At 54.1% G+C, this 45,274-nt stretch carries 37 protein-coding genes and 6 pseudogenes; 20 read left to right on the top strand and 23 right to left on the bottom strand.

The window, feature by feature from the left end; genetic code table 11:
* A pseudogene (locus DW082_RS12345) lies at nucleotides 1–95 on the top strand (IS982 family transposase); the annotation flags it as partial.
* A 62-nt stretch (nucleotides 96–157) separates the two neighbouring features.
* Here DW082_RS12345 and DW082_RS12340 read toward each other — a convergent pair.
* Both DW082_RS12340 and DW082_RS12335 read right to left on the bottom strand, forming a co-directional pair.
* On the bottom strand, nucleotides 158–1,192 hold the full coding sequence (locus tag DW082_RS12340) for a glycoside hydrolase family 43 protein (protein WP_118458861.1): 1,035 nt from the start codon (nucleotides 1,190–1,192) through the stop codon (nucleotides 158–160).
* A 19-nt stretch (nucleotides 1,193–1,211) separates the two neighbouring features.
* Entirely contained in the window at nucleotides 1,212–2,141 is a 930-nt protein-coding gene (locus tag DW082_RS12335; protein WP_101570820.1) for an HAD family phosphatase, read from the bottom strand.
* A gap of 594 nt (nucleotides 2,142–2,735) precedes the next feature.
* Between DW082_RS12335 and DW082_RS14600 the strand changes: the two genes are divergently transcribed.
* The 3 genes from DW082_RS14600 to DW082_RS12320 all read left to right on the top strand — a co-directional run bounded on the left by DW082_RS14600 (nucleotide 2,736) and on the right by DW082_RS12320 (nucleotide 5,018).
* Complete coding sequence (locus DW082_RS14600; RefSeq protein ID WP_182424168.1) at nucleotides 2,736–3,203, top strand: hypothetical protein; 468 nt, start codon at nucleotides 2,736–2,738, stop codon at nucleotides 3,201–3,203.
* A gap of 38 nt (nucleotides 3,204–3,241) precedes the next feature.
* Complete coding sequence (locus DW082_RS12325; protein ID WP_055203906.1) at nucleotides 3,242–4,021, top strand: DUF1080 domain-containing protein; 780 nt, start codon at nucleotides 3,242–3,244, stop codon at nucleotides 4,019–4,021.
* A 79-nt stretch (nucleotides 4,022–4,100) separates the two neighbouring features.
* Complete coding sequence (locus tag DW082_RS12320; protein WP_118458857.1) at nucleotides 4,101–5,018, top strand: ThuA domain-containing protein; 918 nt, start codon at nucleotides 4,101–4,103, stop codon at nucleotides 5,016–5,018.
* A gap of 88 nt (nucleotides 5,019–5,106) precedes the next feature.
* Here DW082_RS12320 and DW082_RS12315 read toward each other — a convergent pair whose 3' ends face one another.
* From DW082_RS12315 to DW082_RS12280, 8 genes and pseudogenes are all read right to left on the bottom strand, one after another.
* On the bottom strand, nucleotides 5,107–6,657 hold the full coding sequence (locus DW082_RS12315) for an alpha-isopropylmalate synthase regulatory domain-containing protein (RefSeq protein WP_101570814.1): 1,551 nt from the start codon (nucleotides 6,655–6,657) through the stop codon (nucleotides 5,107–5,109).
* Nucleotides 6,658–6,670: 13 nt separating this feature from the next.
* Nucleotides 6,671–7,263 (bottom strand): annotated as a pseudogene (gene leuD / locus DW082_RS12310) (3-isopropylmalate dehydratase small subunit).
* 38 nt (nucleotides 7,264–7,301) lie between these two features.
* Complete coding sequence (gene leuC / locus DW082_RS12305) at nucleotides 7,302–8,705, bottom strand: 3-isopropylmalate dehydratase large subunit (RefSeq protein WP_055203914.1); 1,404 nt, start codon at nucleotides 8,703–8,705, stop codon at nucleotides 7,302–7,304.
* A 16-nt stretch (nucleotides 8,706–8,721) separates the two neighbouring features.
* A complete protein-coding gene (locus DW082_RS12300) occupies nucleotides 8,722–10,236 on the bottom strand; it encodes a 2-isopropylmalate synthase (RefSeq protein WP_118458855.1) in 1,515 nt (504 codons plus the stop codon).
* 207 nt (nucleotides 10,237–10,443) lie between these two features.
* Nucleotides 10,444–12,111 carry a DNA repair protein RecN gene (gene recN / locus DW082_RS12295; RefSeq protein ID WP_118458853.1) on the bottom strand — a complete coding sequence of 556 codons (1,668 nt, stop codon included), beginning with the start codon at nucleotides 12,109–12,111 and terminating at the stop codon, nucleotides 10,444–10,446.
* A 52-nt stretch (nucleotides 12,112–12,163) separates the two neighbouring features.
* Nucleotides 12,164–13,378, bottom strand: a complete 1,215-nt coding sequence (gene coaBC / locus DW082_RS12290) for a bifunctional phosphopantothenoylcysteine decarboxylase/phosphopantothenate--cysteine ligase CoaBC (RefSeq protein WP_118458851.1) — start codon at nucleotides 13,376–13,378, stop codon at nucleotides 12,164–12,166.
* Nucleotides 13,379–13,408: 30 nt separating this feature from the next.
* The gene (locus tag DW082_RS12285) at nucleotides 13,409–13,753 is read right to left on the bottom strand and encodes a DNA-directed RNA polymerase subunit omega (RefSeq protein ID WP_101570808.1); all 345 of its coding nucleotides are present in this window, start codon (nucleotides 13,751–13,753) and stop codon (nucleotides 13,409–13,411) included.
* The gene (locus DW082_RS12280; protein WP_118458849.1) at nucleotides 13,734–14,558 is read right to left on the bottom strand and encodes an outer membrane protein assembly factor BamD; all 825 of its coding nucleotides are present in this window, start codon (nucleotides 14,556–14,558) and stop codon (nucleotides 13,734–13,736) included. Before DW082_RS12280 ends, DW082_RS12285 begins: the two co-directional genes overlap by 20 nt.
* A gap of 50 nt (nucleotides 14,559–14,608) precedes the next feature.
* Between DW082_RS12280 and DW082_RS14730 the strand changes: the two genes are divergently transcribed.
* Nucleotides 14,609–14,767, top strand: coding sequence for a hypothetical protein (locus tag DW082_RS14730; RefSeq protein ID WP_220452659.1), 159 nt, complete (start codon nucleotides 14,609–14,611; stop codon nucleotides 14,765–14,767).
* A 388-nt stretch (nucleotides 14,768–15,155) separates the two neighbouring features.
* Nucleotides 15,156–16,406 carry a pyridoxal phosphate-dependent aminotransferase family protein gene (locus tag DW082_RS12275; protein WP_055203922.1) on the top strand — a complete coding sequence of 417 codons (1,251 nt, stop codon included), beginning with the start codon at nucleotides 15,156–15,158 and terminating at the stop codon, nucleotides 16,404–16,406.
* A 201-nt stretch (nucleotides 16,407–16,607) separates the two neighbouring features.
* Here the strand turns inward: DW082_RS12275 and DW082_RS12270 are convergent.
* The 3 genes and pseudogenes from DW082_RS12270 to DW082_RS12260 form a co-directional block, all read right to left on the bottom strand.
* Nucleotides 16,608–18,795, bottom strand: a pseudogene (locus DW082_RS12270) (glutamine synthetase III).
* A gap of 102 nt (nucleotides 18,796–18,897) precedes the next feature.
* The gene (locus tag DW082_RS12265; protein ID WP_118458847.1) at nucleotides 18,898–19,869 is read right to left on the bottom strand and encodes a M23 family metallopeptidase; all 972 of its coding nucleotides are present in this window, start codon (nucleotides 19,867–19,869) and stop codon (nucleotides 18,898–18,900) included.
* 4 nt (nucleotides 19,870–19,873) lie between these two features.
* Nucleotides 19,874–20,842 carry a peptidoglycan DD-metalloendopeptidase family protein gene (locus DW082_RS12260; RefSeq protein ID WP_055203928.1) on the bottom strand — a complete coding sequence of 323 codons (969 nt, stop codon included), beginning with the start codon at nucleotides 20,840–20,842 and terminating at the stop codon, nucleotides 19,874–19,876.
* Between the two features lie 173 nt (nucleotides 20,843–21,015).
* Between DW082_RS12260 and alaS the strand changes: the two genes are divergently transcribed.
* The gene (gene alaS, locus DW082_RS12255; protein ID WP_055203930.1) at nucleotides 21,016–23,637 is read left to right on the top strand and encodes an alanine--tRNA ligase; all 2,622 of its coding nucleotides are present in this window, start codon (nucleotides 21,016–21,018) and stop codon (nucleotides 23,635–23,637) included.
* Between the two features lie 46 nt (nucleotides 23,638–23,683).
* Nucleotides 23,684–25,207: a 2,3-bisphosphoglycerate-independent phosphoglycerate mutase gene (gene gpmI, locus DW082_RS12250; protein WP_118458845.1), complete on the top strand. Its 1,524-nt coding sequence runs from the start codon at nucleotides 23,684–23,686 to the stop codon at nucleotides 25,205–25,207.
* A gap of 224 nt (nucleotides 25,208–25,431) precedes the next feature.
* On the opposite strand, the gene DW082_RS12245 is transcribed toward gpmI, so the two are convergent.
* Both DW082_RS12245 and DW082_RS12240 read right to left on the bottom strand, forming a co-directional pair.
* Nucleotides 25,432–26,151, bottom strand: a complete 720-nt coding sequence (locus DW082_RS12245; RefSeq protein WP_153498014.1) for a ThiF family adenylyltransferase — start codon at nucleotides 26,149–26,151, stop codon at nucleotides 25,432–25,434.
* On the bottom strand, nucleotides 26,148–26,777 hold the full coding sequence (locus DW082_RS12240; RefSeq protein ID WP_172970762.1) for a TatD family hydrolase: 630 nt from the start codon (nucleotides 26,775–26,777) through the stop codon (nucleotides 26,148–26,150). The genes DW082_RS12245 and DW082_RS12240 overlap by 4 nt, the downstream gene beginning before the upstream one ends.
* A 49-nt stretch (nucleotides 26,778–26,826) precedes the next feature.
* On the opposite strand from DW082_RS12240, the gene DW082_RS12235 reads away from it, so the two are divergent.
* The 12 genes and pseudogenes from DW082_RS12235 to DW082_RS12185 all read left to right on the top strand — a co-directional run bounded on the left by DW082_RS12235 (nucleotide 26,827) and on the right by DW082_RS12185 (nucleotide 38,022).
* On the top strand, nucleotides 26,827–28,032 hold the full coding sequence (locus DW082_RS12235; protein ID WP_101570797.1) for a CapA family protein: 1,206 nt from the start codon (nucleotides 26,827–26,829) through the stop codon (nucleotides 28,030–28,032).
* A 114-nt stretch (nucleotides 28,033–28,146) separates the two neighbouring features.
* On the top strand, nucleotides 28,147–29,364 hold the full coding sequence (locus DW082_RS12230) for an aminopeptidase C (protein WP_055203940.1): 1,218 nt from the start codon (nucleotides 28,147–28,149) through the stop codon (nucleotides 29,362–29,364).
* A 56-nt stretch (nucleotides 29,365–29,420) separates the two neighbouring features.
* Nucleotides 29,421–30,781, top strand: a pseudogene (locus tag DW082_RS12225) (Na(+)-translocating NADH-quinone reductase subunit A).
* A 12-nt stretch (nucleotides 30,782–30,793) separates the two neighbouring features.
* Nucleotides 30,794–31,977, top strand: a pseudogene (locus DW082_RS12220) (NADH:ubiquinone reductase (Na(+)-transporting) subunit B).
* Between the two features lie 9 nt (nucleotides 31,978–31,986).
* Nucleotides 31,987–32,769, top strand: a complete 783-nt coding sequence (gene nqrC / locus DW082_RS12215) for an NADH:ubiquinone reductase (Na(+)-transporting) subunit C (RefSeq protein WP_118458839.1) — start codon at nucleotides 31,987–31,989, stop codon at nucleotides 32,767–32,769.
* Nucleotides 32,762–33,412 (top strand): NADH:ubiquinone reductase (Na(+)-transporting) subunit D, encoded by a 651-nt coding sequence (locus DW082_RS12210; protein WP_118458837.1) that lies wholly within the window; start codon nucleotides 32,762–32,764, stop codon nucleotides 33,410–33,412. The genes nqrC and DW082_RS12210 overlap by 8 nt, the downstream gene beginning before the upstream one ends.
* Before the next feature lie 15 nt (nucleotides 33,413–33,427).
* Complete coding sequence (nqrE, locus tag DW082_RS12205; protein WP_055203950.1) at nucleotides 33,428–34,060, top strand: NADH:ubiquinone reductase (Na(+)-transporting) subunit E; 633 nt, start codon at nucleotides 33,428–33,430, stop codon at nucleotides 34,058–34,060.
* Nucleotides 34,061–34,082: 22 nt separating this feature from the next.
* On the top strand, nucleotides 34,083–35,327 hold the full coding sequence (gene nqrF / locus DW082_RS12200) for an NADH:ubiquinone reductase (Na(+)-transporting) subunit F (protein WP_055203952.1): 1,245 nt from the start codon (nucleotides 34,083–34,085) through the stop codon (nucleotides 35,325–35,327).
* Nucleotides 35,328–35,406: 79 nt separating this feature from the next.
* A pseudogene (locus tag DW082_RS12195) lies at nucleotides 35,407–36,191 on the top strand (gamma-glutamyl-gamma-aminobutyrate hydrolase family protein).
* 25 nt (nucleotides 36,192–36,216) lie between these two features.
* Nucleotides 36,217–36,972, top strand: coding sequence for an NAD(P)H-hydrate epimerase (locus tag DW082_RS15205; RefSeq protein WP_259335623.1), 756 nt, complete (start codon nucleotides 36,217–36,219; stop codon nucleotides 36,970–36,972).
* Complete coding sequence (locus DW082_RS15200) at nucleotides 36,945–37,697, top strand: NAD(P)H-hydrate dehydratase (protein WP_259335622.1); 753 nt, start codon at nucleotides 36,945–36,947, stop codon at nucleotides 37,695–37,697. Before DW082_RS15205 ends, DW082_RS15200 begins: the two co-directional genes overlap by 28 nt.
* Nucleotides 37,698–37,737: 40 nt before the next feature.
* On the top strand, nucleotides 37,738–38,022 hold the full coding sequence (locus DW082_RS12185) for a hypothetical protein (RefSeq protein WP_055203957.1): 285 nt from the start codon (nucleotides 37,738–37,740) through the stop codon (nucleotides 38,020–38,022).
* A gap of 68 nt (nucleotides 38,023–38,090) precedes the next feature.
* Here the strand turns inward: DW082_RS12185 and DW082_RS12180 are convergent, their stop codons facing one another.
* The 8 genes from DW082_RS12180 to DW082_RS12135 all read right to left on the bottom strand — a co-directional run bounded on the left by DW082_RS12180 (nucleotide 38,091) and on the right by DW082_RS12135 (nucleotide 45,102).
* Nucleotides 38,091–38,849 (bottom strand): metal ABC transporter ATP-binding protein, encoded by a 759-nt coding sequence (locus DW082_RS12180; protein WP_101570786.1) that lies wholly within the window; start codon nucleotides 38,847–38,849, stop codon nucleotides 38,091–38,093.
* A complete protein-coding gene (locus DW082_RS12175; protein ID WP_182424167.1) occupies nucleotides 38,846–39,706 on the bottom strand; it encodes a metal ABC transporter solute-binding protein, Zn/Mn family in 861 nt (286 codons plus the stop codon). The genes DW082_RS12180 and DW082_RS12175 overlap by 4 nt, the downstream gene beginning before the upstream one ends.
* Before the next feature lie 186 nt (nucleotides 39,707–39,892).
* Nucleotides 39,893–40,471, bottom strand: a complete 579-nt coding sequence (locus tag DW082_RS12170) for a hypothetical protein (protein ID WP_147387034.1) — start codon at nucleotides 40,469–40,471, stop codon at nucleotides 39,893–39,895.
* A 78-nt stretch (nucleotides 40,472–40,549) separates the two neighbouring features.
* Nucleotides 40,550–40,711 carry a hypothetical protein gene (locus DW082_RS14595; protein WP_180951501.1) on the bottom strand — a complete coding sequence of 54 codons (162 nt, stop codon included), beginning with the start codon at nucleotides 40,709–40,711 and terminating at the stop codon, nucleotides 40,550–40,552.
* Between the two features lie 478 nt (nucleotides 40,712–41,189).
* Nucleotides 41,190–41,459 carry a hypothetical protein gene (locus tag DW082_RS12160; protein ID WP_055203970.1) on the bottom strand — a complete coding sequence of 90 codons (270 nt, stop codon included), beginning with the start codon at nucleotides 41,457–41,459 and terminating at the stop codon, nucleotides 41,190–41,192.
* A gap of 379 nt (nucleotides 41,460–41,838) precedes the next feature.
* Nucleotides 41,839–42,393, bottom strand: a complete 555-nt coding sequence (locus tag DW082_RS12155; protein WP_145996488.1) for a hypothetical protein — start codon at nucleotides 42,391–42,393, stop codon at nucleotides 41,839–41,841.
* 19 nt (nucleotides 42,394–42,412) lie between these two features.
* On the bottom strand, nucleotides 42,413–44,044 hold the full coding sequence (locus tag DW082_RS14340) for a hypothetical protein (RefSeq protein ID WP_147387032.1): 1,632 nt from the start codon (nucleotides 44,042–44,044) through the stop codon (nucleotides 42,413–42,415).
* Nucleotides 44,045–44,613: 569 nt separating this feature from the next.
* Entirely contained in the window at nucleotides 44,614–45,102 is a 489-nt protein-coding gene (locus tag DW082_RS12135; protein ID WP_055203977.1) for a helix-turn-helix transcriptional regulator, read from the bottom strand.
* Nucleotides 45,103–45,274 lie beyond the last annotated feature (172 nt).

The raw sequence follows: 45,274 nt of genomic DNA, 5'->3' as shown, positions 1-45,274 counted from the left end.
GAATCATTGGCAAAATTAGTGCACTTACCATTCTGCAATACGTAAACTTCATTAACGACAAGCCCATTGGCAGAATTAAGTATGCACTAAATTAATTCCGCCAACAGGTAAAGTTAATAAAAATCGGATTAAAACGATAACGTATATGCGATCGATTTTACGGTACCGGCTGCGGCGTCGAAGTCGGGCCGTCCGTCTTCAGTTTGCCGTTTTTGTCGAAGAACAGCCGGTCGATGCACACCACCCGGTCGAACGATGGTTTCCGGCAGTCGGGATCGGCGTGACGGTGATAGACGATCCATAGTTTCCCGTCCTTCGTTCGGACGATCGAGTTGTGTCCCGGAGACGATACTCCTTTACTCAGGTCGGTCGTCATCAGCGGGTTGTCGTCGTATTTCGTCCACGGGCCGAGCGGGTGGGGGGCCGTCGCGATCCCGATTCCGTAGAACTCGAATCCGGTATCGTTGGCCGAGTAGGTCATATAATAGGTTTTCCCTTTTTTGATGACGGTGACCCCTTCGTTGCAACGGTTTACGTTCCAGCGCACTTTTTCCCACGGTTGCGATGCACGTGAGACCAGCCGCGGTTCGCCGACCATTCCCGAAAGATCCTTTTTCAGTTCCACGACGTAGTTCTCTCCGTATCCATAACCGTCCTGATTTCCGTTTTTGCTGAAGTACAGGTAGGGCGTTTTCGCTTTGTCGTCGTCCACGAAAATATGGCAATCGATGGCCGAATATCCCAGGTCGAACCACGGCGTATAAAGTTCTTCGAACGGCCCGTCCGGCGTGTCGCTGACGGCCAGGCACGACAACAGTACGCCCCGTTCGGCGTTCAGGCAACTGTACGTCATGTAGAATTTTCCTTTATAGTACTTTACCTCCGGAGCCCAGAATGCCCCGGCGCCGAAATGCCCGGCCGATTTGCGAAACAGCGGCCCCCCGTATTCCCACGTCACGAGGTCTTTCGAGGTATAGTAATCGAAACCGCAGTCTCCGGCCGTGGTTCCGGTCATGTAATAGGTACCTTTGTATTCGTATACGAACGGGTCGGCGACTTGCAACACTTCTCCGTCGGTCGTCCGTACCGGATTCGTGTACGTGTCTTTTTCGGATTCCGGATTTCGGGCGCTGCCGTGCGTAGCAGGCGCCAGTAGACTGCATAATAAGAAAACGAGGATTGTGTTTTTCATGGGTCGTATCGGATTTGCGTTATTGAATTGCAGAATTGGTGCGGTTTTGCGGAATTCCGTATGCCTTACATGCCCAGTCGTAACCTTCGTCCGGCACGTCGTTGCAGCGGACGGCGATCGTATTCGGGTCCGTTTCCCAGAAAGCCTTTACCGTTTTGCCGCCCATCGCCTCTTCGGGTTTCGTGTCGTCCGGGTTGACGATTACGCGCAGACCGACCGATTCGAGCATCATCTCCATGTCTCCGCGCGAGTTGCCACCGACCAGGATCGGCCGGGCCTTAATAAAGGTGTTGAGCGCTTCGGCTTTACCGGCGTCCTGCGGGATCGGACGCACCGTTTCGTCGGTGACGATCCCGTCGCGGATACAGGATTTGACTCCGATGATCCGGTCGACCGGAATCCCCAGCTCTTCGTGGATAAACCGCTGGTACAATAGTTCAGGAGAGGCCGTAATCACCCAGATTTCGATGCCGTATTCCTCGAGGTTTCCGAGCAGTTCTTTCATCTCCGGATAAAATTTCCGCTGGAATTTGTCGTGGAAACACTCCCAGCCGACCCGGCACATCTCGTCGGGAGTCATTCCGGCATAGAACCGGATGTAATTTTCGATGTAGGAGAAAGTGACGTTGTCCCCGTCGATCAACTGCCGGCAGACCGCCCACTTCGTTTTCGAATTTTCATCCTTTTTGCCTTCGTAATTTTTACGGGCGAAATCGTAAGTGGCTTCGTCGGCGAGGTAGTACGGCGTTTGGCCGAGCAGCGTGCCGTCGCAGTCGAAAACGGCTACCTTGCGTTCTTTCATCGTGCGGGTGGAGTTCAGAAACGATTCCAGTTTCCGGTTCGTTTCGGCGGAGAAGCCGGCGATCGGGCGGTAAGTTTGGGCGTTGACGCTCCATGCCAGCATCGCGAAAACGAGCGGTGCGATCGACCGGAAGGTTTTTTTGATCATGTCGGTTCGGGTTTGAAACAATATACGGATTACAGATATGGTATAAGTCGATTCTGAAAAACGATTCGGATGTCAAATATACAAAAAAGGTCCGGTATAAATACCGGACCCAACCTAACTTAACCCAACTTTACCTAACTGCATCGCAGCTAACCTAACCTAAAACTAACCTTAACATTAACCTTTTTCGCTGAGAACCAATTTGCTTAAGCCGTTCGATTTCGTTCCGCCATACGCTTACCGGTTTATCAACTTTTCCTACGTGCAATATTAGACCTTTTGCGAGGCATTTTTTTTCATGAGCTATCCATTTTTTTGCAATCCTGTTCCGATTTACGGGTTTAACGGTTAAAATTCGCGAAAAAGAAAAACAAATCGGGTTTTGTAAGATTTTAATGAATTAGTTGTAACTTTGGTTCGTCATCCGGCGGACGTATCCGGCAACCGGGGCAAAAGCTGCCGGATACGTATTTCTGCGGTTGCAAAAATGGAGTTTATGAAAGGAAAATGGATGCTTGGTGCCGTCCTGATTTTTATTTTTCTCTCAGGAGGGTGCGATAAGACGGACGATTCGAGTTTTGTTACGGATGTTTATTGGTTCCGGACGGCGACCCAGACGGTCGATGTCGATACGTCGTTGCGGGTTCCGTCGAGCAGCCCATTTATGTCTACCGCCTGGGAGGAGTCGAATATGCCGTCGACACCCTCGCTTTCGAGGTGCTGCCGGAATACACTACGGCCGTCGATCCCGACAACTATCAGTTGGTTAATTCGGTCGTGCGGTTCGTGACTGCCGATACGCTGCGTTCGGAGATCGTATTGAAGATTTATCCGGAGACGCTGCTGAAGCCCGATACGGTCGCTCTGAAACTGCTTTACACGCATCCGGCCAATACCGGAAACAACCGTCGTCACGACCGGATCCGGGTAATCCTGAATCCTGTCAAGCCGCCGGAACCGGATCCCGAGCCCGAAGAGCCTGAACAACCCGACGATCCGGATAATCCCGATGATCCGGATAACCCGGACGATTCCGGAACTACGGAAACGCCGGCCGAATGAGCGGAACATTTACCGAACATTAACCAATACATTAAAAAATGAAACATTTATTATTGTTGAGTGCCTGGTGCGTGGGGGTATGCGCGGGCGCCGCCGGTCAGGATGCCAAAAAATACCCCGATCCCGCGCCGATGACGCACGACATGTCCGAGTTCTGGACGCCGCAACCGAAAATCGTTACGCCTCCGGATATGGACAATGCGGTGGTTGCGCCGCCGTCCGACGCCGTCGTTCTGCTGGGGCTGAAAGACAACGCGATTAGCGAATGGGTAAACTGCGAGGAGGGCAAGCCCGTCGGCTGGCAGATCGAGAATGGGATCATGACCGTCAAGCCGCACTCCGGCAGCATCCGCACGAAAAAGGATTTCGGCGACTTCCAGTTGCACCTCGAGTGGAGCGCACCGACCGAAATCGTCGGCGAAAGCCAGGGACGCGGCAACAGCGGCGTGTTTATGCAAGGCATGTACGAAGTGCAGATTCTCGACAACTACCAGAACGAAACCTATGCGAACGGCCAGGCCGGGAGTATCTACAAGCAGACTCCGCCGCTGGTGAACGCCTGCCAGAAACCGGGCAAATGGAATACTTACGATATTATCTATACCGCTCCGCGTTTCAAGGAGGACGGCTCGCTGCAATCGCACGGGCGCATTACCGTGCTGCATAACGGTGTTTTGGTGCAGAACAATACGATGATTCTCGGAACGACCGAGTTTATCGGTTTCCCGCGGATCGTCGCGCACGGCAAGGGCCCGATCATCTTGCAGGATCATTTGAATCCGGTGCGTTTCCGCAATATCTGGATCCGCGAACTGTAATCCGGAGGACTTACCGGCAAAGGGAGGCGGATTCCGGCTCCCTTTCGCTATCTTTAGGAATCACCTGAACGTTAACCTTATGTATAGAAAAACGATTTTGAAGGCTGCGCTGCTGCTGGCATGCGTCGTCTGTTTTCCCGGTGTGTCCTGCGCCCGCAGACCGATCCGGGCGTTGATCGTCACCGGGCAGAATAACCACAACTGGCCCGTCAGCCACCGGGCGTTGCAGGCCATCCTGCAAAATTCCGGACTGTTTGCCGTCGATCTGGCGGTTTCTCCGCCGCAGGGCGGCGATATGGATGCTTTTGATCCCGATTTTAGCGCCTACCGGGTGGTGATCCTGGATTATAACGGAGACCGCTGGAGCGCTTCGACCGAGCGGCGTTTTCTGGATTATGTCCGCGACGGAGGCGGGGTGGTGCTCTACCACGCCGCCGACAATGCTTTTCCCGATTGGGAGGAATTTAATCGTATTGCCGCTCTCGGAGGTTGGGGAGGCCGCGACGAGCGTTCCGGCCCGTACCTGTACTGGAAGGACGGAAGTTTGGTAAGAGACACGACGAAGGGGCCCGGAGGCTCGCACGGCGAACAGCGCGAATACTCGATGAATGGCCGTAATGCCGAACATCCGGTTGTCCGGGGATTGCCCGGGCGGTGGATACATGCGACCGACGAGCTGTACGATCGGATGCGCGGTCCGGCCAATGTCGCGGAATTGCTGTACACGGCCTATGCCGATCCCGGACGAGGAGGTTCCGGACGCGAGGAACCGTTGGTTTTTACCGTCGATTACGGGAAAGCCCGCATATTTCACTTGATGATCGGTCATGCGGGACCGAGTCTCGAAGACAATCCGGCCATGCAGTGTACGGGGTTTCAAACGTTGTTGCTGCGCGGGTCGGAATGGGCCGCTACCGGGAAAGTCCGTCAGCGGGTACCCGACGACTTCCCGACGGAGCGGAAAAGCAGTTTGCGTAAGGATTATCGGAAGCCTTGAATGCTTTGCTGTATGGTTTGTTCACCAGATAAAACGGGCGGCCCAATCTTGAGGGGCCGCCCGTTTCGGTTTTGCGGGATTCCGGTTATTAATTTTCGCCGGACGACTGTTGATTGAGGATGTTTTCGACCTTGTTCAACATTTTGAGCGTCGCCTTGATAGCGGCTTCCGTCTGGTCGGCGTCCAGCCCGCGGGTCTTGAACGTTTCGCCGCGGTATTCCCACGTGATGTAGGTTTGGACGAAAGCGTCGGTGCGTCCTCCCGGAGGAATCGATACCGAATAGTTGACCAGCATCGGGAAATCGCGTTTCAGTTGCTCCTTGTAGATTTTCCGGATGGCCCGCATGAATGCGTCGTACTGCCCGTCTCCCGACGAGGTTTCCTCGTAATCCCGATCGTTGATCCGGATTTTCACGGTCGCCACCGGCCTAAGGCCATACGACAGAGACAGATTGTAATTCAGGATATGCACCTTTACGTCGTAAACGTCCTGTTTCAGGATGTCCGCGATGATGTAAGGCAGGTCTTCCGACGTTACGGCCTGTTTCTTGTCGCCCAGTTCGATGATCCGTTCGGTCACTTTGCGCATCGCTTCCTCGTCGAGGTCGATGCCCAGCGTATCGAGATTTTTTTTGATATTCGCCTTGCCCGACATCTTTCCGAGCGCGTATTCGCGCACCCGTCCGAACCGTTCGGGCAACAGGTCGTTGTAGTACAGGTTGTCCTTATTGTCCCCGTCGGCATGGATGCCGGCGCACTGCGTGAATACGTTTTCGCCGACGACCGGTTCGTTGGCCGGGATGTGGATGCCCGTGTAGGTTTCCACTATCCGGCTGACGTGGTTGATGCTCTTCTCGACGATCGTATTACGCACTTTCAGGTGGTCGTTCAACACGGCGATTACGCTCGACAGCGGCGCATTCCCGGCCCGTTCGCCCAATCCGTTGACGGTCGTATGGATGCCCTGCACTCCGGCTTTGACGGCTGCGGCGACGTTGGCGACCGCCAGATCGTAGTCGTTGTGCGCGTGGAAGTCGAAATGCAGCTCCGGATAGCGTTCCACCATGTCGCGGCAAAAAGCGTAGCAGTCGTCCGGGTTCAGCACCCCGAGCGTGTCGGGAATCATAAAGCGCCGGATAGGCTCTCTTTTCAGCGTATCGACCATCTCATAAACGTAGTCGGGCGAAAAACGCATCCCGTTCGACCAGTCTTCCAGATAGATGTTGACCGCGATGCCCATTTCGGTCGCTTGCGCGATGGCCGTTTTGATATCGGCGAAGTGTTGCTGCGGGGTTTTGCGTAGTTGAAGTTCGCAATGACGGCGCGAGCCTTTCGCCAGTAGGTTGACTACCCGGCAGCCGGCGTCTGCGATCCATTTCAACGATACCCCGTTGTCGACGAATCCCAGTACTTCCACACGATCCAGATACCCGCGTGCGGCAGCCCACTGCGCAATCCTGCGCACCGATTCGAATTCGCCCTCCGACACCCGTGCCGAAGCGATTTCAATCCGGTTTACGTGCAGTTCGTCGAGCAGCAGGCGGGCCATACTGAGTTTTTCGCGTACCGCGAACGAAACCCCGGAGGTCTGTTCGCCGTCGCGCAACGTCGTATCGAGTATCTCAATCTCTTTTACCATAAGCGTAAGGAAGTTAGGCCCGGGCCTTTTCGAAACGGGCGATATCGTCTTGGATGCTCAACAGATAGTCTACGTCGTCGTACCCGTTCAACAGGCATTCTTTTTTGTATCCGTCGATTTCGAACGAAGTTTTTTCGCCGGTCGAGCAGATCGTGAAGGTCTGATTCGGCAGGTCGACTTCGAATTGAGCCTCGGATCGGCAGCGATGGCGGCGAATATTTTGTTTAAGAACTCGTCGCTGACCTGTACCATTACCAGGCCGTTGTTCAGCGCGTTGTTGCGGAAAATATCGGCGAAAAAGCTTGATACCACCACCCGGAATCCGTAGTCGAAAATCGCCCACGCGGCATGTTCGCGCGACGAACCGCAGCCGAAGTTTTTTGCGGCCACCAGGATCTCGCCGCCGAATTTCGGATCGTTCAGCGGGAAGGAGTCCACCTTGTTGCCGGCCTTATCGTAACGCCAGTCGCGGAACAAATTGTCCCCGAAGCCTTTGCGTTCGACCGCTTTCAGGAAGCGGGCGGGAATGATCTGGTCGGTATCGACGTTCTCTATATTCAGCGGACAGGCCGTAGTCGTTAATTTCGTGAATTTTGGAATAGCCATGGTATTTGAAAATTATGCACCTCGTGCTTGTTATCGGATTAAAGGTTGAATACTTCGCGCGGATCGGAGATCACGCCGGTTACGGCGGCGGCGGCGGCTACCAGCGGTCCCGCCAGCATCGTGCGGGCTCCCGGACCCTGGCGTCCCTCGAAATTGCGGTTCGAGGTCGATACGCTGTACATGCCCGAAGGAATTTTGTCCGCGTTCATCGCCAGGCAGGCCGAGCAACCGGGCTGTCGCAGTTCGAAACCGGCTTCGTTCAGGATCGTTTCCAGTCCTTCGGCTTTGGCCTGCGCTTCGACCATCTTCGAACCCGGAACGAGCCATGCGGTTACGTTCGGCGCTTTCTTGCGGCCTTTCACGGCGTTGGCGAACTGCCGGAAGTCCTCGATCCGGCCGTTGGTGCAACTACCCAGAAACACGTAATCGACCTTTTTGCCGAGCATCTTCTCGCCGCTGTGGAAGCCCATGTAATTCAGCGATTTGTCGAAGCTGACCTTGTCGCTGCCGCTGAGTCCTTCGCCCGACGGAATCGTGCCGGTAATGCCCATTCCCATGCCCGGGTTCGTACCGTACGTGATCATCGGCTCGATATCGGCGGCGTCGAACGCGTATTCGGTGTCGAAATGCGCGTCCTGATCCGAATAAAGTTCTTTCCAGGCGGCTACGGCTTTGTCGAAATCGGCTCCCTGCGGGGCTCGGTTGCGGCCTTTCACGTAGTCGAACGTCGTTTGGTCGGGGGCGATGATGCCGCCGCGCGCGCCGCATTCGATGCTCATATTGCAGACGGTCATCCGCTCTTCCATCGACAGGTCGCGGATCGCTTCGCCGGCGAACTCGATAAAATGTCCCGTTCCGCCCGACGCCGATATCTTCGAGATGATGTACAGGACGATGTCTTTGGCCGTCACCCCTTTGCCGCGCTTGCCGTTCACGGTGATACGCATTGTTTTGGGCTTCGGCTGCAGGATGCACTGCGAAGCGAATACCATTTCGACTTCCGACGTGCCGATTCCGAATGCGACGGCGCCGAAAGCCCCGTGCGTCGAGGTGTGGCTGTCGCCGCATACGATCGTCATGCCGGGCTGAGTGATCCCCTGTTCGGGCCCGACGATATGCACGACGCCGTGTCCGGGACTGCCCAGCTTGAAGTATTCCACACCGTTCTCCTCGCAGTTGCGGCTGAACGATTCGAGCTGTTTGCGGCTCTGTTCTTCGGCGACGGGTCGATCCTGGTTCAGGGTCGGCACGTTGTGATCCGGCGTTCCGGTCGTCTGCTGCGGCCGGGCTACTTTGATCCCGCGGTTTTTGAGTCCCAGAAAAGCGACCGGCGAGGTTACTTCGTGAATATAATGACGGTCGATATATAATACGCTGCGGCCGCCGTCCAACTGACGGACTACGTGTGCATCCCAAACTTTGTCAAAAAGTGTTTTTCCCATTTTCGTGTGTTTATGATTATTCTGTTTTTTCCGTTACATTGAGCAGGTTCAGTCCGTCCACGAAAGCTTCGACGGCCGCTTTTACGACGTCCGTATTAGCCGAAAAACCGTGGACCAGCATCGACCCGCATTTGACCTGTACGTGTACGCGGCCTACGTCGTCGCTGCCCTTGTTCATCGCCTGGATCAGGAATTCGGTGATCTGTACCGTTTCGTTGATCAGCGTTTTGATCGCTTTGACCGCCGCGTCCACCGGGCCGTTTCCGGTGCAGGTGGCCGTGCGTTCGCTGTCGCCGATCTTGACGATGACCGTCGCGGTGGGGATCAGCGTGCCGGTCAGGATTTGCAGGTATTTCAGTTTGATCCGCTTGCCGACCTTTTCGCCGGTGGCGGCCCCGACCAGATAGAGCAGGTCGTCGTCGCGGACGTCCTTCTTCTTGTCGGCCAGTTCGAGGAACTTGGCGTATACTTCGTCCAGTTCTTTCTGTTCGAGTTTGAATCCGAGCAGTTCGAGCCGGTGGTTCAGCGCCGCGCGGCCGCTGCGGGCCGTCAGGGCGATCACCGATTCGTCCAGTCCGACATCGACCGGATTGATGATCTCGTAGCTTTCGCGGCTTTTCAGCACGCCGTCCTGGTGGATTCCCGACGAATGCGCGAAAGCATTGCGCCCGACTATCGCCTTGTTGGCCTGCACGGGCATATTCATCATGCTGGCCACCATGCGACTGGTCGAGGTAAGCAGTTTCGAATTGATCGACGTGTCGACGTTCAGGTGCTTGTGGCAGCGCAACGCCATCACGACTTCTTCGAGCGAAGTATTGCCGGCGCGCTCGCCGATCCCGTTGATCGTCACTTCGGCCTGGCGGGCGCCGTTGATAACGGCTTCGAGCGTATTGGCCGTCGCCATACCCAGGTCGTTGTGACAATGCGTCGAGATAATCGCCCGGTGGATGTTGCCTACATGCTCCATCAGGTACTTGATTTTTCGTCCGTACTCCTGCGGCAGGCAGTATCCGGTAGTATCGGGGATATTGACCACCGTGGCTCCCGCTTTGATCACCGCTTCGATGACGCGCGCGAGGTATTCGTTGTCGGCCCGACCGGCGTCTTCAGCGTAGAATTCGACGTCTTCGACATACTTCTTCGCGTGTTTCACGGCGGCTACGGCCCGTTCGATGATCTCTTCGGGAGTCGATTTGAGCTTGTCGTAAATATGCGAATGGGACACGCCGATCCCGGTATGGATCCGCTTGTGCTTGGCCAGCGCCAGCGCGTCGGCGGCTACGTCGATGTCTTTCTGTACGGCGCGGGTCAGCGCGCAAATCGTGGGATTCGAAACCGCTTTCGAAATTTCGCGCACCGAATTGAAGTCGCCCGGACTCGAAATCGGGAAACCTGCTTCCAGGATATCTACGCCCAGTTCTTCCAGGGCACGGGCTACTTCTATCTTTTCAATCGTATTCAACTGGCAACCGGGAACCTGTTCCCCGTCGCGCAACGTCGTGTCGAAAATAAATAATTTCTCACTCATGGCATCAAGTCTTTTAAACCGTAATTCTACATTCTTTCATTTACAAAATTAGCGGTTTCATTTCGAAAGTAGTCAAGTTGCAAATATACAAATACGACGGCAAAAAAGCAAAACGGCGCGACTAAAGAGTCTATAATAAATACGATACGCTCCCGTGCCGCCGCAAAATGTACGACGCCAACCTATCTGGTGAAAAGGTATCGGGGATTACTGTTTCGGCCTGATATTCAGCAGCAGCCGCGCCTGTTCGCGTGCGGCTGCGGTGACGTCCGTACCGCTGAGCATTTTTGCGATTTCGTCGATGCGTTGCTGCTGATCGAGTTTACGGATGCGGGTGGCCGTGGTCGCTCCGGATTCTTCTTTATATACGAAGAAGTGATGGTCTCCCTTGCTGGCGATCTGCGGCAGATGCGTGATGTTGACGACCTGCAAGTCTTCCGACAGGCGGCTGATGATCTCGCCCATCCGGTCGGCGATCGATCCGGATACTCCGGTGTCTATTTCGTCGAAGATGACGGTCGGCAGTTGGCTGTGGTGCGCGACGATTGCTTTGAGGCTCAGCATCAGCCTCGACATTTCTCCGCCTGAGGCTACCCGTTCGATCGGCTGAGGAGGCATGTGGCGGTTGGCCGTGAACAAAAAACGGATGTCGTCCGCGCCGTCGGGTCGCAGTTCGGCGGCCGGCGTGATCTCGATACGCAGTTCGGCGGCCGGCATTCCCAGTTCGGCGAGCATCTCTTTGACCTGTTTTTCGACGTGCGGGGCGGTTTTTTTGCGTCCGGCGGTGATTTCTGCGGCCTGCTTCGCGGCTTTTGCGCGTAATTCTCCGATCCGCTGCGACAACGTTTCGACGGCCTGCGCCGATCCTTCGATCTGTGCGAGGCGCTTTTCGTAATCGGTTTGCAGGGCGAGCAACGCTTCGACGGAATCCGCCTTGTGTTTTTGTTGCAGCGAGTAGATTAGGTCGAGCCGTTGCGACACCGATTCGAGCCGCTGCGGATCGGCTTCCAGGCGATCCCCTTCGGAAGCGATTTCGGAAGCCATGTCTTTCAGGTCGAGCGCGGCGCTGTGCAACCGGCTATAGAATGCGTCGGCCTGCGGATAAACCCTGGCGATCCGTCCGAGCGACACTTCGATCTCTTTGATCCGACCGAGCAGGTTTTCATCGGCTCCGGTCATCTCCTGCGAGATCCATAGCAGCGTATCCTTGATTTCGGCCGCATGAGACAGTTCGGTTTGCTGCGCTTCGAGTTCCGCCTGCTCCCCCTCTTTCAGCTTGGCTTTTTGCAATTCGTCCGACTGGAAGGCGAGGTATTCCCGGTCGCGGTCGTTCGCTTCGGCTTGTTGTCGCAGTCGGTTCAACTCGCGTTCGGATTGTTGCAACGCAGCGAACGTCTCCCTGTAACGCGACAGCAGGCCGTCGTGCGAAGCGACGCTGTCCACGATACCGGTTTGGAAACGGTTGTCCGCGAGCAGTAGGGTCTGGTGCTGCGAATGAATGTCGATCAGCCGGCTGCCGATCTCGCGCAAGGTGTTCATCTGTACCGGAATGTCGTTTACATAGGCTCGACTTTTCCCTCCCGGCGTGACGATGCGCCGGATGATTGTCCGGTTTTCGTAGTCGATGTCCAACGATTCGAACAATGCCTCCAGTCCGTATCCGTCGATGTCGAATTCCGCTTCGATGACGCAGTTGCGCTGGCTGTTCTTAATCGCCGCGGCATCGGTGCGATTACCGAGAATCAGGCCGAGAGCCCCGAGCAGGATCGATTTTCCGGCTCCGGTCTCTCCGGTGACGATATTCAGCCCGGCGGCCAGTTCGATGTCCAACCGGTCGATCAGCGCGTAATTTTCAACCGACAAACGATTCAGCATGGCGATTTCAAAAGTTTATCCAGACGGTTTATAGGTATTGTTGAGCGTTCGGTTATTCGGGACGGGCGTTTTTCGGCGCCCAGAACGCTTCGATTTCGTCGACGATGTCCGCGGCTACTTCAGTTTTGCTTTTCAGCCCGAATACGGTTTCGCTTCCGTCGCGGCGAAGTATCGTGATCTTGTTGGTATTGCCTCCAAATCCGGCGCCGTCGTCCTGCAAAGAGTTCAGTACGATGAAATCCATGTTTTTGCGTTCCAGCTTGGATTGCGCGTTGGCTTGTTCGTGGTCGGTTTCGAGCGCGAATCCGGCCACGAGGCGCGTTCCTTTGACCGCTCCGATCGCAGCGGCGATATCCCGAGTCGGCTGCAGGGCGATGTTCCATGCCGATCCTTCCTTTTTGATTTTCGTGTCGGCGACCGCCTGCGGCGTATAGTCGGCCACGGCGGCGCACATGACCGCCGCGTCGCATCGGTCGAAAGCTTTCGTAGCGGCCCGGAACATCTGCTCGGCCGTCACCACGTCGACCGTCTGCACGCCGTCCGGCGGCGTCAAGGCCGTTTTCCCGGTTACGAGGATCACTTCGGCGCCGCGTTCTTTCAACTCGGCGGCGATCGCATACCCCATTTTGCCCGACGAGAAGTTTGAAATGTAGCGTACCGGGTCGATCGGTTCGATCGTCGGGCCGGCCGTTACGAGGATCGTTTTGCCGGTCAGGTTGCGTTTCTTGGCGAAAAAATCCGATACGAAAGCGACGATCTTCTCCGGTTCTTCCATGCGGCCTTTGCCCGACAGGCCGCTGGCCAGTTCGCCTTCGGCGGGCTCGATCACCTGGTTGCCGTAGCTTTTCAGCGAGTCGAGGTTGTATTGCGTGGTAGGGTGGGAGTACATGTCCATATCCATCGCCGGAGCGACGAAAACGGGACACCGCGCCGACAGATAAGTGGTCAGCAGCAGGTTGTCCGCCACGCCGGTCGCCATTTTCGCGATCGTGTTGGCCGTAGCCGGGGCGATCAGGTAAGCGTCCGCCCACGTGCCGAGACTGACATGGCTGTTCCATTCCCCGTTCTCCGGATTGAAGAATTCGACCGGAACGGGATGTTTGCACAGGGTCGCCAGCGTCAGCGGCGTGATGAACTGTTTGGCCAGCGGGGTCATTACGACCCGCACTTCGGCTCCTTCGCGCACCAGCAATCTGACGAGTATCGCAGCCTTGTAGGCTGCGATACTTCCCGTTACCCCGACGAGTATTTTTTTCCCTCTGAGCATCGTATTTGAAAATTGTCGGAACGATCCGGTTTATTCTGCCGGCAGCTCCTCGGTTGCGTCCGCTTTCGTATCCCGGAAATAGATCTCTCCGGAGAGAAATTCTTCGGTAGCTACGATCGCCGGTTTCGGCAGGCGTTCGTAATATTTCGATATTTCGATCTGTTCGCGGTTCTCGAAAGTCTCTTCCAGCGAGTCGTTAACGCTCGAAAAATCGGCCAGCTTGCGCGTCAGTTCCTGTTTTATTTCGCTGGAGATCTGGTTGGCGCGGCGTGCGATGATGACTACCGATTCGTAAATGTTGCCCGTCGGAGCGTCCAGATCCGTCAGTTTACGCGTTACGGTGTTGGTCGGAATACTACTTTTCTTCAGTTCCATTGCTTGTTTCGGAATTATCGGATTTATTTGATTTTTCGCTCTTTTCTTTTTTCGGCTTGGGCTCCCGGGCCGCTTTGGACTCTTTGGCCGGTTTGGGCTCTTTCTCGACAGCGGCTTTTGCTTCTTTCTTTTCTTTCCGTTCCGCTTTCCCACGCTTTGCCGTCGTGCCGGTCTGGTCGGAGAAATTGAGGGACGGAGCCGATTCCGTTACCTCTTCGCTGTCTTCCGCTTCGGTGCCATCGGGCTTCTCTTTGTATTTCTCCAGGAATTTTTTAGCCTCGTCCTGCATTTTGTCGGCTTCTTTGCGGTATTTGCTTTCCGGATATTCGTCGATAAAGCTGTAATAAGCGTTCTGGGTATCCAGATAACGCTGACGCTGTAAGGCAGGAACGCTGTTGCGGGCATAGAGACACTGCGCGCTGACGATCAGATAAGCCAGTTCCTCGCGGTGGTTGCTTTCCGGATATTTCAGGATCGCGTTGCGCAACGCCGTAACGGCCGAATTGTAATAACCTACGTCGTAATAGAGTTTGGCGTTCAGGAAAGCTTTGTCGTAAAGCTTCTGACGCAGTTCGACCATGTTTTCAAGCAGCTCGTCCCGTTTTTGGCTTTTGGGATACCGATCCAAGTATTCGCTGATGGCCTGCATGGCCTGGAACGTGAACGATTGATCGTTTTCGGGCTTCGGCGACAGGTAGTAGAACCCTTTGGCGAAATAGTATTCCGACTCTTCGAGGAACGGGCTTCGCCCGAAACGCCGGCGGAATTCGTCGAATTGCTGGGAGCTGGTTTCGAAATCCCCCATTTTGTAGGAGCACAGGCTCGTGTAGAAAGCGACGGTATCGGCTGATCGGATTGGCTGAAGATGTGTTCGATGTCCTTGAACAGGGTGAGCGACCTGCTGTATTTCCCGGCATTGAAGTATTCGAGAGCCTTGTCGTACTTTTGCTTGTTGCTGCCGCTTTTCAGGAGTTTGTTGTACTCGCTGCACGACACGGTCGTCAAAAGCATTAACGCAATAAAAATTTTCGCAGGATAAAATTTCATCGTTATTTACAGGGTTTAAACGCTTCGCACGGAAAACACCATATTTACCGGACGGGCAAAGTTATGTATTTTTAACGATTTGGGAAACATATATTGTTTTTTTTCGATTTATATTTTGTATGCGGGCACGGAGCGTTCCGATGCCGGTCTCCGGTAGGGAGGGCTGCTTCCCGCGGATGCGGCGGCGCGGGCGGGAAGCGTTCCGATGCGGATGCGGCGGGTGCGTTTTGCGTTCGATTGCCGGGCGGAAAAACGGAAACGGAACATAAAAAAAGGTTAAATTTTTTATGCTTTGTAGAAAAAGGTTAACTTTGTGTGATTTTTTGTGGAATTCAACCAAACAAATTATACTACAGTGGATATTTTTGAACGAATACACGAGAACGCCGGCGGCCCGATCGGTCAGTATCAGAAATTGAGTCACGGTTACTATTCTTTCCCGAAACTGGAAGGAGAAATCGGTCCCCGGATGATGTTCCGCGGGCGGGAAGTATTGAACTGGAGCCTGAATAACTACCTGGGGCTGGCCAACAACCCGGAGGTGCGGAAGGCCGATGCCGAAGCCGCCGCCGAATTCGGTATGGCGTATCCGATGGGGGCGCGTATGATGAGCGGGCAGACCAAATGGCACGAACAGCTCGAACGGGAGTTGGCCGCCTTCGTCGGCAAGCCCGACGCGTTCCTGCTGAACTACGGGTATCAGGGGATGATCTCGATCATCGATTCGCTGCTGACCCGCCGCGACGTGGTGGTTTACGATTCGGAGGCGCACGCCTGCATCATCGACGGGCTGCGGTTGCATACCGGCAAGCGTTTCGTTTATCCGCATAACGACATGGAGGCCTGCCGCAAGCAGCTCGGTCATGCCACGAAGCTGGCCGAAGAGAACGGCGGCGGCGTGCTGGTAATCACCGAGGGTGTGTTCGGCATGAAAGGCGACCTGGGTAAGCTCGACGAGATCGTCGCCATGAAGAAGGATTTCAAGTTCCGCCTGCTGGTCGACGACGCGCACGGGTTCGGAACGATGGGGAAGACCGGCGCCGGAACGCCCGAGCATTTCGGCGTGATCGACGGCGTGGACGTACTGTTCAATACGTTCGCCAAGTCGATGGCCGGGATCGGCGCTTTCGTTTCGTCTGAAAAATATATCGTGGATTACCTGCGTTACAACATGCGTTCGCAGACCTATGCGAAAGCGCTGCCGATGCCGATGGTCAAAGGGGCGTTGAAGCGTCTGGATATGATCCGCAAGCATCCGGAATTCAAGGACAACCTTTGGACGATCGTCCATGCGTTGCAGAGCGGCTTCCGCAAGCGCGGGTTCGATATCGGCGGCACCTTGTCGCCCGTTACGCCCGTTTACATGAAAGGCGGGGTGGACGAGGCCTGCAATATCGTGGTCGATCTGCGCGAGACCTATAACCTGTTCTGTTCGGTGGTCGTGTATCCGGTGATTCCGAGAGGGGAGATCATTCTGCGGATTATTCCTACGGCCGTACATACGCTCGAAGACGTGGAGTATACGCTGGATTGCTTCGAAAAGTGCCATGCGAAACTTAAGAACGGCGATTACAAGAAGCCGATGCCGGACATGGGCGAAAAATAGTTTGATGCGAAGGCGGTCTCCGAACCGCCGGAAAACAGCTTCGAATTCTGAAGGGCGGCGTTTTCGGATTGCCGCCCTTCGTATTTCGATTTCTGATGTTATTGTCCCGGCGACCGTATGCCGATAAAAAGCGAAGCCGCCGGAAATCTCCCGGCGGCTTCGCTTTTTACAGGTCGTCGCGTATGCCGTTTTGCGGCGGCATTAGTTGATCGTCATCATTTCGCGGTATTTGGGCAGCGGCCAGAGTTCGTCGTCCACGATCAGCTCGAGCTTGTCGATGTCGTGGCGGATTTTGTCGAGATAGATCAGCACGTCTTCCGAATAACCGGTCGCCCGCGCCACCAGGTTGTCCATGTGGTTGTATTTCTTCCGGGCTTCGACCATCAGGTAAGTGTTCTCGCGAATGGCCTTCACGTGCTTGGCGATCGTCTGGATCGTACGGATTTCCTCGGCCGCCAGGTCGAGGTACTCGTTCGGCAGGATGTCCTTGAGTCCCTGGACGTTCTTAATCAGGATATTCTGGTAATGAATAGCTGTCGGAACGATATGGTTGGCCGCCATATCCGCCAGTACGCGCGATTCGATCTGGATTTTCTTGATCAGATTTTCCATGTTGATTTCGTAACGGGCGTGGATTTCCGATTCGTTGAACACTTTGTGTTTGTCGAACAGTTTCGAATAGGCTTTGCTGCTGAAAATCTTGAATGCGTCCGGAACGCTCTGGATGCTTTCGAGCCCGCGTCTGTCGGCTTCGCGCAGCCATTCGGCGCTGTATCCGTTGCCTTCGAACCGGATTTTTTTCGATTCGATGATGTATTTGCGGATGATCTGTAGGATCGCTTCGTCTTTTTTCACCCCTTTGTCGATCAGCTTGTCGACTTCGGCTTTGAATAGGGTGAGCTGTTCGGCGACCGCCGTGTTGATCGGAATCAGCGGCGCGGCGCAGTTGTTCGACGAACCGGTCGCCCGGAATTCGAACCGGTTGCCGGTGAAGGCGAACGGCGAGGTGCGGTTGCGGTCGGTGTTGTCGAGCAGAATTTCCGGGATCTTTCCGATGTCGAGTTTGATCTCGGTTTTTTCGTCGGGAGTCAGTTTCTTGTCGCTCAGGCGTTCTTCGAGCGAGTCGAGGATGGCCGACAGGGTCGAGCCGGTGAATACCGACATGACGGCCGGCGGCGCTTCGTGCGAGCCGAGCCGGTGCGAATTCGACTGGGTGGCGATCGACGCCATGAACAACGGACCGTAATTGTGGGCGGCCATGATCGTATTGACGAAAAAGGTCAGGAATTGGATGTTGTTTTTCGGTGTTTTGCCCGGCGCAAGCAGGTTTACGCCCGTGTCGGTCAGCAGCGACCAGTTGCAGTGCTTGCCCGATCCGTTGACGCCGGCGAACGGTTTTTCGTGGAACAGCACGCGCAGCTTGTGTTTTTGCGCCAGCCGGCGCATCAGGGTCATCAGCAATGTGTTGTGATCGACGGCGATGTTGGCTTCCTCGAATACAGGCGCGCATTCGAATTGATTCGGGGCCACCTCGTTGTGCCGGGTCTTGATCGGGATGCCGAGGCGGTAGGCTTGCAGTTCGAAGTCTTTCATGTATTCGAGCACGCGGCTCGGAATGGCTCCGAAATAGTGGTCGTCGAGTTGCTGGTCTTTGGCCGCGATGTGCCCCATCAGCGTACGTCCGGTCTGCGCCAAGTCGGGACGGGCCAGAAACAGCGCTTCGTCCACCAGGAAATATTCCTGCTCCCAGCCCAGCGTGACATTGACCTTCCTTACGTCCTTGTCGAACAACTGACACACTTCGACGGCGGCTTTATCAATGGCCTGCAGCGACTTGAGCAGCGGCGTTTTGAAGTCGAGCGCTTCGCCGGTGTAGGCGATGAATATGCTGGGGATACAGAGCGTCCGGTCGAGAATGAACGCGGGCGACGAAGGGTCCCAAGCCGAATAACCGCGCGCTTCGAACGTGTTGCGGAGGCCTCCGGTCGGGAAACTCGATGCGTCGGGTTCCTGCTGTACGAGCAGTTCGCCTTTGAACGCTTCGAACGATCCGCCTCCGAACATCGGTTCGAAGAAGGCGTCGTGTTTCTCGGCGGTGGAGTCGTTCAGCGGCTGGAACCAGTGCGAATAGTGGGTTGCTCCTTTTTCCATGGCCCACGTTTTCATCCCCTGGGCGACCTGGTTGGCGATCTTGCGGTCGATCCGCCGTCCTTCGTCGACGGCGGTGCAGAGGCTTTCGTAAGCTTCTTTCGGGATGTATTGACGCATTTTTTTCGCGGTCGAATACGTCCGCGCCGAAATAATCGGATATCTTTTTGTCCGGCAGGTCGGCTTTTACCGGCTCCCGTTTTGACATTTCGTCAAGCGCCTTGAAACGTAATATTGCCATGTCGATTCGTTGTTTGTATTTGAACGGACAAAAGTAGCAAATATTCGCGAATGCCCCTATTTTTTGCAGGGGTATTCGCGAAAAAAATGTTTTTTCGGACGCTTAGTCGAACGATTGCATCCCGGTTTGGGCGATCCGGATGATTTTTTGGTAATCTTGGTAATTCAGTTCCATGAAAAAATAGTGGATCGGGTCTACCCGCATACCGTCGTGCTTGACTTCGTAATGCAGGTGGGGCGCCAGCGACAGACCCGTGTTGCCGGATTGGGCGATGATGTCGCCCCGTTTGACGAATTCGCCTTTTTTAGCGTAGATTTTTCCCAGGTGGCTGTAAGTCGTTTCGTAGCCGTTCCCGTGGTTGATGACCACGGTATTCCCGGACGTGGTGTTACGCGTAACGACGTCCTTGATCCGGCCGTCGGCCGTCGCGAAAACGCGCGAACCTTCGCTCACCGTATAGTCCACGCCTTGGTGGGCGGTTAGAATTTTATAGAACGGGTGGATCCGCATACCGTACGAGGCGGTCAGCAGCGTCAGGTCTTTGTTGATGACCGGCTGGATCGCCGGGATGTTGTCGATTCGGTCTTTCAGCGAATCGGCGGTTTGTTCGAGGGTCGCCAGCGTGTACAGGTGTTCGCCGGCGCGTTTTTCGAGGGTATTGAGTTTCCCGAAAAACTCTTTGCCCAGTTCCTTGTTGGATTTGGTCAGCAGTTTTTCATGGGTTTCCCAGCGTTTTTTCTCGAATTCCGTGTCGAAATTGTACGGGTCGGATTCGAACAGCGTCCGGAACACCTGCTTGTCGCGGTCGATGACGTTGTACAGCACTTTCTCGACCGTTGCATAGCGTTCGCTCAACGAGTCGTATTCCTGGCGCAGCTTGCGCGTGGAGTGTTTCATCTGGTACTCCAGCGGCGTGTCGAAAAAGAACGAGAAGGCGGCGTAATAGATGACGGCGATCCCGATCCATGCGAACAGATGGATCACGCCGCGCCAAAATTTCTTCTTGAATTTTTCGCGTTGCTCGTGCCAGCGGGGAACCAGCTCCTTGAATTTCGGGGTTCGTTTGTTGTCCATCGGATTAATCGCCTTCGTAAGTCGTGTACTGCGCCGATTCGATGATCTTCTGGAATTCGGCTTCGGTCATGTCGCGGCTCAGGTAGTTGATCGGGTCGACATGGACACCTTTATATATAACTTCGTAATGCAGGTGGGGGCCTTTCGACAGTCCCGTGTTGCCGACCTCCCCGATTTTTTCGCCGCGCTTCACCTTTTGCCCCGGCATCACTTCGATCTTGCTCAGATGGGCGTAGCGGGTTTTGTAACCGAACCCGTGGTTCAGCAGGATCTGACGCCCGTATCCCCGCGTCCCTTCGTTGTTGAAGGCGACGAATCCGTCCCCGGTGGCATAAACCGGCGTTCCGATGTTCGATCCGAGGTCGACGCCCTGGTGTCCTTTCACCCGTCCTGTGATCGGGTGTACCCGCGTGCCGAACGCGCCGATGTTGCCGCGCAGTTTCCGGCGGTCGAGCGGCCAGATCGCGGGAATCGCTTCGGCCATCAGCGCTTTGTTTTTGGACAGCACCTCGAGTTCGTCGAGCGATTTGGACTCCAGGTACAGCATCCGGGTCATTGCGTCGAGGTCTCTCCACGTGCCGATCATCTCCGGCGTGTACATGTCTCCTTCCAGGAAGCTGTATTTCGTGTCGGGATAGGGCGTATAGATTCCGTGCAAGTTCAGCGAGTCGGCGGCGAACAGCGAGCGGTACACGTTGTTGTCGCGGTGACGCAGTTCCTGCAGTTTGGCGGTCGCCGCGCGGATTTTGTCGTTCAGGATGTTGTACTTCAGCATCAGTTCGTTGTTCCGTTCGCCGATGCGGTACATCTTCGGCGTGTAGAAGAAAAAGGAGAAAAGCAGGTTGACCACCGAAGCCAGGATAAAGCCGATCAGCACCTTCCGCAGAATCCGGTAGAACCGGATGCGGAACGGGATCGCCATCACCTCGTAGGTCAGGGTTTGTGGATTGAATTTATACCGCTTTTTTGCCATGCATTCGATGATCGGTCAGATATTGGGAGGCTTTCTTCCGGATGCCGCCGCAAGTTCGGACACTAAAAAAGTATTTTATCAACGGGAAATGTGACAAAATTAGACTAATTTACTTAATTTTGCAATTTCCTACAAGATAACGCATCGCAGTACGCAGATATTATAAGTAAGGTATGGATTCTAATCAAATCAGAAAAACTTTTCTCGATTTTTTCCGCAGCAAAGGGCATGTGATCGTGCCGTCGGCTCCGATGGTCGTCAAGAACGACCCGACCCTGATGTTCACCAACGCCGGGATGAACCAGTTTAAAGATTTGTTCCTGGGGAACTCTCCGATCAAAGACCGCCGGGTGGCCGATTCGCAGAAATGTCTGCGCGTGTCGGGCAAGCACAACGACCTGGAGGAGGTCGGCCACGACACTTACCATCACACGATGTTCGAAATGCTCGGCAACTGGTCGTTCGGGGATTATTTTAAGAAAGAGGCGATCTCGTGGGCGTGGGAGTTGCTTACCGACGTGTACGGCCTGCCGAAAGAGCGTTTGTACGCGACGATTTTCGAGGGGAGTCCCGATGAAAATATCGACCGTGACAACGAGGCCTACCAGTATTGGAAGCAGTTCCTGCCCGAAGACCATATCATTCTCGGAAACCGTCACGATAATTTCTGGGAAATGGGCGATACGGGGCCTTGCGGCCCGTGCAGCGAAATCCATTACGATCTGCGCTCGGACGAGGAGCGGGCCGCGTTGGACGGACGCGAGTTGGTGAACCGGGGGCACCACCTGGTCATCGAGATATGGAACCTGGTTTTCATGCAGTTCAACCGTAAGGCCAGCGGCGAACTGGAATTGCTGCCGGCCCGCCACGTGGATACCGGCATGGGCTTCGAACGGCTTTGCATGGTGTTGCAGGGCAAACAGAGCAATTACGATACCGACGTATTCCAACCGACGATCCGGCGTCTGGCCGAACTGTCCGGAAAAGTTTACGGTCAGGATCGCAGGGCCGATATCGCGATGCGGGTGGTTGCCGACCACCTGCGGGCGATTGCTTTCTCGATTGCCGACGGGCAGCTGCCGTCGAACGTGAAGGCCGGGTACGTGATCCGGCGTATCCTGCGCCGCGCCGTGCGGTACGGATATACTTACCTCGGTTTCAACGAGCCGTTTATCTGCCAGTTGGTCGACGGACTCGTCCGGCAGATGGGCGAACAGTTCCCCGAACTGGCGGCGCAGCAGGATCTGATTACCAAAGTGATCGCCGAGGAGGAAGCCGCATTCCTGAGGACATTGGCTACCGGGATCAATCTGCTCGACAATGTGATCAAAAAGGAACAGGCCGCCGGCAGCCGGGTGATCAGCGGCAGCGAAGCGTTCCTGCTGTACGATACTTACGGATTCCCGATCGACCTGACCGAACTGATCGCTCAGGAAAACGGCATGACGGTAAACGGCGAGGAATTCTCTGCCGAACTGCAGAAACAAAAAGAGCGTTCGCGCAACGCGGCGGCGGTCGATACCGACGATTGGGTCGAACTGTTCCCGATCGCCGAGAGTCGCTTCATCGGTTACGATACGCTCGAAAGCGACGTGCGGATTTCGCGTTATCGTCGCGTTACCGCCAAGAACAAGACTTACTATCAGTTGGTTTTCGACCAGACGCCTTTCTACGGTAATTCGGGCGGGCAGACCGGCGACCGCGGGTACATCGAGAGCGACGAACAGAAGATTCCGGTCACCGATACCCAAAAGGAGAACAACCTGACCGTCCATCTGGTCGATCGGCTTCCGGACGATCTTTCGGCGAAGTTCCGTGCGGTAGTGGACGGCGAAGCGCGGGCGAACACGGCGGCTAATCACACGGCCACGCACCTGTTGCATAAAGCGCTGCGTACGGTGCTCGGCGATCATGTCGAACAAAAAGGGTCGCTCGTATGTTCCGATTACCTGCGTTTCGACTTTTCGCATTTCCAGAAGGTAACCGACGAGCAGATCCGCGAAGTCGAAAAGTTGGTCAACCGGGATATCCGCAGCAACTTTCCGTTGCAGGAACGCCGCGAATACCCGATCGAAGAGGCCCGTAAACTCGGGGCCATGATGTTGTTCGGCGAAAAATACGGCGACCGCGTGCGGGTGATCCAGTACGGAAAGTCGGTCGAACTCTGCGGCGGAACACATGTTCCTGCGACCGGCAGCATCGGTTTTTTCAAGGTCGTTTCCGAAAGCGCCATTTCGGCCGGCGTGCGGCGTATCGAAGCGCTGACGGGCGACCGGGCGATGGAATACGTCTATTCGCTTGAGGATACCCTGCGAGCTGTTCAGCGGTATGTGAATAATCCTTCGGTGACTCAGGCGATCAAAAAGCTGGTCGAGGAGAATTCGGAACTGAACAGACAGATGGAGCAGCAGCGCAAGGAGCGTATCCAATCGCTGGTGGCATCCATTGAGCCGAACCTGACCGAGGAGGACGGCGTCGTACTGGTCGCTCGCCAGTTGGATTTGATGCCCGACGTCATTAAAGGAATCGCTTTCGGGCTGAAGCCGAAATTTCCGAATCTCGTGTTCGTGACCGGATCGGCCTTCGGCGACAAGGTGACGTTGACGATTATGCTGGGCGACGAGATCGTGGCCCGGGGTGTGAATGCGTCGAAAGTGATCCGCGAGGCGGCTAAAGAGATCGGCGGCGGAGGCGGCGGGCAGCCGTTCTTCGCGACGGCCGGCGGTAAGAAACCCGAAGGACTCGAAAAGGCTATTTTCAGAGCCGTGGAATTGATCAAAGGAGAATTGAAATAAGTGGAAGAGCGGGAAACGGACAGGTTTCCCCGAAAAAAGAAAGACGATGGCAAACAAAGTATTACTGATGATTTTGGACGGCTGGGGCAAAGGCGATCACGGCCACGACGATGTGGTTTATTCGGCCGACCCGGTCTATATCAACGGCCTGGAGGCCAAATATCCGTCGGCGCAGTTGCTGACCGACGGCGAAAACGTCGGCCTTCCCGACGGACAGATGGGTAATTCGGAAGTAGGTCACCTGAATATCGGCGCCGGACGCGTCGTATACCAGGATCTGGTGAAGATCAACCGGGCCTGCCGCGACAATTCGATTCTGAAGAATCCGGAGATCGTGAAGGCGTTCACCTATGCGAAGGTGAACGGCAAGCAGGTGCATTTCATGGGCCTGCTGTCGGACGGCGGCGTGCACAGTTCGCTCGATCATTTGTTCAAGTTGTGCGATATTTCGAAAGAGTACGGGATCGACAAGACGTTCGTACACTGTTTTATGGACGGCCGCGATACCGACCCGCGCAGCGGAAAGGGATTTGTGGAGAAATTGCAGGGGCACCTGAAGCATTCGGCCGGAAAAATCGCTTCGGTCATCGGCCGTTATTATGCGATGGACCGCGACAAGCGCTGGGAACGGGTCAAGGAAGCTTACGACCTGATCGTGAAAGGCGTGGGCGAAAAGGCGACGGACGCCGCCGCCGCCGTGCAGAAATCCTACGACGAAGGGGTGACCGACGAATTTATCAAGCCGATCGTCTGCGTTGACGGACAGGGCGATCCGGTCAGTACGATCCAGGACAGGGACGTGGTGATCTTCTTCAATTTCCGCAACGACCGGGCGAAGGAGCTGACGGTCGTGCTGACGCAGGAGGATATGCCCGATTACGACATGAAGAAGCTGTCGCTGTACTATTGCTGCATGACCCCTTACGACGCCAAGTTCACCGGCCTGCGCATCCTTTTCGACAAAGACAACGTGGCCAATACGATCGGCGAATATGTATCGTCGCAGGGCCTCAGTCAGTTGCGCATCGCCGAAACGGAGAAATACGCGCACGTGACGTTTTTCCTGAACGGCGGCCGCGAAGAGACTTTCGGCGGAGAGGAACGGATTCTGATCCCTTCCCCGAAAGTGGCTACTTACGATCTGCAACCCGAGATGAGCGCTTATCAGGTAAAGGACGCTCTGGTCGAGCAGTTGAACAAGAAAAAATTCGATTTCATCTGCCTGAACTTCGCCAACGGCGACATGGTGGGACATACCGGCGTTTACGATGCGATCGTCAAGGCGGTCAAAGCGGTGGACGCCTGCGTGCGCGACGTGGTCGAGGCGGCGAAGGCGAACGGTTACGAGGTCGTCGTTATCGCCGATCACGGTAATGCCGACCATGCTGAGAATCCGGACGGAACCCCGAATACGGCTCATTCGTTGAATCCGGTGCCCATTATAGTGATGTCCGACCGCGTTAAGAGCGTCCGCAACGGCGTGTTGGCCGATGTGGCCCCGACCGTGCTGAAATTGATGGGCCTGTCCCAGCCGCCCGAGATGACCGGGAAAGTTTTGGTCGAAATGTAACGCATGAACGCCGTTTTTGATCTCTTGATTGAAAACGGCGTAATTTATACCTGCCGGATGGATCGCGTCATTGGGTATTTATAATTGGACGATCGGAGTCGTCTCGGAGAAGGGCGAAGGCAGCGCTTTCTGGGTCGAACTGCCTTGCCGGGTCAAACCGATCGAAAAGTAAGAGTAAAGGAACGGTTTTTGGGGCCGCCGCCGGTATTTTTTATCGAAGCCGGTTATAATTCCCCGATCAGCCCCCGGATGACGACCGATGCGCAGTGACAGCCGAACAGTGCGGGCATGTAGGATATCGTGCCGACATTGGATTTTTTGTTGGTTTCCTCGCATAGGATCATGGCGCCTTCGCGGACCGCTTCGGGTGAAAAAACGACCCGGAACCCCGTCCGGATTCCCGCTTTATGCAATCTTTTTCGCAGCATGTGCGCCAGCGGACAGTGATGCGATTTCGCAATGTCTCTGATTTCGATCAGCGTAGGATCGGTTTTGGCTCCGGCCCCCATCGAACTGACCAGCGGAATCCCGCGGTCGAGGGCTCCCTTGATCAGATTTACTTTCGGCGACAGCGTATCGATCGCATCGACCGCGTAATCGAACTTTCCTCCGTCGAGCAGCCGGTCGGTCGCTTCGTCCCGGACATACTCCCGGAGTACGGTCAGGCGCAACTGCGGGTTGATATCTTGCAGGCGAGCAGCCAGTATTTCCGCTTTCGGCCGTCCGACCGTACTATGCAGGGCGACCAGTTGCCGGTTGATATTCGTTTCCGAAACGTCGTCGGCGTCTACGATCGTCAGCGCGCCGATGCCGCTGCGGGCGAGCATTTCGGCGGCATAGGCACCCACGCCTCCCAGCCCGACCACCAGTACGCGCGCGTTTTGCAGCCGTTTCGTCTTTTCGCTGCCCAGCAGCAGTTCCGTTCGTTCGAGCCAATGAGTCATGCGGCGAATATTTTTCGATAGTTTTTACGGATTTCGGCGGCCAGTTCCGCGACGGAGACTCCCCGGATCGCCGCCGCTCGTTCGTAGATGGAACCGATCCCGGCCGCGCTTTCGTCCGTTTCGAGGAAAAGACGGTCGGATGGGGTATTGCGCAGCGCGTCCGCCGTTTTCGAAGAACGGAATGCCGTTTCGCCGAACGACAGGTAATATCCCGCTTTCAACACCTGTCCGGCCAGTTGTTTCGATCCGGCGAATCCGTGGAAAACGGCCGGTATGTCGAACGGGCGCAGGGTCGGCAGCATTTCGTTGTAGGCTTTGACACAGTGCAAGATAACCGGCAGCCCGCGTCTGCGGGCGATCTCCAGTTGCCGAACCAGCCATTCGCGTTGTGCCGTTCGGTCGACCGATACGGCGTAGTCGAGCCCGATTTCGCCGATCGCCGCGCAGGGCAGCGTTTCGAGCTGCCGCAGTCCTTGCGGATCGGCTTTTTCGCTGTCCCACGGGTGGATGCCCGCCGAAAAGAGCGAACCGTCGGAAGGCACGGCATCCGTGCCGAGCCGTATCGACCGCAGGGCGGCGGCGTCCGGTTCTTTCCGGTGCGTATGGATGTCGATAAGCGGGTACATCTGCGAAAAATGATTAGCTTTGCGGAGCAAAGGTAATAAACGGTATCCAATGAGCAAACGGTCCCTCGTCTGGTTGGTGTGCGCGATCATCGTTACGGTTTCGGTCGGAACGTTTTCCGTGTACCGGATAATCCGGCATTCCGGGGCGCCGGACATCCCGGCGTGCGTTGCCGTTCCGGCTGAGGACGACCGACAGTTGACGCTGATCTTTACCGGAGACCTGATGCAACACCTTCCGCAGGTGCAGGCCGCCTTCCGACGAGACGGCGGAATCGACTACACCGCCTGTTTTTCGCGGTTGAAAAATTATTTCGCTTCGGCCGACTTCGTAATTGCCAATTTGGAAACCACGCTCGGCGGGGAACCCTATTCGGGGTATCCTCAGTTTCGCTCGCCCGGCGCGTTGGCCGGGGCGATGCGCCGGGTCGGTATCGACGTGGCCGTCGCGGCGAACAACCATATCTGCGACCGCGGCGGGGCCGGAATCCGTTCTACGCTCGATACGCTCGTGCAGGCCGGCCTGGAGTATACCGGGGTATTCGCCGATACGCTTCCCGATCCGGCCCGCCACCCGCTTTGGTTGCGGAAAGGGGATTTTCGGGTGGCATTGCTGAATTATACTTACGGGACCAACGGACTGTCCGTCCCGCGCGGTTATACGGTGAACCGGATCGATACGCTCCGTATCCGGCAGGATATCGCCGGCGCGCGCGGCAACGGGGCGACGCACGTGGTGCTGTTTCTGCACTGGGGCAACGAGTACGAGACGTTGCCGAATCGCTGGCAGCGCGACTTGGCCGCCCGGAGCCATCGCTGGGGGGCCGATCTGGTGATCGGTTCGCATCCGCACGTCGTTCAGTCGGTCGAAACGGTATCCGATTCGTCGGGCAGGATTTGCGGGGCGACCGTTTTTTCGATGGGCAATTTTGTTTCGAACCAGCGTTTTCCCGGTACGGACGGCGGCATATCGGTGCGGATCGGGCTGTCGCTCGGCGCAGACGGGCGGACGGCTTACCGTCCCGAGTACCTGATTCACTGGACGTCGATCTCATCCGACCCGGGGAGTCGCTCGGGGCATCGTTACGAGATCGTTCCGGCCTATTCCCGCGAAACGGTTTCGCCGCAACAACGGCCGGGGCTGGATCGCTTCGTCCGGCGGACGAGGGATTATATGCAGCGTTACAGTCGCGGCTTTACCGAGATAACGGACGATTACCGGAAAAGCGGGGACGCCGGAACGTTGCCTGGCGATTGACGACCGATTGTTGATAAATAGTGCCGGATTCGGCGACTGCATCCGTCCTGGAAAAGAAAAATAAAATAATTATTGTTATATTTGTAACGCAAAATTAAATTTTGTGTCGAACGCATGAAAAAATATCTGCTGTGTGGGGTGTTGTGCGCACTGCTGATCGGTGTCGCCGGTGCGAAAAATACGTCGAAACAGACCAAGGAGGACGGAAAGGATACCGGAGCCTATGTATTTACCGATAAAGTGCTGGTGCCCGTGACGCCGGTGAAGGATCAGGCGAAGTCCGGCACCTGCTGGAGCTTTTCGGGCACGGCGATGGCGGAGAGCGAGTTGCTTCGTCGCGGGAAAGGCGTTTACGACCTTTCCGAAATGTGGATCGTCCGCCATACTTACCTCGAAAAAGCGATCAAATACGCCCGCCTGCACGGTAAAGCCAATTTCTCCGAGGGGGGGACGCTGGATGACGTCGTATACATCGTCGACCGTTACGGAATCGTGCCCGAGACGGTCTATTCTGGACTGAAGGACGGTGCGTCGAGGCACTCGCACGAAGAACTGAGCGTTGCTCTCAAAGCCTATACGGATGCGGTGATCGGGAATCCGTCCAAACGGCTTTCCGCGTCTTGGATCGACGGTCTGAACGGGATACTGGACGCTTACCTGGGCCCCTGTCCCGAAAAATTCGTTTACGACGGAAAAGAATATACTCCGAAAAGTTTTGCGCAGGAGCTGGGTATTCGCCGCGACGATTACGTAGTGTTCACGGCAATGACGCACCATCCGCTTTATACGGCTTTTCCGCTCGAAATACCCGATAATTGGAACTGGTCGCCGTTCTGCAACGTAACGATGGAGGAGCTGGGCCGGATCGTCGACGTTTCGCTGCGGAAAGGATATGCGGTCAACTGGGCGTCCGACGTCAGCGAGAACGGATTCGGCTTTCGGGAGGGCCGTGCGATCGTTCCGGTCGAGTCGGCGGCGGAAATTCCTGCGGCGGACAGCGCGCGCTGGAAAGGGCTTACCGACGACGAGATTCGGAAACGGACGCTCCTGAAAACGGGCGTGCTTCCCGAACGCCAAATCACGCCCGAAATGCGGCAACAGGCTTTCGATCGTTACGAGACGACCGACGATCACGGGATGCTGCTGGTGGGGATCGCGGCGGACCAGCACGGCCGGAAATTCTACAAAGTGAAAAACTCCTGGGGCGAAACGGGTTTGTATAAAGGTTATTTTTACGCTTCGGAACCTTTCCTGCTTTATAAAACGGTCGGTATCCAGGTACATCGCGAGGCGATTCCGCAGGATATAAAGGATAAGCTGGGAATCCGCTGACCGAAAAACGAATGAAAAAGACACCTTAATAAATTACTATCAATAATCTACCGAATATGTCGCAAGTCATAAAGTTGAAAAAAGGCCTTGATATCCGGTTGCAAGGGGAAGCCCGACGCGAGTTGACCCGGCTGCCGCTGGTACATGCCTATGCGCTGAAACCGGACGATTTCAAGGGGGTCATCCCGAAGATGCTGGTTCGGGTGGACGACGTCGTGAAGGCCGGAACGCCGCTGTTTTACGACAAGTACCGTCCGCAGGTGTTGTTCACCTCGCCGGTCAGCGGGAAGGTGACCGCCATAAACCGCGGGGATAAGCGTAAGATCCTCGACGTGGTGATCGCTCCGACCGCCGAACAGGTTTACGAGCCGTTCGAGGTTCCCACCGAAGAGTCCGCCGACAAGGAAAACGTCACTTCGGCGCTGTTGAGTTCCGGTCTGTGGCCGATGATCGTTCAGCGTCCTTACGGAATCATCGCCGATCCGGGACAGACGCCGAAAGCCGTTTTCGTTTCCGGATTCGATTCGGCGCCGCTGGCTCCCGATATGAATTACGTATTGGAGAAAGAGCTGGATAATTTGAATACCGGTTTCGCCATGCTGTCGAAGCTGACGCCGGGGAAAGTCTACCTGGGTTTGAAAGCCGGAACATCCGGGGTGTTGGATCGGGTGAAAGGCGTGGAAGTGCGCGCGTTCGACGGGCCGCATCCGGCCGGGAACGTGGGCGTTCAGATTCACCATATCGATCCGATCAACAAAGGCGACCTGGTGTGGACGGTCGATATTCAGCATGTGGCGATGATCGGACGGTTTTTCCGTACCGGCCGGGTCGATATGAGCAAGATCGTTGCGCTGACCGGTTCAGAGACGACCGATCCGCGCTATTTTAGCGTGCTGTCGGGCATTCCGGTCGGCAGCATCGCGCGCCAGGTCGAGATCCGTCCGCAGCGCGCGGGCGATCGGGTGCGCCTGATCAGCGGCAACGTGCTGACCGGTAAAAAGGTGGAACCGGACGGATACCTCGGATTTTACAGCAACCAGGTGACCGTGATCCCCGAAGGGAACAAATACGAGTTCCTCGGTTGGGGTATGCCGCGGCTGGATAAGTTCTCGGTGTCGAAGAGTTATTTCTCGTGCTGACGCCCCGCAAGCGTTATAATCTCGATACCAACATGAACGGCGGCGTCCGCGCTTATGTGGTAACCGGGCTGTATGACAAATACCTGCCGATGGACATCTATCCGCTCTATCTGTTGAAGGCGATTCTCGCCGGAGATATCGACAAAATGGAGAACCTGGGCATCTACGAGGTGGTCGAGGAGGATTTCGCGCTGTGCGAATTCGTCGATCCGTCGAAAACCGAGATGCAGGATATCGTCCGCCGCGGGATCGAACTGATGATCAAAGAGCTTAACTAACCTGAACGACCCATGAAAGGATTAAGAAATTTTATAGATAAGATCAAGCCGAACTTCGAAAAGGGCGGCAAGTTCGAAAAACTTCATTCGACGTTCGATGCTTTCGAGACGTTCCTGTTCGTACCGAATCACGTAACCCGCAGCGGCAGCCATATCCGCGACAGCATCGACCTGAAACGGGTGATGATCGTGGTGGTCGTGGCATTGATGCCGGCTTTGCTGTTCGGGATGTACAATACCGGATTGCAGCATTTCCGGGCCATCGGCGCGGGTGACGCTCCGTTCTGGACGTGTTTTTGGTTCGGTTTGCTGAAAGTGCTGCCGATCATCATTGTCTCGTACGTGGTCGGTCTGGGGATCGAATTTATTTCGGCGCAGATTCGCCATCACGAGGTGAATGAAGGGTTTCTGGTCAGCGGAATGCTGATTCCGCTGGTGATGCCGGTCGACGTGCCGCTGTGGATGGTGGCCGTTGCGACCGCTTTCGCCGTGATTATCGGCAAGGAAGTATTCGGCGGTACCGGAATGAATATCTTCAACCCGGCCTTGCTGGCCCGGGCGTTTATTTTCTTCGCTTATACGCCCTATATTTCAGGCGAAAAGATCTGGATCGCCGGCCTGACCAAAGGCGAGGGCGTCGTAGACGGTTTTTCGGGGGCGACTCCGCTGGCCGATGCGGCGTCGGCCGTGCTGACCGGCTCGCAGCAGATACACTGGACGCAGGGCGGTCCGCTGGACTGGTTCCTCGGGACGATACCCGGATGTATCGGCGAGACTTCGACGCTGGCGATCCTGATCGGCGCGGCGATCCTGCTGTGGACGGGCATCGCCAGTTGGCGCGTGATGCTCAGCGTGTTTGCCGGCGGCTATCTGATGGGCTTGCTGTTCAACTTGATCGGCGCGAATGCTACATGGATATTCCGGCATATTACCACCTGATTATCGGCGGGTTCGCCTTCGGTGCGGTCTTTATGGCGACCGATCCGGTGACCGGCAGCCAGACGAACGTCGGCAAGTACATTTACGGATTCCTGATCGGGGTGATGGCGGTGCTGATCCGGGTGCTGAATCCCGGTTATCCGGAAGGCATGATGCTGTCGATCCTGTTTATGAACGCGGTGGCTCCGCTGATCGACTACTATGTGGTGCAAGCCAATATCCGTCGCCGGAACCGTCGTTTGAAATTAGCTAAATAGAGTAGGGGTATGAATAAGAACAGTAATACGTATATTATCACTTATGCTTCGGTCATGGTGGTGATCGTGGCGGCGGTGCTCTCGTTTGCTTCGCTGTCGCTGAAAAATATTCAGGCCGAGAACGTGAGAATCGAGAAAATGGGCGATATCCTGCGCTCGATCGGCGAAGGCGGCGATGCGGACAAGGCGCCGAACAAAGCGGCCTATATCAACGAGCAGTATAAAAAATACATCGTGGACAGTTATGCCGTCAACGTCGAAGGAGATAAGGTCGAAGGGGCGGACGCGTTCGCTCTGTTGACGAACCTGAAAGCCGAATACGACAAACCGGCCGCCGAAAGGGAACTGCCCGTATTCGTCAGCAAAAACGACGAGGGGAGTGTCAGCTACGTGATCCCGGTCTGGGGCGCCGGACTTTGGGGGCCGGTCTGGGGATATGTCGCGCTGGCGGACAACTGGGACACGGTCGAAGGTATCGTATTCGACCACAAGAGCGAAACGCCGGGGCTGGGCGCCGAAATTTCGACTGCGCAGTTCCAGGCTCAGTTCAAAGGGAAACAGATTCTCAAGGACGGTAAAGTCGTGGCGATCCGCCTGCAGAAAGGCGGCGCGCAACAGGGCGATCCTTATGCGGTGGATGCCGTTTCGGGCGGTACGCTGACCAGTATCGGCGTCGAGAACATGCTGAAAAGCTGCCTCGGCGATTATGACGCCTATATCCGGAAACAGCTTGCGGCGTTTCCGGGTAAAACGGCGGAAGTAGTAACCAATAATTCGGAAAACAATGAGTAGCCAGGAAAAAGAGCCGATTTTTTCGGTTAAGAATTTGAAGTTGCTGACCTCGCCGTTCGGTCAGAACAACCCGATCACGGTGCAGATACTGGGTATCTGTTCGGCGCTGGCGGTCACGGCGAAATTGAAACCCGCTTTCGTGATGGCGTTGTCGGTAATCGTCGTCACCGGGTTTTCGAGTCTGATTATTTCATTGATCCGCAAAGGGATCCCGTCGCGGATCCGGATCATCGTGCAGTTGGTCGTCGTGGCCGCGCTGGTGATTCTGGTGGATCAGGTGCTCAAGGCGTTCGTTTACGACGTCAGCAAACAGCTTTCGGTGTTTGTCGGGCTGATTATTACCAACTGTATCATCATGGGGCGGATCGAGGCGTTTGCGCTGGGTAACAAACCCTGGGCGTCGTTCCTCGACGGTATAGGCAACGGCCTGGGATACGGGCTGATCCTCGTGATCCTCGGCTTTGTCCGCGAGTTGCTGGGATCGGGCAGCATCTGGGGGTATCCCATTTTCGAGAAGCTCGGGCTTTACAGCGTAGGTTACGTCAACAACGGTCTGATGATCCTGCCGCCGATGGCGTTGATCTGCGTCGGCCTGATTATCTGGGTGCAGCGCAGCCGTAACAAGAACCTGATCGAGAAATAATAAAGCGAAGCACGTATGGAAAACATTATCAGCATATTCGTAAGGTCTATCTTCATAGACAACATGGTGTTTGCGTTCTTTTTCGGCATGTGTTCGTACATTGCCGTCAGCAAGAGCGTCAAAACCGCGATGGGACTCGGTATCGCCGTTATCTTCGTGATGGTGATGACCGTACCGATCAATTACCTGCTCAACGAGTTTATCCTTTCTCCGGGAGCCCTCGGCTGGATAAATCCGGCTTACGGGCCGGGCGGCGAGAGCGAGATCGACCTGAGCTTCCTCAGTTTCATCGTTTTTATCGCCGTGATCGCGTCGTTCGTGCAGTTGGTCGAAATGGTGGTCGAGAAATTCGCGCCGGCATTGTACAATCAGTTGGGAATTTTCCTGCCGCTGATCGCGGTGAACTGCGCGATCATGGGCGGTTCGCTGTTCATGCAGGAGCGCGATTACGCTTCTCTGGGCGAAGCTACCGCGTTCGCGGCCGGTTCGGGGATCGGCTGGTGGCTGGCGATCATTCTGATGGCCGCTATCCGCGAGAGGCTGTCTTATTCGAACATTCCCGCCCCGCTGCGCGGCGCCGGGATTACGTTCATCCTGACCGGCCTGATGGGGATCGCCTTCATGACGTTCATGGGGATTCAGTTGTAAACCGTAAAATAGTGAAATAGAGATGGGATTATCAATCATTATAGCGATCGTAGCATTCCTGGTAGTAACCTTGATCCTGGTGGCGTTGCTGCTGTATGCCAAGGCGAAACTGACCCCTTCGGGAGAGGTTAAAATCGATATTAACGACGGCGAAAAATCATTGACCGTGGAACCCGGCAGTACGTTGCTGTCGACGCTCGGCAACAACGGCATATTCCTGCCTTCGGCTTGCGGAGGCGGCGGTTCGTGCGGCATGTGCAAATGTCAGGTGCTCGAAGGCGGCGGCGATATCCTACCGACCGAGGTGAACTTTTTCACCCGTAAGCAACAGGCCGAGAAGTGGCGCCTCGGATGCCAGGTAAAAGTGAAGGAAAACCTGAAGATCAAGGTGCCCGAAGCTGTCCTGGGCGTTAAAAAATGGGAGTGCGAAGTGGTGTCGAACCACAACGTGGCCACCTTTATCAAGGAGTTCGTCGTGAAGTTGCCCGAAGGCGAACATCTGAAATTCCGCTCGGGCGGTTATATCCAGATCGACATTCCGAAATACGATGAGATCAAGTTCAGCGATTTCGACATCGAACAGGAATACCATGAGGACTGGGATCACATGAAGATGTGGGGGTTGGTTACGAAAAATCCGGAGCCGACGTTCCGCGCTTATTCGATGGCTAACCATCCGGCCGAAGGGAATATCATCATGCTGAATATCCGTATCGCCACGCCGCCCTGGGATCGGGCCGCAGGGGCCTTTATGAAGGTGAACCCGGGAATTTGTTCGTCGTATATTTTCTCGCGCAAGCCGGGCGACAAAGTGACGATTTCGGGACCCTACGGCGAATTCTTCGTGAAGGATACTCCGAACGAAAAAATGTTTATCGGCGGCGGCGCCGGTATGGCGCCGATGCGCTCGCATATCTTCCATTTGTTCAAGACCGAGAAAATCGACACTCCTGTAACATTCTGGTACGGGGCGCGTTCTAAGCGTGAAATTTTCTACGAGGAGCAGTTCGAGGAGATCGAAAAAGAATTCCCGAACTTTAAGTTCCACATCGCGCTGTCGGAGCCGAAGGAAGAGGATAACTGGAAAGGCTACACCGGATTTATTCACCAGGTTATTTTCGAAAACTACCTGAAGAATCACGACGCGCCGGAAGATATCGAATACTACCTGTGCGGACCGCCGATGATGACGGCCGCAATGACCAAGATGCTCGACGGACTCGGCGTGCCGGAAGAGAATATTATGTACGATAACTTCGGGGCTTAATGTCCGGAAGGCGTTTGAACTGGAAGGCTGCCGGCGGTTGTTTATCGCCGGCAGCCTTCGTATAAATCGAGGGATTATTATGAAACGATTTTTAGGATTGTTTATCGTCGGGTTCTGCTCGGTGCTCTGCGCCTGCGGCTCCCGGCCGGAATCGCGGGTTCCGGTGATCGGAATTTCCGATTTTTGCAACGGAGGCACGGTGACCGTGTCGCGCACCTATTTCGATGCGGTATTGCGGGCCGGGGGAGTCCCCGTGTTGATTCCGCTGATCGGGGACGAACAGAAGCTGGACGGACTGTTGCAGTCGATCGACGGACTGATTCTGACCGGCGGCGGCGATGTCGATCCCGCCTATTTCGGCGAGGAGCCGTCTCCGCATCTCGGGCATGTCAATGCGCCGCGCGATACGTTCGATTTCAGGCTGATCGAACTGGCCGCCCGACATAAGATCCCGGTGCTGGGCATTTGCCGCGGAATACAGATGATCAACGTGCCTTCGGCGGAACGCTGTATCAGGATTTGCCGTCGGAATATGCCGATACTTCGGTGTGTCACATGCAGGCGGTGCCGGGGTACGTACCGACGCATACCGTGCGTGTCGAGAAAGGCTCGTTTGTTGCAGTGGCGACCGGTATGGATACGTTGCGGACGAACAGTTTCCACCATCAGGCCGTCAAACGGGTGGCCGATGGATTCCGTGTGGCCGCTACGGCGACGGACGGCGTGGTCGAGGCGATCGAGGACCCGGACAGGGGGTTCTTCGGTACGCAGTTCCATCCGGAGGATCATACGGTCGCCGGGGATACCGTGATGGTGAAATTTTTTGAATTTCTGGTTCGCGAAGCGGGCAAAAAAGCCCGTTGATCCGCGGGCGTTAAAAAATGATACGATGAAAATTCTGACAGGATCGCAGATACGCGAGGCCGACCAGTATACGATCGAACACGAACCGATCGAGAGTCTCGCGCTGATGGAACGGGCTTCGGAAGTGATCGCCCAGTGGATTTGCAACAACATTCCGCAGGAGCAGCCTTTGGCTTTTTTTATCGGAAAAGGAAACAACGGCGGAGACGGCCTGGCGGTTGCGCGCATGTTGCACAACGTGGGGTATTCCTGTTCCGTGTACGTTTTGTTCGATAAGCGGCAACTGTCGGTCGAGTGCCGCTACAACCTCGAACGGCTGCCGCACGGCGTGCGGGTGCAGGGCATGGATCGGGTGGAAGTTGCCGAGGATGCGGTGGCGATCGACGCTTTGCTCGGTACGGGCGTCCGCGGCGGGCTCTCGGAGCCTGTTCGCGGCGCGATCGCCCTTGTCAACGGGCTCGGCTGCCGGGTGATTTCGATCGACCTGCCTTCGGGAATGTTGTCCGAATACGGCAATGCGGGGCGCGAGATCGTGTATGCCGACGTTACGCTGACGCTGGAGTTCCCGAGCTGGCGCTGTTGCTGTCCGAGGCGGGGGAGGCTGCCGGCGAAATCGTTATTCTGCCGATCGAACTGGACGAGAACTATAAACGACAGGCACGGTCGCCGTATTATTATGCGGACGGTCGGTACGTATCGGAACTGGTATTGCCCCGTAGCCGTTTTGCCCACAAAGGAACCTATGGGCACGCCTTGCTGGTTTGCGGCTCGCAGGGCATGATGGGGGCTGCCGTATTGGCGACAGGGGCCGCGCTGCGTTCCGGATGCGGGTTGGTGACGGCGCATGTTCCTGCCGAAGAACGGTTCGTTCTGCATACGTCTTGCCCGTCGGCGCTGGTCAGCGGCGATCCGATGTCCGTGTTCTCCCGGTTGCCGGACGATATGACGAAGTACGCCGCCGTAGGGATCGGCAGCGGGGTGGGGAGGCACGACTTGTCCGTGCGGGCTTTCGAGGCGTTGTTGTCGTGCGGGATGCCGATGGTGATCGATGCCGATGCGTTGAATATGTTGGCGGCCCGTCCCGAATTGGCCGGGTCGATGCCTCCGGGATGCGTACTGACTCCCCATTTGGGCGAATTGCGCCGCTTGGTCGGAACGTGGAACGACGATCAAGACCGAATCGAAAAGGTGAGGACGTTCGCGGCGCGCTACGGATGCTGTATGGTCGTGAAAGGAGCGCATACGATGGTCTGCTCTCCGGACGGACAGCTTTATTTCAATGCGACGGGGAATCCGGGAATGGCCAAAGGAGGCAGCGGCGACGTGCTGACCGGCTATATCGCGGGACTACTGGCGCGGGGATACGAACCGCTGTCGGCGGCTTTGCTCGGCGTGTATGTCCACGGCGCGGCCGGCGATAAGGCTGCGGCCTATTACGGACAGGAGGGTATGAATGCCGCCGACCTGATCGATTTTTTGGGAGAGGCTTTGGCTGAGATTCAATAGTTTTTATTACCTTTGTACAATCATTAAAAAACAATAGGTTATGGCAAGTCTCAGAGGAATTAAAAACGATATCGATTACCTGGTGAGCGAGGTGATCTCGGATTGTTACATGGCTCTTTATTTCAACGATCAGAGCAAACGCGAGGGGATCGTCGCCGTCATCGAGGAGGCGGTCGATTTCCGTAACGAGATGATCCAGCGGGCCAATCATCCGGCCGATAAACAGAATAAAAGTCTGGTGAAGAAACATTACGCGCAGATGCGCCGGGATATGATGACCCGCATCGACGCCCTGTTCGGGAAGCTGAGCGATATCTGTAAATAACAGAAATTTCAGGCCGTTTTGCAGGCGGCCCGTATTTATCCTCCGTCCGGGTTGTCCGGACGGATTTTTTATGACCGCGCGTTCGGGTGTTTCGCCAGCACGGTGTGCGGAACGTCTCCGTGGGAGACGATCTGTATCGGGCAGTTGTAATTGTGCAGTTGTTCCGCCGTAATGATGTTCGAATCGTGTCTGTGTACGCGACGGTTGACGCAGACGATCGATCTGACGTAACTTGAGATCGTTCCCAGGTCGTGGGAAACCATTACGATCGCCATTTTTTCGTTGAAACGCTTCAGTAGCAAGTACAACTCTTTTTCGAACTGGTTGTCGACGAAATTGGTCGGTTCGTCGAGAATCAGCAGTTCCGGGTCGGAGATCAGGGCGCGGCACAGCAACGTGCGCTGTATCTGTCCGCCGGACAGAGCCCCGATCGGTTTCCGGGCGATCTCTTCGATCCGGCAGGTGTGCAGCAGTTCGTCGGCTTTTTGCCGATCCTCGGCAGTGTACCGGCCGAACAGTCGCTTCCTGGCCTGTAAACCAGACAGAACCACCTCCCGTACGGAGATCGGGAACGATTTGTCGATCTCGGATATCTGGGGCAGGTATCCGATCCGCCGGCATCCCCGGTTTTCGATCTCCGGGGCGTAAATGACCTCGCCGGAGTAGGGAACCGCCTTCAGGATAGCTTTTACCAACGTGGTTTTACCGCCTCCGTTCGGGCCGATCACTCCGATGAAATCGTCGTTCCGGATATCCAGGTCGACGTCGGTCAGTACCGGAACCTTGTCGTAGCTGACCGACACGTGATGCAGGGATACCAGTTTCATGGGTTCGCTATTAATTGGGCGATATGCAGTATATTGTCGGTGACGTTTCCGTCCAGCGGGTCGATCGCTACCGCTTCGAGTCCCAGTTCGGCGGCGATCGCATCGACCGTATTTTTGCTGAACTGCCGTTGGAAGAATACCTTCCCGATTCCGGAATTGCGGCCGGTTTCGATCAGGTTGCGGAGGTGCGCCGCCGAAGGCTCTTTCCCTTCGTTTTCGAGTGGAATTTGCGTCAGTCCGTAATCGTGCGCCAGGTAGGTCAGCGCCGGATGGAAGATCATAAAGGCGGTTTGCCGTCCGGCGAAAGTCTCTTGCAATGCGCGGTCCAGTGAATCCAATTGCCGGTCGAAACGTTCGTAACCGGCTTTGTATTCGACCGAGTCGGGATATAGTTCCGACAGTTGACCGTAGACGTTCTCTGCCATGATTTTCAGGCATTTCGGAGAGAGCCAGATATGGGGATCGGTTCCGTGTCCGTGATCGTGCGCTTCGTGCCCGCAGGTTCCTGCCAGCAACGGGACGTTTTCTGAGGTATTGATAACCCGGATGCTCGGCATATTCTCGCGGATGGCGTTTTCCAGGTTGCGTTCGAAATCGATCAGGCCGATATCGATGTATGCCAATGAATTGGCTACCTGCTTCATCTGCTCGGGCGTCGGCTCGTAGGTTTCGGGACTCGATCCGGGAGGAACCAGCACCCGGATGTCGAAATCGTTTCCGGCGATCTGTTCGGTAACGTAGCGCAGCGGTTCGATGCTGACTGTGATCCCTTTTTGCGGAGCGTTGTCGGGTGCAGTACAGGAATACATGCAGATTGTTGCGCAAATGATTGATATGTAATGTTTTAATTGTTTCATTCGATGCGGTTTAATAAAAGAGGGTTTATTGTCATAACCTCTGCATATGTCGTGCAAAAATAGGGAATTTATCGGTATGCGCCCAATGAAAACGGGTCGGAATCGCACAATTCCTGCGCCGAAAATCTGTCGTTTTCCGGTAAGGAGCAGAACTGCCGAAAGGTTTTTGTTTCCGGGCGTTCCGTTTCAGGGCAGAAACCGGTTGTGGATTTCGTGAAAAAAGAGTTCCTGTTCCCGCTTATTCGTACTGCCCAGATTTACCTGTATCAGCTTGATTGTCGGGCCGTAGCCATTTTCGGCCGAATTGACCGGGTCGTTCCGGTCGAATAGGTACAGTATTTTTCCGGCCAGCGTTTTCGCCCATAGCCAGGCTTCTTCGTTTATTTCGAAAGCTTCCAGTCGATCTTCCAGCCGGATCGGTTTTGCCTGCTCGATCGTCTTTAGGAACGACCGCGGCTTATAGATAATTTTCAGTTGGTCCGTCCGGTCGATTGCAACTATTTTACGGCGTTCGTTCGTATTGAAGCAGTAATGGTCGAACCAGATTCTGATATCTTTGCTTCGGGATACCATCAAAAACGAGATCGGCCGATGGTCATATATGGAGTCGTTGTCGTCCCTGATATCTTCGTATCTACCGACGCCTTCCGTGACCGAATCGATCGGCAATGAGTTGCATATTAAGTATAGGTCGGATTTTGTCTGAGCCGATCCCGTTTGCCATGCAATTACGTTGACAAACAGTATAAGAAGTAATTTTTTCATAGAGGGAAGTTTACTATAAAAATAATAAAAACAGCCGGAATGACGATGCATTTCGGCTGTTTTTATTTTGTTTTTCAATTATTCGGGTTGGATAACGGTTCCCTGTTTGGGTTCGTTGGTATCCAGCAGCATAACCTGTATCAGCTTGATCGTCGATCCGTCGCCTTCTTCGACGCAGTTGATCGGGTCGTTCCAATCGAGCATGTAGAGCACTTTTCCTTTCAGGTTATTTGCCCACATCCATGCTTCTTTGTTGTTTCTGAACGATTTCAGTTTTTCTTCCAGGTGGATCGGTTTCGCCCGTTCGATGGTACTGAGAAACGTCCTCGGTTTATAGATGATTTTTAACTGGTCATGCCATTTAGTTTCTCTGATTTTACGGAGTTCGGATAAGTTTAAATTAGAGTGTAGAAACCAGATACTGATGTCTTTACTATCGGAATTCATTAGGAACATGACGGCTCGGTAATTATAGAGAGGGTTGTTATCATCACTGGGATCTTCGAACCTTTCGATGCCTTCGGTTATATGATCTCTTGATAATGAACTGCAAGTCAGATATGTATCCGAACCTGATTGAGCCGATCCCGTTTGCCATGCAATTACACTGACAAACAGTATAAGAAGTAATTTTTTCATGGTGAGAGTATTTACTATAAAAATAATAAAAACAGCCGGAATGACGATGCATTTCGGCTGTTTCTATTTTGTTTTTCAATTATTCGGGTTGGATAACGGTTCCCTGTTTGGGTTCGTTGGTATTCAGCAGCATAACCTGTATCAGCTTGATCGTCGACCCGTCGCCTTCTTCTACGCAGTTGATCGGGTCGTTCCAATCGAGCATGTAGAGCACTTTTCCTTTCAGGTTATTTGCCCACATCCATGCTTCTTTGTTGTTTCTGAACGATTTCAGTTTTTCTTCCAGGTGGATCGGTTTCGCCCGTTCGATGGTACTGAGAAACGTCCTCGGTTTATAGATGATCTTCAATTGGTCGTACCATTTGGGCTCTCTGATTTTACGCAGTTCGGTTAGATTAAAATTGACGTGTATAAAATCAATATTAATGTCTTTACTGTCAGAATGCATTAAGAACATAACGGCCCGATAATTATAGGTAGGATCGTCGTCGTCACTGGGGTCTTCGAATCTTCCGATCCCTTCGGTTATATGATCTTTCGATAATGAGCTGCAGGTCAGGTATATATCGGAACCTGATTGAGCCGATCCCGTTTGCCATGCAAGTGCATTGACAAGTAGTATAAAAAGTAATTTTTTCATATTGATTGTTCCGTAAATGCAATATACTGATAATAATTAAAAAACAGAGCCGGTTGAAACCGGCTCTGAAGAAGAAAAACGTGATTTTTTAGTCCGGAAATACCAATTCCTCTCTGGGCTCATTGGTTGCTACCATTCTGACTTCGATTAATCGGATGGTTGTCCCATCTCCTTCTTCCCCCCAGTTCATCGGATCGCTTCCGTCGAACAGATAGATTGTCTTTTCTCTTAGTCCGTCTGCCCATGCCCAAGCCTCTTTTGCTGTTTTGAAGGTCTCTTTTATTCGATCTATATAGATCGGATTCGCTTTTAATATAGTGTTGTTATAGAATGATTTAGGCTTAATTAAGATTTGCATTTGGTAATCGTCTTTTTGAATGGGTCTTTCTTTCTTTAATTTGTCGAGGTTGAAACTATAATGAGTAAACCATATCGTATATCCTACGTTTTTAGATTCAAATAAAAAGGTAATAGGCGGATGATTATATACGGGATCGTTATCATATTTAATATCACCTCTCCACATTCCTTCCGAAATCTCGTTTTTAGAAGAGTTGCAGATGAGATATATGTCGGATCTTGTTTGGGCTGTAGTGAGTTGAGAAATCAGTATACAGAATAGTAAAGAAAATAACTTTGCCATAGTATTGTGTTTTTAGATTTTATTTTGCCTTCCCTTCGAAAATTATTCCTTTTCTACGAAATAAACCTTCAATGTAAGCTCTTTGTGATCGAGGTAATGATTCAAAAACAGGACTTGCTTCAGTTCCCACGTATCTTATAGCATCCTTGATTTGGGTGTCCGTATATTTGGGTAACAGAGCTTTTAGCCATCTGATTGTTCGAGGGTCCCCCACCATCTGTTGGTGATGCAGATCATTGTATTGATCTTTTTTAGATGGGTCGTACCCCCGTTCTTTCCAATATATCATATGCATGATTTCATGGAAAACCAGCAATAATTTGCCATCGGAAGAAGCTGCTTTGAAGGTAGCTTTGTGGATGCGGCATCTGTATTGAACTATCTTGCCGTTTAAGTCTGTTTGGGGGCCGATCATTCCGGCCAGTTTCAAATTATCAGGAATTGCGATGTCCAGTATTTGTTTTTCCAAATAACTGATGATCGTATCCGAGTAAGTATCGATAGCTTTGGCTACGCTATTTAATACATTGGTAAATACGACATTGTCAGGAAGCGTAGTTCCGCCGCCGCCCCCGGGACTCCCTGTCGTGCCTCCTCCGGAGCCGTATCCGCATATGCCGATGCAAAATTCTCCGTAAGTGCAGTTCGGGTTTGGGCAAACAAAGTCTTTGCCGTATTCTCCAGCCAAAGGTCTCTCTTCGATATTGCTCGCGTTACAAACGCATGGATGTTTCCCGCAGTATCTACAACATATGCAACGCTCTGTTGGAAAGTTGCAAACCGAACACCAGGTGGTGGGTTGCTCGACCTCGAAACCGCAATTATTGGGGCAATATATTCCATAGTAGAATTGTCCACATAAGGCGCAGTAATTTCCTTGGGTTTCGTCTTCTTCTGCATCGCTACTGCGAGTCATTATGGACGGAATAGGTGAGGATATATACAATCTGTCAATGATTCGCGCCGTATCGGTGGTGTAATCGTTTGCGGTACATTGTCGAATGTTCACAGCTTGCCGTGTCCCGTTACGATGGAGAAATGATACAATATACCGGCCTTCCACGTCCGAAATGATTACATAACCCGAATAATCGCGGTCTCTCATAAACCGATAGGGGGTTTTCATGTCTTTCCGTTTGTTGTAGCAGGACGAATCCGGAATAAAGGTAGCGATAAAATAGCGTTTATTTCCGGTTTCGATGTTTTTTTGCAGAATCAATTTCATCGTTACGGTCGAGCCGTCGACGCTTCCGGCATGTCCGTCGGCTTTTCGCGGCGACCAGGCTTTCAGCGGAGTGCCTCCGACGCGCAGCGGAACTTCGAGGGTAACGACTTTGCCGTTTTCGTAGGTTTGCCGCAGGTCATTCCATAGAGGCGTCATTAGGGCGGCCTGTTCCACCTCGTTGAGTATCCCTTTGGTCGACTGTCCGTGACCGTGTCCGCAGTCTCCGTGTTCGTGTCGGCAGCCTATATGCACCATGCGCAGGTCTTCGGCCGTTTGTTCGAAATAGGCGCGGGCTTCCTGCGCCGGAAAATGTTCGGATGCCTTTTCTCCGACATCCCCTCCATAATCGCACGGATCGTTCGTGCAACAATGGAAAAATAAGACGACGGCCGTAGTACCAGCCAGCCACCATAGTCGGTTCTTCATAAATTAAGTTTTGGTTCGTAAATAAATTTTAGGGTAGTTTTTTTCCCGTTTCCAGGAAGGGAAGCGCGTAACTTCCCGATGCGATAGTTGATTTTTTACAAAGTTTCCACCTCCTTTTATTGATAAATTATTGTATATTATATGTTTGGATTATAAATATAAAAAGCAGGGGATCTATTTAGGTTCCTTATAAGTGTCTTTTTTATTCTTCGATGACGTAATCCTTAAGCATTATTTAACATAATATATATTATAATCAAAAATATTTCCGAATCGTAAGAGCGCCGCAAACGATCGAATCATGTATGAATTATGCAAATCGATTCAGAGATAACTGTCCGTATTTTCAGGCGAACCGCGATCGGTCGGCGAATCGTGAGATCGGCCGCCGACTCTTGTTATTATTAATGGGAGATCTTTTTTAGCATAAAATAAAGATGTCCGGAATATCGGGATGTAATCAATGAAATACCGAGCAAGAATCGTTTTCTCCGAACGCAATCCGGTCTATAAGGGAATCGTAGAAAGGTTTATCAGGGGTTACATTATGTTAAATGATTTTCTGTTTTTTACCGGGGCTTGTAAGAGATGCAGGTGCCGTTCTTCAGGAAGATTACGATGCGCTCGATGTCCGGCTCCGAGAACTCGGTTTTCGATATCTGTTTTTTTGTATCTATGGATGGATGGTTGGTTGGTACTTCCGGGGAAGTCGCACCGGGAGTTCCCGGAATCTTTCGTTCCGGTTGGCCGACCGAAGATTCCGTTGCCGGGATATTCGCCGTTTCAAAAAGATTCGCGGACAGCCGGAATTCCTGCGACGGATTCGGATTCGGCGAAGACGAAACATCCGGACGGTATGCGGAACCTTTCCCCAGTAGAAACCATTCCGGATTTACTTTCGGGAAACGTAACAGCATTTTTTCGATAAACTCGAAACTGGGTTTATTGCGTCCGCTGATGATGTGCGATATGGTCGCCGGTTGCACTCCCAGAATTTCAGCCAGACGGGAAGCCGATAGCTTCTCCATTTCCATAAATTTCAGCAATCTTTCCCGCATATTCGGATTTTTTACAAAGTTAAACAGTTTTACAAAAATAAACAAACCGTATTTCACGAATGTAAATACATATGTAAAAAAGGATAAGTTACATGTGTGAAATATTGGAAACGGAAGAAGACCTCGAAAAGGAAGGTCTTTTATTTAATATAAATTGATTATTTATTTTAAT

Source organism: Alistipes sp. AF48-12, from assembly GCF_003477565.1.
GTDB lineage: Bacteria > Bacteroidota > Bacteroidia > Bacteroidales > Rikenellaceae > Alistipes_A > Alistipes_A hominis.
This window is presented reverse-complemented; position numbering and strand designations above follow the sequence as displayed.

Excerpts from the sequence above, each read along its gene's own strand:
- alaS (WP_055203930.1), top strand. The coding sequence starts at position 21,016 with ATGGATTCTAATCAAATCAGAAAAACTTTTCTCGATTTTTTCCGCAGC.
- DW082_RS12300 (WP_118458855.1), bottom strand. The coding sequence starts at position 10,236 with ATGAGTGAGAAATTATTTATTTTCGACACGACGTTGCGCGACGGGGAA.
- DW082_RS12185 (WP_055203957.1), top strand. The coding sequence starts at position 37,738 with ATGGCAAGTCTCAGAGGAATTAAAAACGATATCGATTACCTGGTGAGC.
- gpmI (WP_118458845.1), top strand. The coding sequence starts at position 23,684 with ATGGCAAACAAAGTATTACTGATGATTTTGGACGGCTGGGGCAAAGGC.
- DW082_RS14595 (WP_180951501.1), bottom strand. The coding sequence starts at position 40,711 with ATGTGGGCAAATAACCTGAAAGGAAAAGTGCTCTACATGCTCGATTGG.
- DW082_RS12155 (WP_145996488.1), bottom strand. The coding sequence starts at position 42,393 with ATGGCAAAGTTATTTTCTTTACTATTCTGTATACTGATTTCTCAACTC.
- DW082_RS12335 (WP_101570820.1), bottom strand. The coding sequence starts at position 2,141 with ATGATCAAAAAAACCTTCCGGTCGATCGCACCGCTCGTTTTCGCGATG.
- DW082_RS12265 (WP_118458847.1), bottom strand. The coding sequence starts at position 19,869 with ATGGACAACAAACGAACCCCGAAATTCAAGGAGCTGGTTCCCCGCTGG.
- DW082_RS12340 (WP_118458861.1), bottom strand. The coding sequence starts at position 1,192 with ATGAAAAACACAATCCTCGTTTTCTTATTATGCAGTCTACTGGCGCCT.
- DW082_RS12180 (WP_101570786.1), bottom strand. The coding sequence starts at position 38,849 with ATGAAACTGGTATCCCTGCATCACGTGTCGGTCAGCTACGACAAGGTT.
- nqrF (WP_055203952.1), top strand. The coding sequence starts at position 34,083 with ATGGGATTATCAATCATTATAGCGATCGTAGCATTCCTGGTAGTAACC.
- DW082_RS12240 (WP_172970762.1), bottom strand. The coding sequence starts at position 26,777 with ATGTACCCGCTTATCGACATCCATACGCACCGGAAAGAACCGGACGCC.
- DW082_RS15205 (WP_259335623.1), top strand. The coding sequence starts at position 36,217 with ATGAAAATTCTGACAGGATCGCAGATACGCGAGGCCGACCAGTATACG.
- DW082_RS12175 (WP_182424167.1), bottom strand. The coding sequence starts at position 39,706 with ATGAAACAATTAAAACATTACATATCAATCATTTGCGCAACAATCTGC.
- DW082_RS12245 (WP_153498014.1), bottom strand. The coding sequence starts at position 26,151 with ATGACTCATTGGCTCGAACGAACGGAACTGCTGCTGGGCAGCGAAAAG.
- nqrC (WP_118458839.1), top strand. The coding sequence starts at position 31,987 with ATGAATAAGAACAGTAATACGTATATTATCACTTATGCTTCGGTCATG.
- DW082_RS12315 (WP_101570814.1), bottom strand. The coding sequence starts at position 6,657 with ATGGTAAAAGAGATTGAGATACTCGATACGACGTTGCGCGACGGCGAA.
- DW082_RS12285 (WP_101570808.1), bottom strand. The coding sequence starts at position 13,753 with ATGGAACTGAAGAAAAGTAGTATTCCGACCAACACCGTAACGCGTAAA.
- DW082_RS12320 (WP_118458857.1), top strand. The coding sequence starts at position 4,101 with ATGTATAGAAAAACGATTTTGAAGGCTGCGCTGCTGCTGGCATGCGTC.
- DW082_RS14340 (WP_147387032.1), bottom strand. The coding sequence starts at position 44,044 with ATGAAGAACCGACTATGGTGGCTGGCTGGTACTACGGCCGTCGTCTTA.
- DW082_RS12325 (WP_055203906.1), top strand. The coding sequence starts at position 3,242 with ATGAAACATTTATTATTGTTGAGTGCCTGGTGCGTGGGGGTATGCGCG.
- nqrE (WP_055203950.1), top strand. The coding sequence starts at position 33,428 with ATGGAAAACATTATCAGCATATTCGTAAGGTCTATCTTCATAGACAAC.
- recN (WP_118458853.1), bottom strand. The coding sequence starts at position 12,111 with ATGCTGAATCGTTTGTCGGTTGAAAATTACGCGCTGATCGACCGGTTG.
- DW082_RS12210 (WP_118458837.1), top strand. The coding sequence starts at position 32,762 with ATGAGTAGCCAGGAAAAAGAGCCGATTTTTTCGGTTAAGAATTTGAAG.
- coaBC (WP_118458851.1), bottom strand. The coding sequence starts at position 13,378 with ATGCTCAGAGGGAAAAAAATACTCGTCGGGGTAACGGGAAGTATCGCA.
- DW082_RS12135 (WP_055203977.1), bottom strand. The coding sequence starts at position 45,102 with ATGCGGGAAAGATTGCTGAAATTTATGGAAATGGAGAAGCTATCGGCT.
- DW082_RS12235 (WP_101570797.1), top strand. The coding sequence starts at position 26,827 with ATGAGCAAACGGTCCCTCGTCTGGTTGGTGTGCGCGATCATCGTTACG.
- DW082_RS12260 (WP_055203928.1), bottom strand. The coding sequence starts at position 20,842 with ATGGCAAAAAAGCGGTATAAATTCAATCCACAAACCCTGACCTACGAG.
- DW082_RS12280 (WP_118458849.1), bottom strand. The coding sequence starts at position 14,558 with ATGGGGGATTTCGAAACCAGCTCCCAGCAATTCGACGAATTCCGCCGG.
- DW082_RS12170 (WP_147387034.1), bottom strand. The coding sequence starts at position 40,471 with ATGAAAAAATTACTTCTTATACTGTTTGTCAACGTAATTGCATGGCAA.
- DW082_RS12230 (WP_055203940.1), top strand. The coding sequence starts at position 28,147 with ATGAAAAAATATCTGCTGTGTGGGGTGTTGTGCGCACTGCTGATCGGT.
- leuC (WP_055203914.1), bottom strand. The coding sequence starts at position 8,705 with ATGGGAAAAACACTTTTTGACAAAGTTTGGGATGCACACGTAGTCCGT.